The organism is Pseudomonas sp. JH-2 (assembly GCF_036231725.1).
GTDB lineage: Bacteria > Pseudomonadota > Gammaproteobacteria > Pseudomonadales > Pseudomonadaceae > Pseudomonas > Pseudomonas delhiensis.
Genome location: NZ_JAZAQP010000017.1, coordinates 428 through 55,780 on the forward strand (window position 1 = coordinate 428; position 55,353 = coordinate 55,780).

A 55,353-nucleotide genomic window follows, 5' to 3' on the forward strand; every position below is an offset into this window, starting at 1 on the left:
TCATCGTCAAGCACCTATCCCAAAACCCCTGATCAGCCTGGCTGGTCGGGGGTTTTGCTTTGGCGCGGGGAAAACCAATCGCGGACAAGGTCCGCTCCTACGCCATGCCCACCTCTGGCTCCCCCTGTAGGCGCGCGCCCTGCGCGCGAATCGCGGGTAGGGCCCGCTCCTACGCTTCACCCCTCGCGCCAGGCCTCCCCCTCCTGTAGGAGCGGATCTCATCCGCGATCCGGCCGGCAGGCCGGCGATGCCGTTGGGGCCACCGGCGGATAACCGCGAACGGTTATTCGCCCTACGTCTAGCGCCACACCCTGTAGGAGCGAGCTTGCTCGCGAACGGTGCTTGCCGGCGGCAGTCGTGTTTCGGGTTGACGCCGTTCCCTCTCCCCAGCCCTCTCCCGCAAGCGGGAGAGGGGGCCGTTCGGCGTGGCCGGGGAGTTCTGTGTCAGCCTGGAACATCGGTTCGAATACGCAATCGTAGGGCGTATAACGCCCCAAGCGTTATCCGCCGTCGGCCCCCACACCAGGCCCACCGGCGGATAACCGCGAACGGTTATCCGCCCTACGTGTCGCCTCCTCCAGGAGGTCCCAAAACACAGGCAACAAAAAAGGCGCCCCCGGGGGCGCCTTTCTTGTATCGAGCTGACGATCAGCCGTTGAAGCGGCGCAGCACCAGGGTGGCGTTGGTGCCGCCGAAACCGAAGCTGTTGCTCATCACGGTGTCGAGCTTGGCGTTCTCGCGGGTCTCGCGCAGGATCGGCATGTCGGCGACTTCCGGGTCCAGCTCGTCGATGTTGGCGGAGCCGGCGATGAAGTTGCCTTGCATCATCAGCAGGCAGTAGATCGCCTCGTGCACGCCGGCGGCGCCCAGGGAGTGGCCGGACAGGCTCTTGGTGGAGCTGATGGCCGGGGCCTTGTCGCCGAAGACTTCGCGGACGCCGCGGATTTCCGCCACGTCGCCCACCGGGGTGGAGGTGCCGTGGGTGTTCAGGTAGTCGATCGGGGTGTCGACGGTGGCCAGCGCCTGCTGCATGCAGCGGATGGCGCCTTCGCCGCTCGGGGCGACCATGTCGTAGCCGTCGGAGGTGGCGCCGTAGCCGATGATCTCGGCGTAGATCTTGGCGCCGCGCTTCAGGGCGTGCTCCAGTTCCTCGACCACCACCATGCCGCCACCACCGGCGATGACGAAGCCGTCACGCTTGGCGTCGTAGGCGCGGGAGGCCTTTTCCGGGGTGTCGTTGTACTGGGTGGAGAGGGCGCCCATGGCGTCGAACAGGCAGCTCTGGCTCCAGTGCTCTTCTTCACCGCCACCGGCGAAGACCACGTCCTGCTTGCCCATCTGGATCTGCTCCATGGCAGTGCCGATGCAATGCGCGCTGGTGGCGCAGGCCGAGGAGATGGAGTAGTTCACGCCCTTGATCTGGAAGGGGGTGGCCAGGCAGGCGGAAACGGTGCTGCCCATGGTGCGGGTGACGCGGTATGGGCCGATGCGCTTGACGCCCTTCTCGCGCAGGGTGTCGATGGCTTCCATCTGGTTCAGGGTGGAGGCGCCGCCGGAGCCGGCGATCAGGCCGGTGCGCGGGTTGGAGATCTGCTCTTCGGTCAGGCCGGAGTCCTTGATCGCCTGTTCCATCGCCAGGTAGGCATAGGCCGCGGCGTCGCCCATGAAGCGGAACACCTTGCGGTCGATCAGCTCTTCGAGGTTGAGGTTCACCGAGCCGGAGACGTGGCTGCGCAGCCCCATGTCGACGTACGACTGGTTGTGGCGGATACCGGCACGGCCGGCGCGCAGGTTGGCGGAGACGGTGTCTTTGTCATTGCCCAGGCAGGATACGATGCCCAGGCCGGTGATCACGACGCGACGCATGCGGATAACCCTTAGAAGCTGTCAGTGGAGGTGAACAGGCCGACGCGGAGGCCTTCGGCGCTGTAGATTTCGCGGCCATCGACGCTGACGCTGCCATCGGCGATGGCCAGGACCAGCGAACGGTTGATGGTGCGCTTGATATGGATGTTATAGGTGACCTTCTTGGCGGTCGGCAGGACCTGGCCGAAGAATTTCACCTCGCCCGAACCCAGGGCGCGGCCGCGGCCGGGGTTGCCCTGCCAGCCGAGGTAGAAGCCGACCAGCTGCCACATGGCGTCCAGGCCCAGGCAGCCTGGCATCACCGGGTCGCCTTCGAAGTGGCAGGCGAAGAACCAGAGGTCGGGGTTGATGTCCAGCTCGGCGACCAGTTCGCCCTTGCCATACTTGCCGCCAACGTCGCTGATGTGGGTGATGCGGTCGATCATCAGCATGTTCGGGGCGGGCAGTTGCGCATTACCCGGGCCGAAGAGCTCGCCGCGGCTGCAGCGCAGCAGGTCTTCTCGGGTGAAGGCGTGTTGTTTGGTCATGCGAGCTCCTCAAAAATCCTGAACGGCAGGGCGAAATCGATCGTCCTGCGGCTCCGCGCGCCTCATTCTTGTAGCGGCGTCCTGCGGCAGCCTAGTCATAGACTATTGCCTGTCGGTTAAAGTCACAGCACCGGGCGAACGGTTGTTCACTTTATTCCGGTGCCTCTGTTGCTCCAGCTGGGCGTTCATCTTGCCGATCAGCCTCGCAGGCCCACGAGTTTGGGCGAACAGGCCCCGCGGATCAACGCCCGGAGGTCAACCAGCGCTGCAGAATTTTCTGCAGATCGGCGCGCTTGAACGGCTTGGCCAGGTAATCGTCCATGCCCGACTCCAGGCACAGCTCGCGATCACCCTGCAGGGCATTGGCGGTCAGGGCGATGATCGGCACCTGCCGGCACCCGGCGAGTGCGCGAATCTGTCGCGTGGCCTCGTAGCCGTTGAGCAGCGGCAGGCGGCAATCCATGAGGATGGCATCGAATTCGTTGCGTTCCGCCGTGCGCACCGCCTGTGCGCCATCGCCGACCAGAGTGACGCGATAGCCGAGGCTGCGCAACATGGCTTCTATGACCGTTTGATTCACCGGGTTGTCCTCCACCAGCAGCACCGACTGGCCCGTGGCCGGCTCCGAGGCCCGCAGGGCGCGTGCGCCGGCGCCCGGGCCGCGGGCGTGGAAGGGCAGGGGGATCTCCAGGGTGAAGGTCGAGCCCAGGCCTTCCTCGCTGGACGCCTGCAGGGTGCCGCCCATGCGCTCGGCCAGGGTGCGGGCGATGGCCAGGCCCAGGCCGGTGCCGCCGTAGCGCCGCGAGGTGGACGAGTCGGCCTGCTTGAAGGCCTCGAACATGTGCTCCAGGCGCTCCGGGGAGATGCCGATGCCGCTGTCGTTGACCGCGCAGGTCAGCCACAGCACCTCGTCGTCCAGGGCCTGCCAGCGCACTTCCAGACGGATGGCGCCTTCCTCGGTGAATTTCAGCGCGTTGCCCAGCAGGTTGACCAGGATCTGCCGCAGGCGCGTCGGGTCGCCCCGCACCTCCAGGTACTCCAGCCCCGGCTGGACGTCCATGCGCAGCGTCAGGCCACGCTGCTGGGCGCTGTGCTGGAAGGCCAGCAGCGAGCCCTGGATCAGCTCCAGCACGTTGAAGGGGATGCGCTCCAGCTCCAGGGCGCCGCGCTCGATGCGCGAGAAGTCGAGGATGTCGTTGATGACTTTGAGCAGGTGCTCGGTGGATTCGGTGGCCAGCGCCGTGTACTCGGCCTGCTCGTGGTTGAGCTCGGTGGTCTCCAGCAGTTGCAGCATGCCCAGCACGCCGTTCATCGGCGTGCGCAGTTCATGGCTCATCATGGCCAGAAAATCCGACTTGCTGCGGTTGGCCTGCTCGGCCTCCTCGCGGGCCGCCACCAGTTGGGTGATGGTGCGCTCCTGCTCCTTGCTGGCCTGCTGCAGGCCGCGCGCCAGGTTGTTGATGTGCCGTGCGAGGTCGCCGACCTCGCCGTTGTCCAGCACCGGCAGGCTGGTCTGGTAGTCGCCGGTCTGGATCGCCTGGACCGCATTGGCCATGGTGCTGATCGGCGCCGCCAGGCGCTGCGCCAGGCGGCGGGCCAGCAGCAGCGTCAGCAGCAGAGCGAAGAAGGCCAGCAGGCTGGCCTTGAAGAGGATTTCCTGCTGACGTTCGCTGAAGGCGTCGTTGGCCATGCCCACCACCACGCGGCCCAGGTAGTCTGCATCGCTGGCCGGCTGGCCCTGGCGGCCCGGGGTGTGGCGCAGCGCGGCGGCGTCGCCGGGGACCTCGGGGGCGACGTGCTCGCGCTGGATGGCGGCGTGGAACACCTCGATCTTGGGCGCTACCTGGCCGTTGTCGGCGGGCGGCTGCTCGGCGTAGACGAGAATCTCGTCATTGCGGTTGCGCACCTCGATGAAGCGCACGTGCGGCGTGCCCAGGGTGGTGCGCAGCAGGCTCTGCAGGACCGGCAGGTTGCCCGAAAGCACGCCATACTCCGCTGCCGGGGCGAGCTGGTTGGCGATGAGCTGGCCGGTGTGGTTGAGCTCCTGGCGCAGGTCCTGCAGGCGCGAATGGGTGAAGTAGCCGGTCAGCAGCAGTGTCAGCAGCAGCGCGGGGCCGAGGCTGATGGCGAGCATGCGGTTCTGGATGTTCCAGCCCTTGCGCGGCGTCATGCTGCGTCTCCGGCGGCTGGTCGGTTCTGGCGGTGCTGCGTGGCGTGCACGGAACGGCCCTGTTCTCGGTTCTCTACGGGGACGGATGTTAAACGAGGCGGGGCGCTTTGCCAGCGTGCGATGTGCACTGGCCGCCTGGCGGTGGCGCCTTATAATGCCCCAATCGCCGCCTGCGTGCGGCCCGTGATGGAAGTGACATGACTGAGCAGCAACCGATCGCCGTGCTGGGCGGCGGCAGTTTCGGCACCGCCTTCGCCAACCTGCTGGCGGAGAACGGCCAGCGCGTGCGCCAATGGATGCGCGACGAGGAGCAGGCCGCGAGCATCCGCGCCCTGCGCGAGAACCCGCGCTACCTCAAGGGCGTGCGCATCCACGAGAACGTCGAGCCGGTCACTGACCTTGCGGCGACCCTGAACGATTGCGAGCTCATTTTCGTCGCCGTGCCGTCCAGCGCGCTGCGCAAGGTGCTGGAACCCTTCGCCGGGCAACTGGCGGGCAAGTCGCTGGTCAGCCTGACCAAGGGCATCGAGGCGCAGAGCTTCAAGCTGATGAGCCAGATTCTCGAGGAGATCGCCCCGGCCGCGCGCATCGCGGTGATTTCCGGGCCGAACCTGGCCCGCGAGATCGCCGAGCACGAGCTGACCGCCACCGTGGTCGCCAGCGAGGACGAGGCGCTCTGCACCCGCGTGCAGGAAGCGCTGCACGGCCGCACCTTCCGCGTCTACGCCAGCGGCGACCGCTTCGGCGTCGAGCTGGGCGGGGCGCTGAAGAACGTCTACGCCATCATCGCCGGCATGGCCGCGGCCCTGGGCATGGGCGAGAACACCAAGGGCATGCTGATTACCCGCGCCCTGGCGGAGATGACGCGCTTCGCCGTCAAGCTCGGCGCCAACCCCATGACCTTCCTCGGCCTGGCCGGGGTGGGCGACCTGATCGTCACCTGCTCGTCACCGAAAAGCCGCAACTATCAGGTTGGCTTCGCCCTGGGCGAGGGCCTGAGCCTCGACGACGCCGTCGCCCGCATGGGCGAGACCGCCGAAGGGGTGAACACCCTCAAGGTGCTCAAGGCCAAGGCCGACGAGCTGGGCGTCTACATGCCGCTGGTCGCCGGGCTCTACGCCATCCTCTTCGGCGGGCGCACCCTGGCCCAGGTGATCCAGGCGCTGATGAGCGGCGAGCCGAAGACCGACACTGACTTCATTCCCACCAGTGGCTTCTGAGGAGATACCCATGTCCGCTGATCGCTTGGCCGACCGTATGAACAAGGAATCCCTGGCCCTGCGCATCCTCTGGATGCTGCTGTTCGCCCTGGTCTGGTACGTCGCGCAGATGCTGCTCGGCGCCGTGGTGGTGGTGCAACTGGTCTACCGCATCATCTACGGCGCGCCCAGCGCCAGCCTGCTGGCCTTCGGCGACAGCCTCAGCCAGTACCTGGCGCAGATCGGCCGTTTCGGCACCTTCAACAGCGACGAGAAGCCCTGGCCCTTCGCCGACTGGCCGGCCGCCCGCGCGCCCGAAGGCGAGGCCGCACACGCGGTGCCGCCGGCGCCGCACCCGGTGCGCGACGAGGAACCGAAGCTGTGAGGATCTGGCTGCTGCGCCACGGCCAGGCCGAGCCCCAGGCCCGCCGCGACGCCGAGCGGCAGCTGACCGCCCACGGCCGCAAGGAGGTGCTGCAGAGCGCCGGGCACCTGGCCGGCCACCCGCTGGACGGCATCCTGGCCAGCCCCTACGTGCGGGCCCAGCAGACCGCCGAGCTGGTGCGCGAGGCGCTGGGCTTCGACGGCGCGGTGGGCACCGCGCCCTGGCTGACGCCGGACGACGACCCCCGCGACGTGCTGCGCTTCCTCGACAATCGCAGCGAGCGCAACCTGCTGCTGGTCAGCCACCAGCCGCTGATCGGCGCCCTGGGCGGGCTGCTGGTGCACGGCAGCCGCGACGAGGCCTTGCCCATGGCCACCGCCTCCCTGGCAGAGCTGGAAGGCGAGGGGGCGCTGGCGGGGCTGATGACACTGGTTTCCCTCTACCACCCCGGGCGCGGCTGACGGTTTCGCAGGGGCCCCGCTCGGGCCTCGGCGTTCCGCGCTTCAACTCGGCTTGTCGTCGTCCGTCAGGCTGACATCGTCGGTCGGCTCGCGGCCGGCCAGGCGCTGCTCCAGGCGGTTGCCCAGCACCAGGATCAGCAAGGTCAGCACCAGGCCGACGGCGGCGGTCAACACGTGCCCGGTGCCGCAGGCCAGGCCGAGCATCGACGAGACCCAGATGGTGGCGGCGGTGGTCAACCCTTCCACGCGGTAGCGGCGCTCGTGGTGGACGATGACCCCGGCGCCGATGAAGCCGATGCCGGTGAGCACGCCCTGGGCCACGCGGCTGGCGGCATCCGCGGTGGCCGGCTGCAGTTGCTGGATCACCGTGATCGCCAGCGCCGCGGCCAGGGCGGTGAGGGCGTGGGTGCGCAGCCCGGCGGGGCGGTGATGTAACTGGCGGTTGAGGCCGATCAGGCCGCCGAACAGGGTGGCGCAGAGCAGGTTGAACAGCAGCGGCAACTCGGCCAGCGCGCTGTCGGTGATGAACGGCATGGGCAGCTTTCCACGGGGGCCTGCCGCTGCTTTTAGCAGTTCGCCGGCGGGCGCGCCATGCACTCCTGAAGCATCTCCCTACAAAAGTTCACATATCCCTTCTTGCCAGGCTGTAGGACGCATGGAATATTCGACCAAGCAAGTGCTTGGTTGATCTATCGCTACACCTCTAGAACAACAAGAAAGGAGGGGCATGTGGTCACTGCAATTCGTTCTCCGCTCGAGCAATTCCTGCAACGCGAGGCGCGTCACCCGGACAAGCGCTACCTGGTCCAGCCGCTGCCGGGCGGCCAGGTACAGAGCCTCACCTGGGGCGAGGCCGGTGACCAGGCGCGACGTGCCGCCGCCTGGCTGCGCAGCCTGCAGCTGCCACCGGGCAGCCGCGTGGCGATCATCTCGAAGAACTGCGCGCACTGGATCATCGCCGACGTCGCCATCTGGATGGCCGGGCACGTCTCGGTGCCGCTGTACCCGAACCTCACCGCCGAATCGGTGCACCAGGTGATGAGCCATTCCGAGGCCGCGGTGGCCTTCGTCGGCAAGCTCGACGACTGGCCGGCAATGGCCCCGGGGCTGCCGGCCGAGGTGCTCAGCGTGTCCCTGCCGCTGCACCCGGAAGGCCGCTTCGACCACAGCTGGGACGACCTGCAGGCCTGCGAGCCGCTGCAGGAAGTGCCGCTGCCCGACCCGGCCAGCCTCGCCACCATCATCTACACCTCCGGCACCACCGGCACGCCCAAGGGCGTGATGCACTCCTACGCCAACTTCGACTTCGCCGCCAGCCACGCCATGAAGCTGTTCGGTGTCGGCGAGGGGGACCGCCTGCTGTCCTACCTGCCGCTGTGCCACGTGGCCGAGCGGATGTTCGTGGAGATGGCCTCGATCTACGCCGGGCAGACGATCTTCTTCGCCGAGAGCCTGGACACCTTCCTCGCCGACATGCGCCGGGCGCGGCCCACGGTGTTCTTCGGCGTGCCGCGGATCTGGACCAAGTTCCAGATGGGCGTCTACGCGCAGATGCCGGCGCAGAAGCTCGACCGCCTGCTGCGCCTGCCGCTCATCGGCCGCCTGGTCGGGCGCAAGGTGCTCGCCAAGCTCGGCCTGGACGCGGTGCGCTACGCCCTGTGCGGCGCGGCGCCGGTGCCGCCGGCGCTGCTCGACTGGTACCGGCGCCTGGGGCTGAACGTGCTGGAGGTCTACGGCATGACCGAGAACTGCGGCTACTCCCACGTCTGCCGGCCCGGCAAGCAGCGCGAGGGCTGGATCGGCCAGTCCAGCCCCGGGGTGGAAGTGCGCATCAGCGACGAGGGCGAGGTGCAGGTGCGCAGCGGCGCGACCATGCTCGGCTACTACAAGGACCCCGAGCGCACCGCCGAGACCCTCACCGAGGACGGCTACCTGCGCACCGGCGACAAGGGCGAGCAGGACGCCGAGAGCAACCTGCGCCTGACCGGCCGGCTCAAGGAAATCTTCAAGACCGGCAAGGGCAAGTACGTCGCCCCGGCGCCCATCGAGAACCGCCTGGCGGTGCATTCGCGGATCGAGCAGATCTGCGTGGTCGGCGACGGCCTGGTGGCGCCGCTGGGGCTGTGCGTGCTGTCCGAGGTCGGCCGCCAGGAGGCCGCCAACGGCTCGCGCTCGCAGCTGGAGGAGAGCCTGCGGCAGCTGGTGGAGGAGGTCAACGGCGAGCTGGACAAGCACGAGCGCCTGGCCGGGCTGGTGCTGGTGAGGGACGTGTGGAGCGTGGACAACGGTTTCCTCACGCCTACCCTGAAGATCAAGCGCAACGTGGTGGAGTCCACCTACGGCGCGCGCTTCAACGAATGGGCTGAGCGCCGCGAAGCGGTGCAGTGGCATGACTGACTGCCGGGAGTGAATGCATGAGCCAATGGCGCACTACGCCTGACCTGGAGGCGCTCAACGCCAACCTGAGGAACACCATCGGCGAGGTCCTGGACATCCGCTTCGAGGCAGTGGACGACGACTCGCTGACCGCCAGCATGGTGGTGGACGCCCGCACCCACCAGCCCTACGGCCTTCTGCACGGCGGCGCCTCGGTGGTGCTGGCGGAAACCGTCGGCTCCACCGCCAGCTACCTGTGCATCGACACCAGCAAGTACTACTGCGTGGGCCTGGAGGTGAACGCCAACCACCTGCGCGGCCTGCGCAGCGGGCGGGTGACGGCGGTGGCGAAGGCGGTGCACCTCGGCCGCTCCACCCACGTCTGGGAAATCCGCCTGCACGGCGACGACGGCAAGCCCAGCTGCATCTCGCGGCTGACCATGGCCATAGTGCCGCTGGAGCGCTAGGCGATACGGAAGACCTGTAGGAGCGGGCCCTGCCCGCGATTTCGCGCGCAGGGCGCGCTCCTACATGAAAACGCCATGGCTGGGGTGGCGTAGTCTTGCAGCCCGCGCCGGGATGCTCTTCGTAGGATCGAGGGGGGCGCCTAGTTCTTGCTCGCGAACCTTGGTCCTGTGCTCCTATCTCCGCATCGTCATTCCTGCGAACGCGGGAAGCCAATTGGCTTGGGGGCTTGGTGTAGCGCGCCGCTCCGAGTCTGCGGAGATTTTTTGTTTCGCCCCCTCGGGCGAGTCACTTTTGTCAAACGCCACAAAAGTAACCAAAAAGGCTTGCCCCGACATACGGGCCCGATGGAGCCGGGCTACCCTCGCGAACTCCCCCGCCACGGAGGCCCGCCCCGACAGCACGTCCCTGTGCTGATCGGGGCTCTAGCGACATCCATGTCGCATGACCTCCTGAGCGCCGGTTTCGCTCGGCCTTCTGAAGGGGCGTTCCGGTGCGCGCGGATGTTTCTCTGGAAGTCCCAAATGCAAATGCGAGAGCAAAAGCGCTTTTGCTTTTCGTAGGAGCGAGCTTGCTCGCGAACCCTGGCTCCCCACGTTCGCGATAGTTCGTAGGGCGCATAACGCCTACGGCGTTATCCGCCGTTTTCAACGACGGATGATCGCGGACGGAGTCCGCCCCTACGCCCGTGCTTCCTGGAACCGTAGGAGCGGACTCCGTCCGCGATTCGTCCCCATGGGATTCCCCAGCCCGCAATTTTATCCAAGACCTACCCGCGCCGCGGCGCTAGAGTAGGCTCATGGAACGCATCGAACACCACCGCAGCGGGCTGCCCGGCGTGCGTTACATCGACGCCGAGTACCACCGTTTCGCCTTCCCCCGGCACTTCCACCTGGACTACCACATCGGGCTGATGCTCGACGGTCGCCAGCGCTACGTGCACGCCGGCGAACGTTGCCTGGCCGGTGGTGGCGACATCCTGCTGATGAGCCCGGAAAGCATCCACGACGGCGCCAGCGAGGGGGAGGACGGCTATCGCATCCGCGTGCTGTCCATCGAGCCGCAGTGGCTGGAGCAGGCCGCGCGCAGCCTCAGCGACGGCCGCCAGGGCACGCCGCGGTTGCTGGCCAGCCAGGTGCGCGACGAACAGCTGCGGCAGCAACTGCACGGCCTGCACCAGGTGCTGGCCGAGGGCGAGCGGCTGGAACAGGAGGGCCGGCTCTGGCAGGGCCTGGCCACGCTGCTCGGGCACGCTTCCAGCCTGCGCATCCGCGAGCCGCGCCAGGGCTTCGACGCCCAGGCCTGGCGGCGCCTGCGCGAGTGGCTGGAGTCGCGCCTGGAAAACCCGCCGACGCTGGACGAACTGGCGGCCTTCTGCGACCTCAGCCCCTGGCAGGTGCTGCGGCGCTTCCGCAACCACTGCGGGCTGCCGCCGCACCAGTGGCTGACCCAGCTGCGCCTGGAGCGCGCCCTGCCGCGGGTGCTCGCCGGCCAGCCGCTGAGCGAGGTGGCGCTGAGCCTGGGCTTCTACGACCAGGCGCACTTCAGCCGCCTGTTCCGCCGCACCTACGGATTGCCGCCGGCGCGCCTGCGCCAACGCTGAGGCCTGGATTTTGGCCGGACTGCCCTGGCCGGCGGTGGGCCCGGCCATTGTCGCCCGCTGCCGCCTGGGGGAAAATCCTGCCGTCTCCAGCACGCGGTCACCGGCATGTCCCAAGCGCTTTTCTTCGCCCACGCCAACGGCTTCCCCTCGGCCACCTACGGCAAGCTGTTCCAGGCCCTGGCGCCGGAATTCGAGGTGCGCCACCTGGACATGCACGGCCACGACTCGCGCTTTCCGGTGAACGCCAACTGGGCGAACCTGGTGGACGAGCTGCTGTTCCACCTGGAAGCGCAGGGCGCGCCGGTGTGGGGCGTCGGCCATTCCCTCGGCGGCCTGCTGCATTACCATGCGGCGCTGCGCCGCCCGGAGCTGTACCGCGGCGTGCTGATGCTCGACTCGCCGACGCTGACCTTCGCCGACCAGTGGGTGATCCGCGCCGCCAAGCGCTTCGGCTTCATCGACCGCATCACCCCGGCCGGGCGCACCCTGGGGCGGCGCGAGGACTTCGCCGACTTCGACGAGGCGCTGCGCTACTTCGGCGGCAAGTCGCTGTTCCGCCGCTTCGATCCGGACTGCCTGGCGGACTATGTGCGCCACGGCCTGGCCGCCAGCAGCCAGGGCCTGCGCCTGAAGTTCGACCCGGCCACCGAGATCAGCATCTACCGCAACGTGCCCCACGCCGCACCGGGCAGCCCGCGGCGCCTGGCGGTGCCGCTGGCGCTGGTGCGCGGCCGCCACAGCCGGGTGGTGCTGCCGCACCATGCCCGCGCGGTGCGCCGCGCGCCCTGGGGCGAATCCCTGTCGCTGCCCGGCGGGCACATGTTCCCGCTGGAGCGCCCGCGCGACACCGCCGAACTGATCAAGCAGGTCGTCGAGCGCTGGCAGCGCCGCGCCGAACAGGAGAATGCCCGCCCATGAGCGCCCAGGTCGAAGAGATCCGCCTGAACCTTCCGCACATCGAACTGGCCGCGCACCTGTTCGGCCCCGAGGACGGCAAGCCGGTGCTGGCCCTGCACGGCTGGCTGGACAACGCCATGAGCTTCGCGCGCCTGGCGCCGAAGCTGGACGGGCTGCGCATCGTCGCCCTGGACTTCGCCGGCCATGGCCACTCGGCGCACCGCGCCGCCGGGGCCAGCTACCTGCTGTGGGACTATGCCTACGACGTGCTGGCGGTGGCCGAGCAACTGGGCTGGGAGCGCTTCTCGCTGCTCGGGCACTCCATGGGCGCCATCGTCTCGGTGCTGCTGGCCGGCGCCGTGCCCGAGCGCATCGAGCGCCTGGCGCTGATCGACGGCCTGGTGCCCTACACCGGCGAGGCCGACACTGCGCCGGCCAAGCTGGGCGAGGCGCTGAAGGCGCAACTGGCGCTGCCGAACAAGCGCAAGCCGGTGTACGAAGCCATCGACCGCGCGGTGGAGGCACGCATGAAGGGCGTCGGCGCGGTCAGCCGCGAGGCCGCCGAACTGCTGGCCCGGCGCGGATTGATGCCGGTGCCCGGCGGCTTCACCTGGCGCAGCGATGCGCGCCTGACGCTGCCCTCGCCGCTGCGTTTCACCCGCGCCCACTCCGCGAGCTTCGTCCAGGCGGTGCAGTGCCCGGTCAGCCTGGTACTGGCCCAGGGTGGCATGCTCGCCGCCGAGCCGAGCATCCGCCAGTTGCTCGACGGGCGCCCCTTCGCAATCCACGAGCTGCCCGGCGGCCATCACCTGCACCTGGACGACGAAGGGGGCGCGCAGGCGGTGGCGGCGATCTTCCAGCCGTTCCTGGGGGACTGGTCGCGGGGAAACACCCCGTTGCCGCACCCCGCTTGACTAAAGCAGGGCTTGCCACGACGCTGCATGGATCGCAGTCGGGAGATTCTGCATGATCGAGCTCTTCGCCACCGCCACGCCGGGCGGCCCCAAGGATTCCAGCGGCCCGGGCGCGCACGCCCCGCAGCGTGCGCAACGGAGGTGCGACGCCTGACATGCCTCGTCTCTCCCTGCTGCCCCTGGTGGGCACGCTGTTCGCGGCCAGCGTTTTCGCCGCCGACGTTCCCGACAGCCACGACCTGAGCCTGCTGCCCCGTTTCCCGAGGGCGGAAATCGTCGACTTCAGCAGCGCCCCCGGCACCGAGCGGGTCTACCCGCTGGGGCCGATCAGCCGCATCAGCGGGCGCCTGCGCATGGAAGGCGAGGTGCGCGCCCTCGGCCAGCTCACCGCGCTGACCTACCGCCTGCCCGACGAGGACTCCAGCGCCAACGCCTTCGCCGCCGCGCGCAAGGACCTGCTCCAGGCCGATGCCACCCCGCTGTTCTGGTGCGAGGGCCGTGATTGTGGCTCCAGCAGCCTGCTGGCCAACGCCGTGTTCGGCAAATCCAGCCTCTACGGCCCGGACGACCAGCAGGCCTACCTGCTGGTGCGCCTGGCCGCGCCGCAGCAGGACAGCCTGCTGGCGGTCTACTCCATCACCCGCGGCAACCGCCGCGCCTACCTGCATGCCGAGCAGCTGGACGCCGGCAGCGCACTGGGCGAACTGCTGCCCAGCGCCGCGACCCTGATGCGCCTGCTCAAGGCCAACGGCGAGCTGACCCTCAGCCACGTGCCCGCCGAGCCCGGCGGCGCCTGGCTCGACCTGCTGGTGCGCACCCTGCGCCAGGACACCGGCGTGCGCGTCGAGCTGGCCGGGGCCCATGCCGCCGACTGGCGCGGCGCGCTCACCGCCCAGGGCGTGCGCGATGCCCGCCTGGAGCTGGGCGGCAGCGAAGGGGACGGGCTGCACCTGACCTGGCTGCGCTGATTCGCCTACGCTGAAGCTGGGCGCAGCGAGCGCCCGGCTGCCGTCGCCGTACCGAGAAGGAGTCCGGCCCCGATGTTCGATAACCTGCTGTTGCGCATCCTCCTGGTGACCCTCCTGGTCGCCAGCCTGTGGGTGCTGGCGCCGTTCTGGACGGCATTGTTCTGGGCCGCCGTGCTGGCCTTCGCCAGCTGGCCGCTGATGCGCCTGCTGACGCGCCTGACCGGCGGCCGCGAGGCGCTGGCGGCGGGCGTGCTGACCGCCTTCTGGATCGTCCTGGTGGCCCTGCCGCTGTTGTGGCTGGGCTTCGGCATGGCGGACAAGCTGCGCGCCGGCGTTGAGCTGGTGAAGAACCTGCAGGTCTCCGGGCTGCCGCCGCCGCCGACCTGGCTGGCGCGCACACCGCTGATCGGCGACCGGCTGATCGGCTGGTGGTACTCCATCGACCAGCAGGGGGTGGCCATCTTCTCCGCGCTCAAGCCCTACATGGGCGAGGTGGGCAACTGGCTGCTGGCGCGCTCGGCCAAGCTGGCCGGGGGCATCTTCGAGCTGGTCCTGAGCCTGGTGCTGATCTTCTTCTTCTACCGCGACGGCAAGCGCCTGGAGGCCTTCGCCTACCAGATGCTGGAACGCCTGATCGGCCCGCGCGCCGAACACTACATGGAGCTGATCGCCGGCACCGTGCAGCGGGTGGTCAACGGCGTGATCGGCACCGCGGCGGCCCAAGCGGTGCTGGCCTTCGTCGGCTTCCTCATCGCCGGGGTGCCGGGGGCGCTGCTGCTGGGCCTGCTGACCTTCGTCTGCAGCCTGCTGATGGTCCCGCCGCTGGTCTGGGGCCCGGCCACCGTCTGGCTGTTCTTCGAGGGCAGCTACGGCTATGGCGTGTTCCTGGGCATCTGGGGCTTCTTCGTCATCAGCGGCGTGGACAACATCCTCAAGCCCTACCTGATCAGCCGCGGCGGCAACCTGCCGCTGGTGGTGGTGCTGCTCGGGGTGCTGGGCGGGCTGCTCAGCTTCGGCTTCATCGGCCTGTTCCTCGGCCCGGTGCTGCTGGCGGTGGTCTACAACCTGGTCAACGACTGGATCGAGAGCCCCAAGCGCGGCGCCCTGCCGCCGGGCGGGCCGGGGGACAAGGCGCCCTAGGCCGGTTTCGTGCGCAGGGCGCGCTCCTACAGAACCGTAGGGCGAATAACCGTTCGCGGTTATCCGCCGCTGGCCCATGCGCGGAACCCGGCGACGACGGCGGATAACGCCTTAGGCGTTATGCGCCCTACGGGGACGCACCGCTTACTGGAGCGCCTCGCTGCGTACGCCCACCATTCGGTCGCGGCCGGCGCCGAGGCCGGCGATCAGCGCGCCCAGGCTGATGGCCACGAAGATGGCCCCGACCGCGTCCCAGCCGTCGCTCAGGTCGTGCACCAGGCCGACCAGGAAGGGCCCCAGGGCAGCCAGGGTGTAGCCCACGCCCTGGGCCATGCCGGACAGGTGCGAAGCGACGTGGGCGTCGGGCGAGCGCAGCACGATCAGCGCCAGGCCGATGCTGAAGGTGCCGCCCTGTCCCAGGCCGAGCACTACCGCCCACAGCCACAGGCTGCCGGAGGGGGCGTAGAGCAGGCCGAGCAGGCCGGCGAGGGTCAGCGCCAGGACCAGGAACACCACCAGGCGCTGGTCGCGGCCGCGGGTGCCGAACCAGGGCGCGCCCAGGGCGCTGAGCAGCTGCACCATCACCGAGCCGGACATCATCAGCCCGGCGGCCGTCGGGCTCAGGCCGCGGTCGATGAGGATCGACGGCAGCCAGCCGAACACGATGTACGCCAGCGACGACTGCAGGCCCATGTACAGGGTCACCTGCCAGGCCAGCGGGTCGCGCCACAGGCCCTTGACCTGGAACGCCTGGCGGTGGGCGTGGTGGACCTGGCGCGTCTGCGGCAGCCAGACCAGCGCGGCCAGCACCGCCGGCAGGGCCCAGGCGGCCAGGGCCGGCTGCCAGCTGCCGCCGAACAGCCCGGCCAGGGGCACGCTGGCCCCGGCGGCCAACGCCGCGCCCAGGCACAGGGCCATGGTGTAGACGCCGGTCATGGTCCCGGCGATGTGCGGGAAGTCGCGCTTGACGATGCCCGGCAGCAGCACGCCGATGACGCCGATGCTGGCGCCGGCCACCAGGCTGCCGAGGAACAGCCCGGCGATCGGGAACAGGCTGCGCAGGACGATGCCGGCGGCCAGCAGCAGGAGGATCGCCAGCACCGCCCGTTCGGCACCCAGGCGCCGCGCCAGGCGTGGCGCCAGCGGGGCGAACAGGCCCAGGCAGAGCACCGGCAGGGTGGTCAGCAGGCCCGCGGCGGCGGCCGACAGGCCGGTGTGCTCGCGCACCATGTTCAGCAGCGGCGCCAGGCTCGACAGCGCCGGGCGCAGGTTCAGCGCCACCAGCACCAGGCCGAGCAACAGCAGCCAGGGCCGTACCGGGGCGGGCGCGGGGGCGGGGACTTCGTCGATCTCGGCGTCGATCAGCAGTTCGTCGGCGTGGTGTCGTTGGGACATGGCAGCTATCGCAAGGCAGTGGGAAGGGAAGTCAGATCAGCAGCGCGCGGTTGGCGGCGACGGCCGCCTCGGCGTCCTGGCGCTCCAGGGCGTCCAGCAGGCGCTGGTGCAGCTCGAAGGGCGGCTGCGGGCGTCCGGGTTCGCTGATGGTGCGCTGCAGGCCGGCGCGGATCACCCGCGAGAAGTAGCGGTACAGCTCGCTCAGCAGCGGGTTGTGGGCGCTGTCCACCACGCGCTGGTGGAAGGCCAGGTCATGCTCGACGTAGGCCTCCAGGTCGCCGCCATGGTGCCGGGCGCTGAGCGCCAGGGCCTGGCGCAGGGCGGCCAGGTCGGCGTCGCTGCGGCGCAGGGCGGCCAGGCGCGCGGCCTCGACCTCGATCACCCCGCGCGCCTCCAGGGCCTGCTCGATGGAGCCGCGGGCCAGGGCCAGCATGGTGTCCAGCGGGTCGGCGCAGGCGCGCACGTAGGTGCCATCGCCCTGGCGCACTTCCAGCACGCCGGAGAAGGTCAGCACGCGTACCGCCTCGCGCACGGTGTTGCGGCTCATGCCGAGGATTTCCGCCAGCTCCGGCTCCGGCGGCAGGCGCTGGCCGAGGGCCCAGGCGCCGCTGTCGATGCGTTGGCGGATCTGCTCCAGGGCGATGTCGACCAGGGAGCGCTTGAGGGGATTGGCCATATAGACATCCAATCATCGGATGATTAGGCGGGACAGGCTACTGCAGCTGTGGGGATGTGGCAAGGCGGGGAGCCTTGGGCGCGGGGTGGGATTATCGCGGACGGAGTCCTACGCGGCGTCGGCCACGTGCTCCTTTGTAGGAGCGCGCCCTGCGCGCGAATCGCGGGCAGGGCCCGCTCCTACAGTCATGCCGTAGGCCACGCTCTTGGGGATGGCAGGGACCATAGGGGCACGCTGTAGGAGCGGATCTCATCCGCGAATCGCGCCGGAACTTCCGGCTATCGCGGACAAGGTCCGCTCCTACGCGGGCCGAGCCATGCCATTCCCCTGTAGGAGCGCGCCCTGCGCGCGATTCGCGGGCAGGGCCCGCTCCTACAATGGGGCGACATGGGAGACGCGAATTTTGATCCAGTCACCCCCGCGAACGAGTGAGCCCAGAAGGCAGTTGCTCCTACGGTGCAGGACAAACGCTGACGTAGGATGGGTGGAGAGAAGCGATACCCATCGCCCTGGCCGCATGGGTTTCGCCGAGGCTCGAGCCATCCTGCGAAGAGCCGTCCGGCGTGTCAGGCGGCGATGTCGACCAGGCTACCGCTGGTGTTCTGGTAGCTGGCGGCTCTGCTGTCCTGGTAGTGCCTGGCCAGCATGGCGAGCATCTGCTGCACGGCCTCGGCGCCGGCCGAGCTGCTGGTGTTGGAGCCGTCGCTGCTGGAACTGCTGGAACTGCTGGCACTGCTGGCCAGGCTGCTGTCGGCTTGGCCGGAAGTGGGTGGCGGGGGCGGCGGCATGTCGCCCTGGGCCTGCTGCAGGGCGCTGCTCAGTTCGTCCTGGCTGATGCTGCCGCTGCCGTCGCTGTCCAGGGCGCTGAACAGCTCGCTGCTGTCGCTGCTGCTGGTGGCGGCGCTGAGTTCGTCGCTGCTGATGCTGCCGTCGCCATCGCTGTCCAGGGAGGCCAGCAGGTCGCCGGCGGCCTGGTCGGCGGAGGGCGGGGGCGGTGGCATGTCGCCCTGGGCCTGCTGCAGGGCGCTGCTCAGCTCGTCCTGGCTGATGCCGCCGCTACCGTCGCTGTCCAGCTGGGCCAGCAGCGAATCGATGTCGATGTCGCCGCTGTCGCTGCCGGAGGCGGACAGGGCGCTGTCCAGCTCGCTGGAGCTGACGCTGCCGTCGCCGTCGCTGTCGAGGGACTTGAACAGGTCGGCGGCGAATTTCTGCGCCTTGTCGCCGGTACTGCCGGTGCTGCTGGTGGAACTGCTGCTGGCGCTGCGCTGGGTGCTGGCGAGCGCGGCGCCGCTGTAATAGCTGCTGTAGCTGCTGACTCCGCTGATCATCGGACTGCCTCCATGAGGTTATGCGGCCGGAACTGGATTCCCGGTCCTGGCAGGTTCGATGTGCGCCTTGTCGAGGGTATGTGCGCTTTGTATGCGGGGGCCGACAAAGCTTCAGACGCGCGGCAGGGTCAGCACGGCGGTGGCGCCGCCGCCGGGGGTTTCCTCGAAGTACAGGTCGCCGCCGTGGCGCCGCGCCGCCTCTCGGGCGATGGCCAGGCCCAGGCCGACGCCGCCGGAGTTGCGGTTGCGCGAGCCTTCCAGGCGGAAGTAGGGCTCGAACACCTGCTCGCGCATCTGCGCGGGGATGCCCGGGCCATGGTCGCGGACCAGGATTTCCACCTGCTGGCCGGTGTCGCGCAGCACCAGTTGCACCTCGCCGGCGTAGCGCAGGGCATTGTCCAGCAGGTTGGACAGGCACGAGCGCAGGGCCAGCGGCTGCACCTTCAGCGGTGCGCACTGGCCCTCGACGCTGACCCGCGCGCCGTGCTCGCAGGCGTCCTCGGCCAGCGACTCGGCCAGGGCGTTGACGTCGAACCACTGCAGCGCCTCGCTGGTGCGCTCCTGGTGCAGGTAGTGCAGGGTGGAGTCGAGCATGCCGATCATCTCGCCCAGGTCCTGGGCGAAACGCGCGCGCAGCTGCGGGTTGTCGATCTCCTCCACGCGCAGCTTCAGGCGCGACAGCGGTGTGCGCAGGTCGTGGGACACCGCCACCAGCATGCGGCCGCGCTGCTGCACCTGCTCGCGGATGCGCTCGCGCATGCGGTTGAAGGCCTGGGCCGCCTGCCGCGCCTCGCGCGGGCCGGTTTCCGGCAGCGCCGGGCTGTCCAGGTCCTCGCTCAGCTGCAGCGCGGCGTCGCCCAGGCGCTGCACCGGGCGTGCCAGCAGGCGCGCGCCGAACCAGGCGGCGGCGACCAGGCTCAGCAGCTGGAAGGCGAAGGGCACGCTCCAGAACGGCAGGCGCGGCGGTGGTGGGGGCGGCGGGCCGGGTTCGGCGAATGCGTGGGGCGGCGGGGGAGGCGGGGGCGGGGCCGGATGATGGAAGTGGCTGAACCAGACGAAGGCCAGCAGGTGGGCGACCACGATGGCCAGCAGGAACACGCCGAACAGGCGGGCGAACAGGCTGTCGGCGAGCTGCAGCGAGCGTTTCTTCAAGCGGGCCTCCCGGGCCGGGTCAGGTGATGTCGCGCACGTCGAACAGGTAGCCTTCGCCGCGCACGGTCTTGATCAGCCGCGGCGAGCGCGGGTCGTCGCCGAGCTTCTGGCGCAGGCGCGAGACCAGCAGGTCGATGCTGCGGTCGAAGGCCTCGATGGCGCGGCCGCGGGCGGCGTCCAGCAGCAGCTCGCGGTTGAGTACCCGGCGCGGGCGCTCGAGGAACACCCAGAGCAGGCGGAACTCGGCGTTGGACAGCGGCACCACCAGGCCGTCCGGGGAGTGCAGCTGGCGCAGCACGCTGTCCAGCCGCCACTGGTCGAAGCGCACCTGGGCGCGCGGCTCGTTGCGGGCCTCGTCGCCGCGCACGCGGCGCAGGATGGTCTGGATGCGCGCCACCAGCTCGCGCGGCTCGAAGGGCTTGGCCATGTAGTCGTCGGCGCCCAGCTCCAGGCCGATGATGCGGTCGGCCGGCTCGCAGCGCGCGGTGAGCATGAGGATCGGGATGTCCGACTCGCTGCGCAGGTAGCGGCACAGCGACAGGCCGTCCTCGCCGGGCAGCATCAGGTCCAGCACCACCACGTCGAAGTTCTCCTCGGCCAGGGCCTGGCGCATCCCGGCGCCGTCGGCCACGCCGCGGGCCTCGATGTTGAAGCGCGCCAGGTAGCCGCAGAGCAGTTCGCGGATCGGCTCGTCGTCGTCCACCAGCAGGGCGCGGATGGTCCAGCGGCGCTGGCTGTCTTGGCTGGAGGCGGGATTGGGGAACATGGGGTACCTGTCGCTGGGGGCGCCCGGGGCGCGGAGTCAATGCTAACCCGCCCTCGCACGGGGGGCCACGGTAGGCAAGGCTGACGGCGGCGGATATCGACAGAGTGTCGTCAATGTATCGGCGCGCATACAAAGCTGCGCCATAGCGCTTCTTTACGCTTTCTTTATGCCCACCGGAAGGCCCGCCAATCGCTTCTTTACGCCCGCTTTGCGGACACTTTTCCCATCGCGAGGATTCCCCTGCGTAAGGAGAAACAGACATGAGCGTGCTTGACGGGGTGGCCCTGGTCCTGGCCACGGGGCTTTTCATCTACCTGCTGGTGGCGCTGCTGCGCGCCGACCGCGCCTAGGAGGCCGCATGAACAGCCATGACGTGATGCTGATCGCCGCCTTCTTCGCCCTGGTGCTGCTGCCCGCGCCATTGCTCGGGCGCTTCTACTACAAGGTGATGGAGGGCGAGCGGACTTTCCTCAGCCCCGTGTTCCTGCCGGTGGAGCGCCTGGTCTACCGCGTCTGCGGCATCGACCCGCAGGGTGAGCAGGACTGGAAGCGCTACACCCTGGCCATGCTGGCCTTCAACCTGGCCGGCCTGGCCCTGCTGTTCGCCATCCTGGCGGGGCAGGGCGCGCTGCCGCTCAACCCGCAGCACCTGCCGGGCCTGGAATGGACCCTGGCGCTGAACACCGCGGTGAGCTTCGTCACCAACACCAACTGGCAGGCCTACAGCGGCGAGGCTTCGCTGAGCTACCTGAGCCAGATGCTCGGCCTGACCGTGCAGAACTTCGTCAGCCCGGCCGTCGGCCTGGCCGTGTTGGTGGTGCTGGCCCGCGGCATCGCCCGCAAGTCCACCAGCAACCTCGGCAACTTCTGGGTCGACCTGACCCGCGCGACCCTCTACGGCCTGTTGCCGCTGTGCCTGATCCTGGCGCTGTTGCTGGTCTGGCAGGGCGTGCCGCAGACCTTCCTCGACTACGTCCACGCCACCACCCTGCAGGGCACCGACCAGACCATTCCGCTGGGCCCGGCGGCCAGCCAGATCGCCATCAAGCAGCTGGGCACCAACGGCGGCGGCTTCTTCGGCGTGAACTCGGCGCACCCGTTCGAGAACCCCACGGCCTGGGCCAACCTGTTCGAACTGGCGTCGATCATCCTGATCCCGGCGGCGCTGGTGTTCACCTTCGGCCACTACGTCAAGGACCTGCGCCAGAGCCGCGCCATCCTCGGCTGCATGCTGCTGCTGTTCGTGGTCGGCCTGGGCGTGGCGCTGTGGGCCGAGTACCAGCCCAACCCGGCCCTGGCGCAGTTGCCGATCACCCAGGGCGCGCCCCTGGAGGGCAAGGAGAGCCGCTTCGGCACCACCGCCAGCGTACTCTGGGCGGTGACCACCACGGCCGCGTCGAACGGCTCGGTGAACGCCATGCACGACAGCCTCAACCCGCTCAGCGGCCTGGTGGCGATGTTCAACATGATGCTCGGCGAGGTGGTCTTCGGCGGCGTCGGCGCCGGCCTCTACGGCATGCTGCTGTTCGTGCTGATCGCGGTGTTCCTCGCCGGCCTGATGATCGGCCGCACCCCGGAATACCTGGGCAAGAAGCTGGAGGCCCGCGAGGTCCGCCTGCTGGTCGCCACCCTGCTGGTGATGCCGGTCGGCGTGCTGGTGCTCGGCGCCATCGCCGCCAGCCTGCCGGGTCCGGCCGCGTCGGTGAGCAACCCCGGCGCCCACGGCTTCAGCCAACTGCTCTACGCCTACACCTCGGGCACCGCGAACAACGGTTCGGCGTTCGGCGGCTTCGGCGCCAACACCCCGTTCCACAACCTGATGATCGCCCTGGCCATGCTCATCGGCCGCTTCGGCTACATCGTCCCGGTGCTGGCCATCGCCGGCAGCCTGGCGGCGAAGAAGCGCGTGCCGGTGGGGCCGAACAGCTTCCCCACCCATGGCCTGCTGTTCGTCGGCCTGCTGGCGGCGACCATCCTCCTGGTCGGCGGCCTGAACTTCCTGCCGACCCTGGTCCTCGGCCCGGTGGCCGACCACCTGACCCTCGGCTTCTGAGGAGCCAACAGATGAATGCCAAGACCCAGGACATGTCGCTCAAGCCCGCCATGCCCGCCCCCGAGAAACGCCACAGCCTGAGCTTCGCCGCGCTATGGAAGCCGGCGCTGCTGCAGGCCTTCGTCAAGCTCGACCCGCGCCAGCTGCAGCGCTCGCCGGTGATGCTGGTGGTGGAGCTGACCGCCGTCCTCACCACCGTGCTGTGCTTCACCGGCGGCGACGCGGTGCCCCTGGCGGTGGCCGCACAGATCGCCGCCTGGCTGTGGTTCACCGTGCTCTTCGCCAACTTCGCCGAGGCCCTCGCCGAGGGCCGCGGCAAGGCCCGCGCCGACAGCCTCAAGGCCGGCAGCCAGGGCCTGATGGCGCAGCGCCTGAGTGTCGATGGCAGCTACGAGAGCGTGCCTGCCGGCAGCCTGCGCAAGGGCGACGTGGTGCGCGTGGTGGCCGGCGAGCTGATCCCCGGCGACGGCGAGGTGATCGAGGGCGTGGCGGCGGTCAACGAGGCCGCCATCACCGGCGAATCGGCACCGGTGATCCGCGAGTCCGGTGGCGATCGCTCGGCGGTCACCGGCAACACCCGGCTGGTCTCCGACTGGCTGCAGATCCGCATCAGCGTCAACCCCGGCGAGTCGACCCTCGACCGCATGATTGCCCTGGTGGAGGGCGCCAAGCGGCAGAAGACGCCCAACGAGGTGGCGCTGGACATCCTGCTGATCGGCCTGACGCTGATCTTCCTGCTGGTGGTGGTGACGCTCAAGCCCTTCGCCCTGTTCGCCGGCGGCAACCTGCCGCTGGTGTTCCTGGTGGCGCTGCTGGTGACGCTGATCCCGACCACCATCGGCGGCCTGCTCTCGGCCATCGGCATCGCCGGCATGGACCGCCTGGTGCGGCTGAACGTGATCGCCAAGTCCGGCCGTGCGGTGGAGGCCGCCGGCGATGTGCACGTGCTGATGCTCGACAAGACCGGCACCATCACCTTCGGCAACCGCCGCTGCGCCGCGCTGCACGCCGCGCCCGGGGTGAATGCCGTGGAGCTGGCCGAAGGCGCCTTCCTCGCCTCGCTGGCCGACGACACGCCCGAAGGCAAGTCCATCGTCGAGTTCCTGCGCGCCCAGGTGCTGCTGCCGGAGCCGTCGCGCGAGAAGCTGACGCCCATCGCCTTCAGCGCCGAGACGCGGCTGTCCGGCGTCGACCTGGACGGCCACATGTACCGCAAGGGCGCGGTGGATGCCGCCCTGGCCTTCATCGGCCGAGCCCGCGACGACATGCCGGAAAGCCTGGCGAAAGAGGTCGAACGCATCGCCCAGAGCGGCGGCACCCCGCTGCTGGTGGTGGCCGACGGCAGGCTGCTGGGCGCCATCCACCTCAAGGACGTGGTCAAGCCGGGCATCCGCGAGCGCTTCGCCGAACTGCGGCGCATGGGCATCCGCACCGTGATGGTGACCGGCGACAACCCGCTGACCGCCGCGGCCATCGCCGCCGAGGCCGGGGTGGACGACGTGATCGCCGAAGCCACCCCGGAGAAGAAGCTGGCGCGCATCCGCCAGGAACAGGCCGAGGGGCGCATGGTCGCCATGTGCGGCGACGGCGCCAACGATGCCCCGGCGCTGGCCCAGGCGGACGTCGGCATGGCCATGAACGACGGCACCCAGGCGGCCCGCGAGGCGGCCAACCTGGTGGACCTGGACAGCGACCCGACCAAGCTGCTCGACGTGGTCCAGGTGGGCAAGGAACTGCTGGTGACCCGCGGCGCGCTGACCACCTTCTCGGTGGCCAACGACGTGGCCAAGTACTTCGCCATCCTGCCCGCGCTGTTCGCCGGCATCTACCCGCAGCTGCAGGTGCTCAACGTCATGCGCCTGGCCAGCCCGCAGAGCGCCATCCTCTCGGCCATCGTGTTCAACGCGCTGATCATCATCGCGCTGATCCCCCTGGCCCTGCGCGGCGTGCGCGTGCAGGCCAGCGACGCCATGCACCTGCTGCGGCGCAACCTGCTGGTCTACGGGGTGGGCGGCATCATCGCGCCCTTCATTGGCATCAAGGCCATCGACCTGTTGCTGGTGGCCGTGGGCCTGGCCTGAACAGGGTTGCAGAGACGCCCTTCGTAGGATGGGTTGAGCGAAGCGATACCCATCGCCATTGCCGGCAGCCTGGGTTTCGCAGGCTCAACCCATCCTACGGGGTTACCCGGACTGTAGGAGCGAGCTTGCTCGCGAACCGCCCTGGTTCGAAGAGCTTCGCGAGCAAGCTCGCTCCTACGAAGAGCCCGCATCATCGAGGAAACCGAAAAATGCTCACCCACATCCGTCCCGCCATCGCCTCCCTGGCCCTGCTGTCGCTGGTCACCGGCGTGGCCTATCCGCTGCTGGTCACCGGCATCGCCCAGCTGGCCTTCCCCGAGCAGGCCAACGGCAGCCTGGTGCGCGACGCCAGGGGCGAAGTCCGCGGCTCGGCGCTGCTGGCGCAGAAGTTCGCGGGACCGCAGTGGTTCCACGAGCGGCCCTCGGCCGGCGACTTCGCCACCGTTTCCAGCAGCGCCTCCAACCTGGCCCCGGGCAACCCGGCGCTGGCCCAGCGCATCGCCAAGGATGCCGCCGCCGAAGCGGTAGATGGGCGCCCGGTGCCGCAGGCGCTGGTCACCACCTCCGGCAGCGGGCTGGACCCGCAGTTGCCGCCGGAGGCCGCGCTCTACCAGGTGCCGCGCATCGCCCAGGCCCGCAGCCTGCCGGAGCAGGCCGTGCACAACCTGGTCGAGGCGAACACCCGGCGGCCGCTGGTGGGCCCGGCGGTGGTCAACGTGCTGGCCCTGAACATGGCCCTCGAGCAACTGCCTCGCTAGACTTGCGCACAATTCCCAGGAGGCCGAGATGACCGATCCCAGGCGTGCCGACGCCCTGCTCGCGGAAGTGGAGCGCAACGGCCGCGGGCGCCTCAAGGTGTTTCTTGGCGCCGCACCCGGCGTGGGCAAGACCTACGCCATGCTGCTGGCGGCCCAGGGCCAGTTGCGCCAGGGCGTGAAGCTGCGCGTGGGCATCGTCGAGACCCACGGCCGCGCCGAGACCGAGGCGCTGCTGGCCGGCCTGCCGCAGCAGCCGCTGCTGCGCTCGGAGTACCGCGGCATCCACCTGGCCGAGATGGACCTCGACGGCCTGCTGCGCGAGCCGCCGCAGCTGGCACTGGTCGACGAGCTGGCCCACAGCAACGCCCCCGGCAGCCGCCACGCCAAGCGCTGGCAGGACATCCAGGAGCTGCTCGCCGCCGGCATCGACGTCTACACCACGGTCAACGTCCAGCACCTGGAGAGCCTCAACGACCAGGTGCGCGACATCACCGGCGTGCAGGTGCGCGAGACGGTGCCCGACTGGGTGTTGCAGGAGGCCGACGAACTGCTGCTGGTGGACCTGCCGCCGCGCGAGCTGCTGGAGCGCCTGCGCGAGGGCAAGGTCTACGTGCCGGAGCAGGCGCGCGCGGCCATCGACGCCTTCTTCAGCCAGACCAACCTCACCGCGCTGCGCGAGCTGGCCATGCAGACCGCCGCCGCGCGGGTGGATGCCGACCTGGCGCACCGTTACCGCCAGCAAGGCGGCGAGGCCCCGGCGCTGCGCGGCCGCCTGCTGGTGGGCGTGGACGGCGAGCGCAACGCCGAACGCCTGGTGCGCCACGCCTCGCGGGTGGCCGAGCGCCGCCACCTGCCCTGGAGCCTGGTCCACGTCGACACCGGCGACGCCCGCGACGAGCAATCCCGCCTGTACCTGCAGAACGCCCAGCAGCTGGCCGAGCGCCTGGGCGGCGAGGTGGTGCAGCTGCGCGGCGGGGAGGTGGCGCGCACCCTGGTCGAGCACGCCCGCGAGCGCCGCGCCAGCCTGATCCTGGTCGGCCGTTCGCGGCAGCGCTGGCACCGCCGGCTGTTCGGCGGCGGCCTGGCGGCGCGCCTGCTGCGCCTGGGCGAGGGCCTGGAGATCAGCGCGCTGGACAGCGAGGCCGACCTGGCCCCGGCCACCCCGCGCCGGCGCGAGCGCGGCCACTGGCGCGACTACCTGCTGGCGGCGCTGGCCGCCGCCGTGGCCAGCGCCCTGGCCTGGGGCGTGGCGCACCTGCTGGAGCTGCCGAACATCTCCCTGGTGTTCCTCGCCGCGGTGCTGCTGGTGGCGGTGCGCAGCAGTCTGTGGCCGGCGCTGCTGTGCGCGGTGCTGTCGTTCCTGGCCTACGACTTCCTGTTCATCCCGCCGTATTTCTCCTTCTCCATCCAGCGCGAACAGGACGTGCTGACCCTGCTGTTCTTCCTGCTCATGGCCGCGCTCACCGGCAACCTGGCCGCGCGCCAGCGCCGCCAGCTGCAGGTGCTGCGCGACACCCAGGAAGAAACCGGCGCGCTGCTGGAACTGTCGCGCAAGCTCACCGCCGCCACCGACCGCCAGGCGGTGCTGGCCGCCGCCGGCCAGCAGTTCGCCCTGTGGAGCGACCTGGACATCTGCGTGCTGGCCCGCCAGCACGATGACTGGAAGGTGGAAAGCGGCCACGCCCGCGGCTTCGACGAGCAGGAGCGCGCCGCCGCCGACTGGGCCTGGCAGCACGACCAGCCGGCCGGCCTGGGCACCGGCACCCTGCCGTCGGGGCGCTGGTGGTGGTGGCCGCTGTCGGCGGAGGAGGGGCCGCTGGCGCTGCTCGGCGTGCGCCCCAGGGACGGCGAGCCGCTGCCCGGCCAGCGCCGCCGCCTGCTCGCCGCCCTCGGCCAGCCGCTGGCCCAGGCCCTGGCCCGCGCGCGCCTGGCCGACGACCTGGAGGCGGCGCGCCTGCACGGTGAGACCGAACAATTGCGCAGCGCGCTGCTGGCCTCGGTCAGCCACGACCTGCGCACCCCGCTGACCACCATGCGCGGCGCCATCGACAGCCTGCTGGCCCTGGGCGACGCCATTCCCCCGGCCGACCGCAAGGAACTGCTGGAAAGCACCCGCGACGAGGCCGAGCGCCTGGACCGCTACATCCAGAACCTGCTGGACATGACCCGCCTGGGCCACGGCGGGCTGAAGCTGGCGCGCGACTGGGTGGCCCCGGAGGACATCGTCGGCAGCGCCGTGCACCGCCTGCGCGCGCTGCTCGCGCCCTACCGCGTGGAAACCCGCGTGCCAGCCGAGCTGCCGCTGCTGTACGTGCACGCGGCGCTGATCGAGCAGGCGCTGGTCAACGTGCTGGAGAACGCCGCGCGCTTCTCGCCCAGCGGCGGGCGCCTGCGGGTGGCGGCGGCGCAGGTGGGCGACGAACTGCAGTTCAGCGTCAGCGACGAGGGTCCGGGGATTCCCGAGGGCGAGCGGGAGAAGATCTTCGACATGTTCTACAGCGCCGCCCGCGGCGACCGCGGCGGGCCGAGCACCGGCCTGGGCCTGGCGATCTGCCAGGGCATGGTCGGTGCCCACGGCGGGCGCATCAGCGTCGGCGACGGCCTGGACGGCCGCGGCACCACCCTGACGCTGCACCTGCCGCTGCAGCGCCAACCGGACCTGGAGCAGCTTGATGCCGGTAGTTGAAAGGCCCAAGCTAGGCGCCACCGCCCCCAGCCAGCCGAGCCCGATGAGCAACGCCAACGCCGCCTGCATCCTGGTCATCGACGACGAGCCGCAGATCCGCAAGTTCCTGCGCATCAGCCTCAACGCCGGCGGCTACCGGGTGGTGGAGGCCGGCAGCGGCGAGGAGGGCCTGGCCCAGGCGGCGCTGAACCGCCCGGACCTGGTGGTGCTGGACCTCGGCCTGCCGGACAAGGACGGCCAGCAGGTGCTGCGCGAGTTGCGCGAGTGGTCGCAGGTGCCGGTGCTGGTGCTCTCGGTGCGCGCCGCCGAGAGCGAGAAGGTGCTGGCCCTGGACGGCGGCGCCAACGACTACGTGACCAAGCCCTTCGGCATCCAGGAGTTCCTCGCGCGCATCCGCGCGCTGCTGCGCCAGGGCCACCAGGGCGAGAGCCAGGCGGCCAGCGTCACGGTCGGGCCGCTGCACCTGGACTTCGCCTACCGCCGGGTAGCGCTCGATGGCGCTGAAGTGGCACTGACGCGCAAGGAATACGCGGTGCTGGCCACCCTGGCCCGCCACCTCGGCCGGGTGGTCACCCAGCAGCAGCTGCTCAAGGACATCTGGGGCCCGACCCACGTCGAGGACACCCACTACCTGCGGGTGGTGGTCGGCCACCTGCGGCAGAAGCTGGCGGACGACCCGGCCAACCCGCGCTTCATCGTCACCGAGGCCGGCGTGGGCTATCGCCTGCGCGATGCGTAGGGCGTACAACCGTTCATCACGCCAAGGTCGGATCTGCAGCCGCCTGGGGCCAGGGCCAACCGGCGGATAACGCCTGTGGCGTTATTCGCCCTACGCCAAGCCCACCCGTAGCGTAGGGCGAATAACCGTTCGCGGTTATCCGCCGATACACCTCCGTTGCCGCCAGCGCCTTGGCCGAGCCCGGGAGCATATCCAACCAGCGCCAGGCCCAACAGCGAGCGGGCCGGTAGCCAAGGCCAATCGGCGGATAACGCCTGTGGCGTTATTCGCCCTACACCAAGCCCACCCGTAACGTAGGGCGAATAACCGTTCGCGGTTATCCGCCGATACACCTCCGTTGCCGCCGGCGCCTTGGCCGAGCCCGGGAACATATCCAACCCGCGCCAAGCCCAACGGCGAGCGGGCCGGTAGCCAAGGCCAATCGGCGGATAACGCCGTAGGCGTTATGCGCCCTACGGATTCTCCGCCTCGTACCTGTCCAGCGTATCGCTGGCGATCTGCCTGCCCAGCGCCACCAGTTCCGGCGCCTTGTAGAACTCGAAGAAGCGGCACACGCGCTTGGGCACGTTGATCAGCACGTCCGGCGGGTAGCCGGCGATCTTGTACTGCGCCAGGGAGGTCTGCATCACCTCGAAGCTCTGGTTGACCAGCTCCAGCAGCGAGGCCGGGCTGCTGCTCTCGATCACCCGGCTGCCGCTGGCGGACTTCGGCGAGCCCTTGGCCTGGGGCGCAGCAGCCGGTTGCTGCATCTCCGGTTCGGCCGGCTCCTCGCTGTCCGGCACCGGCTCCAGCAGGGCCTCGGCGCGCAGCTCCGGCGGCACCAGCTCCGGGCTGTGGCGGCGGAACAGGCTGAGCTTGTCGCTGAGGCTGCCGATCAGGCTGTCGAAGCGGCCCTTGATCGCCGCCGGCCGTTCGATCACCGGCAACTGGTACTGGCGCTGGTTGGTGGCATTGAGGTTGACCGCGATGATCAGGTCGGTGTGGCTGGACACCACCGGGACGATCGGCAGCGGGTTGAGCAGGCCGCCGTCGACCAGCATGCGCGGGCCCTGCATCACCGGGGTGAACAGGCTGGGAATGGCCGCCGAGGCGCGCATGGCCTGGTGCAGGTCGCCTTCCTGGAACCAGATCTCCTGCTGGTTGGTGAGGTCGGTGGCCACCGCCGTGTAGGGGATCGGCAGGTCCTCGATGTTGATGTCGCCGATGATCTCGTGGATCTTGCCGAACACCCGTTCGCCGCGGATGGCGCCGAGGCGGAAGCTGACGTCCAGCAGGCGCAGCACGTCCAGGTAGTCCAGGCTCTCCACCCAGTCGCGGTACTCCCCCAGCTTGCCGGCGGCGTAGATGCCGCCGATGACCGAGCCCATGGAGCAGCCGGCGATGCAGACGATCTCGTAGCCGCGCCGCTCCAGTTCCTCGATCACGCCGATATGCGCATACCCCCGCGCTCCGCCGGAGCCGAGCACCAGCGCCACTTGTTTCGACATGGACGGTCATTCCTCAGGCAAGGCATTGCAAGGCGCGGCGCGCAGCCTATGGCCGGCGCCGGATAGTACTGACGATACGCCCGGGTAGGGCGGGGCGCCAAGGGTGTTTGCTAGAATCGGCCGATCGATTTCCCGCCCCCGGAGCCAACATGAGCGAACCCATCCGCCTGACCCAGTACAGCCACGGTGCCGGCTGCGGCTGCAAGATTTCCCCCAAGGTGCTGGAAGTGATCCTGGCCGGCAGCGGGGCGCAGAACCTGGACCCGAACCTGTGGGTCGGCAACGCCTCGCGCGACGACGCCGCGGTCTATGCTATCGACGGCGAGCGCGGCGTGGTGTCCACCACCGACTTCTTCATGCCGATCGTCGACGACCCCTTCGACTTCGGCCGCATCGCCGCCACCAATGCCATCAGCGACATCTACGCCATGGGCGGCGACCCGCTGATGGCCATCGCCATCCTCGGCTGGCCGGTCAACGTGCTGGCGCCGGAAATCGCCCGCGAGGTCATCGCCGGCGGCCGCAAGGTCTGCGACGAGGCGGGTATCCCGCTGGCCGGCGGGCATTCCATCGACGCCCCCGAGCCGATCTTCGGCCTGGCCGTCACCGGCCTGGTGGAAAAGCGCTTCATGAAGCGCAACGACACTGCCAGCGCCGGCTGCCGCCTGTACCTGACCAAACCGCTGGGCATCGGCATCCTCACCACCGCCGAGAAGAAGTCCAAATTGCGCGCCGAGGACGTGGGCCTGGCCCGCGACTGGATGTGCACCCTGAACAAGCCCGGCAGCCGCTTCGGCAAGCTCGCCGGGGTGACCGCCATGACCGACGTCACCGGCTTCGGCCTGCTCGGCCACCTGGTGGAGATGGCCGACGGCGCCGGCCTGACCGCGCGCGTGCGCTTCGACGCGGTGCCGCGCCTGGAGCACGTCCAGTACTACCTGGAGCAGGGCTGCGTGCCCGGCGGCACCCTGCGCAACTTCGACAGCTACGGCGAGCGCATCGCGCCGCTGCCGGAGCTGCACAAGCTGCTGCTGTGCGACCCGCAGACCAGCGGCGGCCTGCTGGTGGCGGTGACCCCGGAAGGCGAGGGGGAATTCCTCGCCGCCGCCGCCGAACTGGGCCTGCAGCTGGCGCCGATCGGCGAGCTGGTCGAGCGACAGCGTCACGCGGTAGAGGTGGCTTGATGCGCGACAACACCCGGCACTACCGCGAACTCTTCCTCGACGACGTCCCGCTGATGGACGTGCGCGCCCCGGTGGAATACACCAAGGGCGCCTTCCCGCACACCCAGAACCTGCCGCTGATGAACGACATCGAGCGGCAGAAGGTGGGTACCTGCTACAAGCAGCATGGCCAGCAGGCGGCCATCGCCCTGGGCCACGAACTGGTCTGCGGCCCGCTCAAGGCCGAGCGCATCGAAGCCTGGCTGGACTTCGCCCGGCGCCACCCCGACGGCTACCTGTACTGCTTCCGCGGCGGCCTGCGCTCGCAGATCGTCCAGCAGTGGATGAAGGACGCCGGCATCGAGTACCCGCGCGTGGTCGGCGGCTACAAGGCGCTGCGCGGCTTCCTCTTCGACACCACCCGCGCCGCCACCGAGGAGTGTTCCTTCGTGCTGATCGGCGGCCTCACCGGCACCGGCAAGACCGAGGTGGTGGCGCAGCTGGACAACGCCCTGGACCTGGAAGGCCACGCCAACCACCGTGGCTCCAGCTTCGGCCGCCGGGCCACGCCGCAGCCGGCGCAGATCGACTTCGAGAACCGCCTGGCCATCGACATCCTGAAGAAGCGCCACGCCGGCATGAACCAGTTCGTGCTGGAGGACGAGGGGCGCATCGTCGGCAGCTGCTCGCTGCCCCTGGAGCTGTACCAGGGCATGCAGGGCTACCCGCTGGTGTGGCTGGAGGACAGCTTCGAGGGCCGGGTGGAACGCATCCTCAAGGACTACGTGATCGACCTGTGCGCCGAGTTCGTGGCGGTGAAGGGCGCGCCGGAAGAAGGTTTCGAGGCCTTCGCCGCCTACCTGCGCAAGAGCCTGTCGGGCATCGTCAAGCGCCTGGGCGGCGAGCGCTACCAGCGCCTGGCGGCGATCATGGACGCGGCCCTGGACGAGCAGCACCGCAGCGGCGCGGTGGACCTGCACCGGGGCTGGATCGAGGGGCTGCTGGGCGAATACTACGACCCGATGTACGCCTACCAGCTGGAAAGCAAGGCCTCACGAATCGAGTTCCGCGGCAACCATGACGAGGTGGTGGAGTATCTGCGCGCACGGGCGTAGGGCGAATAACCGTTCGCGGTTATCCGCCGATACACCGGGGCCACAGCCAATGCCCAGGTCAACCTCGGAGCCGCTGTGAACCAAGGTCAGGCGGCGGATAACGCCGTAGGCGTTATGCGCCCTACGCCAAACCCACCTGTAACCTTGGGCGGCGGCGGTCTAAGCTGGAAGTCGCCCGAACCACCAAGGAGGTCGTCATGAAGGCACTTCTCGCAGTACTCGCCGCCAGCCTGGTGCTGGCCGGCTGCTCCGGCAAGACGGTCAACCGCGACAGCTGCGCCAGCGAACTGAACGCCGCCTGGCACGAGCTGGACCTGGCCAAGGCCGAAGGCTTCGCCGGCACCGTCAGCTACTCCAAGGCGCTGGCGCTGATCAGCGCGGCCAAGACCGAGCAGCAGGTCGAGTCCTACGGCGGCTGCCTGGACAAGGCCAGCAAGGCGCGCTTCTACATCAAGGAATCGCGTGCGGGCCGCTGACCGGGCGCGGGCAAGGCGGGCATAATCACCGGGCGGACGGGCGCTCCGGCCCGTCCGGCAGTCAGGAACCCCACTCATGCAGCTCGACTTCAGCACCCTCGCGCCCGCCGACGCCTACCGCTGGCTGGCCTCCACCGTCACCCCGCGGCCCATCGCCTGGGTTTCCACCCTGTCCGCGGAGGGCCACGGCAACCTGGCGCCCTTCAGCTTCTTCCAGGTCATCAGCGACGAGCCGCCGACGCTGATGGTCAACACCAGCATCCGCGACGACGGCAGCGTCAAGGACACCCTGCGCAACGTCCGCGAGACCGGCCAGCTGGTGATCCACCTGGTCAGCGCCGCCCATGCCGAGGCCATGAACGCCACCGCGGCCACGCTTCCCCACGGCGTCAGCGAGATCGAGCAGGCCGGCATCGCCACCCTGCCCAGCGTGCGCGTGGCGCCGCCGCGGGTGGCCGGCGCGGTGGTGGCCTTCGAGTGCGAGCTGGCGCAGATCCAGCCCTACCCGGCGGACAAGCCCAGTTGCTACCTGATTTTCGCCCGCGTGCTGCTGGCGCACATCGACGACGCCGTGCTGCGCGACGAGCGCCACGTCGACCCGGCCAGGCTCGACCTGGTCGGCCGCCTGGGCGGCACCCAATACGCCTTCACCCGCGACACCTTCAGCATGATCCGCCCCAAATAGGCGCACGGGCTGTCGCGCGCCGGGACCTTGGCGCGCGACTGTCCTGGATGCGACCTGTGCATGCCCGTGCGCAACATCGGATTGCCATCATCGACGGACCCCCTTGTTCCGCCGGTCGGCCGGCTCCTAATGTTCCGTCCGAAAGCAACGACAAAGAACGGGAGAGCTTCGGTCGAAGACTCTCCCGCAGGGCATTCAGAAGGGGAGCTGGCATGGTCGCGTTCGTGCAACGGCGGTTGGCCAATCTGGGGACGGCGAAGAAACTGGCGCTGGGCTTCGGCCTGGTACTGCTGCTGACAGCTTTGGTAGCCGGGATCGGCGTCGGGGCGCTGCGCTCCATCGAGCAGCGCTTCGGCCTGCTGGACGCCATGAGCGCGGTCAACCGCGAAGTGCTGGAGATGCGCCAGAGCGAGAAGGACTTCGTCCGTGACGCCAACCCCAAGGCCGCCGAGCAGTTGCGCCAGCGCGCCAAGGTCCTCGCCGGGCACGTCGAGCAGCTCAAGGCGCACCCCGGCCAGGCCGAGGCCATGGAGCGCGTCGCCCAGGCCATGGCCGGCTACCTGGCGTCCTTCGACCGCTTCGAACAGGCCAGCAAGAGCCGCCACCTGGCCCTGGAGGCCGCCAACTGGTCGGTGTCCAGCGCCTCCAACAGCCTGGACATCCTGCAGTCCAGCCTGGCCGACGACGGCGCCTACGAACTCAAGCAGAGCCAGGGCCAGAACGGCGAGGAACTGCTCAAGCAGGCGGCCCAGGTCGGCCAGCTCTACCGCCTGGTGCTGCAGGGCCTGAACGAAGCCCGCGCGCGCCTGGACCAGAAGGACGGCGAGGCCGGCGGCGACGCGCGCATCAAGTCCGCCGACGAGGCCCTGGAGCTGTCGAAGCAACTGCAGGCGGCGATCACCGACCCGGCCTACGTCTCGGTGATCAAGGACGTGGCCACCAACATCGACGGCTTCGGCAACAACCTCGGCGACTACTCCGCCGGCCTGGCCAAGGAACAGCAGGCGCACCGCGAGATGTCGCAGCGCGCCGAAGAGATGATGCAGCAGGTGGACGCCTCCTACGCCACGCAGCAGGCGGCCATGGTCAGCGTGCTGCACAGCAGCGTGGGCGCCATGCTCGGCTCGGCGGCGCTGGCGCTGCTGGTCGGCACCCTGGCCGCGCTGCTGATCAGCCTGCTGATCGTGCGCCCGCTGCGCCAGGTGATCGGCATGGCCAGCCGCATCGCCGAGGGCGACCTGAGCCAGACCATCCGCGTCGAGCGCAAGGACGAGGTGGGCCAGCTGATGGCCGCGGTGGACGCCATGGCCCAGAGCCTGCGCGGCATCGTCGGCCGCCTGCACGACGGCGTCGGCCGCATCACCTCCTCGGCGCAGGCGTTGTCCGGCGTCACCGAGCGCACCCAGAGCGGCGTCAACAGCCAGAAGGCCGAGACCGACCAGGTGGCCACGGCGATGAACCAGATGGCCGCCACCGTCCACGAGGTGGCGCGCAACGCCGAGGCCGCGGCGCACTCCGCCGAGCAGGCGGACGGCACCGTGGCCAGCGGCCAGCAGGTGGTGCGGCGCACCCTCGGGCGCATCTCCGAGCTGGCCGAGGCGGTGCGCGAGGCCTCCGCCAGCATCCACGACCTGGGCCGCGAGAGCCAGAACATCGGCAGCGTGCTCGACGTGATCAAGGCGGTGGCCGAGCAGACCAACCTGCTGGCGCTCAATGCCGCCATCGAGGCGGCCCGGGCCGGCGAGCAGGGCCGCGGCTTCGCCGTGGTGGCCGACGAGGTGCGCGCCCTGGCGCGGCGCACCCAGCAGTCCACGGCGGAGATCGAGAAGCTCATCGGCGCGCTGCAGAGCGGCGCCCAGGCCTCGGTGCAGCACATGCAGCACAGCCACCAGCTGGTGGAGAAGAGCGTCGGCGACGCCGAGCAGACCGAGACCGCGCTGGGCGAGATCGCCGTGGCGGTGGCGGTGATCCACCAGATGAACCAGCAGATCGCCGCGGCCTCCGAGCAGCAGAGCGCGGTGGCCGAGGAGATCAACCGCAGCGTCACCAGCATCCGCGGCATCGCCGACGAGTCGGCCCAGGCCATGGAGTCCACGGCGTCCTCCAGCGTCGAGCTGGCGCAGCTCAGCCGCGACCTGCAGGGGGTGGTGGGGCAGTTCCGGTTGTAGGCAGCGCCGAGCCCCTGTAGGAGCGGACTCTGTCCGCGATTCGCGCGCAGGGCGCGCTCCTACAGGGGAATGGTGTGGGTGGAGCGGCGTAGGAGCGGATCTCATCCGCGAATCGCGCCGATACGTCCGGCTATCGCGGACAAGGTCCGCTCCTACGGTTCCAGGACGCACGGACGTAGGAGCGGACTCCGTCCGCGATTGGATTCACCGGCCACGCCGGACACCCTGGAGGCACGGACGGCGGCGGATAACCGCGAACGGTTATTCGCCCTACGTCGCCGGGGACTGCGTGCTTTCCTGCTGGCGCTTGTACCAGCGCCGGTAGGCGTTCACCCCGGCGCGCACCGAGCTGAACACCAGCGGCGGCTTCAGCTCGCCCAGCTGGCCGGAGCGCTCCATCATCGCCAGGGTTTCCCGCGGCACCCGCGCCAGGGACAGGTGCACGTCCTGCGCCGCCAGGGTCTGCTGCACCTCGCGCAGCACCGTCAGGCCGCTGACGTCCAGGTTCAGTACGCCCTCGGCATTGAGCAGCACGGCGCGCGGCGCCTTGGTCTGCGCCACCACCTGCAGCAGGCGCTGCTTGAAGTAGTCGGCGTTGAAGAACAGCAGCGGCGCGTCGAAGCGGTAGATCACCAGGCCCGGCAGGGTGTGCGCCTGCGGGTAGTGGCTCAGTTCCACCTGGCCGTCGATGCCGTGGACCCAGCCGAGCACCGCGTCGCTCGGCCGGTAGGTCAGGTACAGCAGGCGCAGCAGGGCGATGACGATGGCCACGAAGATGCCCGGCAGCACGCCGACGCTGAGCACCCCGACGGTGGTCAGCAGGCACAGGCCGAACTCGAAGCGCGACAGGCGCCAGAAGCCCTTGAGCGCGCTGAAGTCGATCAGCCCCCAGCCGGCCATCAGCAGCACCGCGCCCAGGGCGGGCATGGGGATCCAGCCCAGCGGGGCGCTGAACAGCACCAGGGCCAGGCCGATGACCAGCGCCGCGACCACGCCGACCAGCTGCGTCTGGCCGCCGACCATGTCGTTGACCGCGGTGCGCGAGTCGGCGCCGCTGATGACGAAGCCCTGGGACACCCCGGCGCCGATGTTGGCCACGCCCAGGGCGATCATCTCGCGGCTGGCGTCGATGCTGTAGCCGTGGCGCGCGGCGAAGCTGCGGGCGGTGAGCATGGCGCTGCAGAAGCTGACGATGGTGATGCCCAGGGCGTCGCGGAACAGGTTGCCCATCTCCTGCACGCTGGTGCGCGGCCAGCTCAGCTCCGGCAGGCCCTGGGGCACCGCGCCGAGCAGGGCGACGCCGTAGCGGTCCAGGCCCAGCGCCACGCTGGCCAGGGTGGCGAAGAACACGCCCACCAGGGCGCCGGGGATCTTCGGGTAGCGCCGTGGCAGCAGGATCATCAGCAGCAGGGTGGCCACGCCCAGGGCCAGCGTCGGCAGGTGCGTACTGCCGAGGTTGCGCAGCAGCGCCAGCAGGCCGGCGAGGAAGCCGCTGGTCTCGGTGTGGTAGCCCAGCAGCTTGCCCAGCTGGCCGGCGATCAGGCTCAGGCCGATGCCGTTGAGGTAGCCCACCAGGGTCGGCCGTGACAGGAAGCTGGCGACGAAGCCCGCGCGCACCAGGCCGCCGACGATGGACAGCAGCCCGACCATCACCGCGACGATCATCGACAGCTGCAGCAGGCGCTGCGGATCGCCCGCCGCCAGTGGCGTGATGGCCGCCGCGACCATGGCCGCGGTGGCGGCGTCGGGGCCCACCATCAACTGCCTGGAGCTGCCCACCAGGGCGTAGATCAGCATCGGCAGGATGCAGGCGTAGAGCCCGACCTGGGCCGGGAAGCCGATGATCTGGGCATAGGCGATGGCGGTGGGAATCTGGATGGCCGCCACCGACAGGCCGGCGAGCATGTCCGGGCGCAGCCAGACGGCGCGGTAGTGCAGCAGGTTGTCCAGGCCGGGCAGCCAGCGGGTGAGGGGCATGGGCGTCTTCCGTGAAACGTCGGGGCTGAAGCTTAGCCGCAGTGTAGGGCCGCGGCTTGCCCGGCGTCAGTGCCCGGCGTAGGAAGACGAAGGATTTCGAGAGGTGGGCGGTTCTTGTAGGAGCGGATTCCATCCGCGATTGCGGTGCTCGGGATCAGCCCATCGCGGACGGAGTCCGCTCCTGCGAAAAGCGCCTCGACGCGGTACCGTAGGGCGTATAAAGCGGAACGCTTTATCCGCCGATGGCCCCGGCGCGGGCGGCCCCGGCGGATAACGCCCGGGGCGTTATGCGCCCTACGAAAAGCCTTCAGAGCTTGAGGATGAGCTTGCCGAAGTTCTCGCCCTTGAACAGCTTGAGCAGCGTCTGCGGGAAGGTCTGCAGGCCCTCGACTATGTCTTCCTTCGACTTCAGCTTGCCCTCGGCCAGCCAGCCGGCCATCTCGCGCATGGCCTCGGGGTAGCGGCTGACGTAGTCCATCACCACCATGCCCTCCATGCGGGCGCGGTTGACCAGCAGCGACAGGTAGTTGGCCGGGCCCTTCACCGCCTGCTTGTTGTTGTACTGGCTGATGGCGCCGCAGATCACCACCCGCGCCCTGGGCGCCAGGCGCGCCAGGCAGGCGTCGAGGATGTCGCCGCCGACGTTGTCGAAGAACACGTCGATGCCGTTGGGGCAGCTGCGCTTGAGGCCCATGGCGATGTCCTCGTTCTTGTAGTCGACGGCGCCGTCGAAGCCCAGTTCCTGCACCAGGTAGCGGCACTTGTCCTCGCCGCCGGCGATGCCGATCACGGTGCAGCCCTTGATCCTGGCGATCTGCCCGACCACGCTGCCCACCGCGCCGGCCGCGGCCGAGACCACCACGGTGTCGCCGGCCTTGGGCAGGCCGACGTCGAGCAGGCCGAAGTAGGCGGTCATGCCGGTCATGCCCAGGGCCGAGAGGTACAGCGGCAGCGGCGCGCGGTTGGCGTCGACCTTGTAGAAGCCCCTGGGCTCGCCGAGGAAGTAGTCCTGCACGCCGAGGGCGCCGTTGACGTGGTCGCCGACGACGAAGGCCGGGTTGTTCGAGGCCACCACCTGGCCCACGCCCAGGGCGCGCATCACCTCGCCGACGCCCACCGGGGGGATGTAGGACTTGGCGTCGTTGAGCCAGCCGCGCATGGCCGGGTCCAGCGACAGGTACAGGTTGCGCACCAGCACCTGGCCGGGGCCGGGCTCGCCGAGCGGGGTTTCCTGGTAGCGGAAGGTGTCCTGGTCGATGGCGCCCTGGGGGCGCTGGGCGAGCACGAACTGGCGGTTGAGCGGGGCGGTCATGGCGATGCTCTCACGGAGGGGGAAGCCCTAGGGATAGTCCGCGCCGCAGGCCTAGGCAAGCTGCAACCGACCGCGAGAATGCCTGGCTATCCATGGCGATGATTCTTTCCTGGCTGCTTCATCACCATTACGGATAGTGCCAGCTACAGCGGCCTGATAGTGCTTTGCCCGCGCGCGGGGCTGGCTAGACTCGGACGATTCTCCATCCGTTCGAGGACTGTCCATGAGTCAGCTGCTTTCCGGCCAGGTCGCCCTGGTCACCGGCGCCGCCGCCGGCATCGGCCGCGCTACCGCCCAGGCTTTCGCCCGCGAGGGCATCAAGGTGGTGGTCGCCGACCTCGACGCCGCCGGCGGCGAAGCCACCGCCGAGCTGATCCGCGCCGCGGGTGGGCAGGCGCGCTTCATCCGCTGCGACGTGACCCGCGACGCCGAGGTCGAGGCGCTGGTGGCTGCTACCGTGGAGGCCTACGGCCGCCTGGACTATGCCTTCAACAACGCCGGCATCGAGATCGAGCAGGGCAAGCTGGCCGACGGCAAGGAAAGCGAGTTCGATGCCATCATGGGCGTCAACGTCAAGGGCGTCTGGCTGTGCATGAAGCACCAGATCCCGGTGATGCTCGCCCAGGGCGGCGGCGCCATCGTCAACACCGCCTCGGTGGCCGGCCTGGGCGCGGCGCCGAAGATGAGCATCTACGCCGCCTCCAAGCACGCGGTGATCGGCCTGACCAAGTCGGCGGCCGTCGAATACGCGAAGAAGAAGGTGCGCATCAACGCCGTATGCCCGGCGGTGATCGACACCGACATGTTCCGCCGCGCCTACGAGGCCGACCCGAAGAAGGCCGAGTTCGCCGCCGCCATGCACCCGGTGGGTCGCGTCGGCAAGGTCGAGGAGATCGCCGCGGCGGTGCTCTACCTGTGCAGCGACAACGCCGGCTTCACCACCGGCATCGCGCTGCCGGTGGACGGCGGCCACACCGCGCTCTGAGCCGGGCAGCGGCGGATGACCGTTCACGGTTATCCGCCGTCCCCGGCGAACCCACCTTTCAGCGTTCCGCCAATCGCGCCGCCAGTCCGCTGCGGCGGATCACCCATTTCTCCAGCTCGGCGCCGATGAACACCAGCAGCCCCGCGCCCAGCACCCGCAGCCACTCGGCCGGGCTGAGGTCGGTGGAGCCGAAGAGCTCCTGCATCCAGGGCGCGTAGGTGAAGGCCAGCTGCAGCGGGATGCACGCGGCGATGGCCAGCAGCACCCAGTGGTTGCCGAACAGGCCCTCGCGGCTGAGCACCGAGCCGAAGATCGAACGGCTGTTGATCAGGTAGAACATCTCTCCCACCACCACCGCGTTGACCGCCATGGTCCGCGCCGAGTCGATGCCGGTGCCGCGCTGCAGCTCCCAGAGGAACAGGCCGAAGGCGCCGAGCATCATCAGCAGCGCCACCAGCAGCACGCGCCAGACGAAGAACCCGGAGAGCAGGGCGTTGCCCGGCGGCCGCGGGCGGCGGCGCATGATGTCGCGCTCGGCCGGCTCGAAGGCCAGGGCCAGGCCCAGGGTGCTGGAGGTGACCATGTTGATCCACAGCACCTGCGCCGGCGTCAGCGGCAGGCCCAGGCCGAGGAAGAGCGCGGCGATCACCACCAGCGCCTCGCCGCCGTTGGTCGGCAGCATGAACAGGATGAACTTCTTCAGGTTGTCGTAGACCGCGCGGCCCTCGCGCACGGCGCTGGCGATGCTGGCGAAGTTGTCGTCGGCCAGCACCACGTCGGCGGCCTCGCGCGCCGCCTCGGTGCCCTTGCGGCCCATGGCCACGCCGACCTCGGCGCGCTTGAGCGCCGGGGCGTCGTTGACGCCGTCGCCGGTCATCGCCACCACTTGGCCGTCCTCCTGCAGGGCCTGCACCAGGCGCAACTTGTGCTCGGGGCTGGCGCGGGCGAAGACGTCCACGTCCATGGCCACGCGGCGCAGCTCGGCGTCGTCCATCAGCGCCACCTCGGCGCCGGTCACCGCCGGCAGGCCGACGCCGATGCCCAGGCGGGCGCCGATGGCGCGGGCGGTCTCGGCGTGGTCGCCGGTGATCATCTTGACGCGGATGCCGGCCTGCTGGCAGTGCGCCACGGCGGCGATGGCCTCGGCCCGCGGCGGGTCGATCAGGCCCACCAGGGCCAGCAGGGTGAAGCCCTCGGCGACGTCCTCGAAGCCCAGCTGCGCGCCCCGCGGCGCCGCCGGCCGCGCGGCCAGGGCCAGCAGGCGCAGGCCGCGGGCGGCGGTGTCGGTGGCCATGCGCCGCCAGTAGTCCGGGTCCAGCGGCGCCTCGCCGGCGTCGGTGAGCTGCGTCGAGCACATCTCCAGGATGCGCTCCGGCGCGCCCTTGACCAGTATCCACGGGCGGCCCCCGGCGTCCTGGTGGCTGCTGGCCATGAAGCGGTGCTGCGACTCGAAGGGGATGCTGTCCAGCCGCGGCCAGTCCTGCGCGCAGGCCTCCTGGGGCAGCCCGGCCTTGGCGCCGAGCACCAGCAGCGCGCCTTCGGTGGGGTCGCCCTCGACGAGCCACTGGCCGCCGTCCTCGCGCAACTGCGCGTCGTTGCACAGCACCCCGGCGCGGATCGCCCGCAGCAGCGCCGGCTGCGCGTCGGGCTGCACTGCGCGGCCGTCGACGCTGAAGCCGCCCACGGGGACGTAGCCGACGCCTTCCACCTCGTACACCCGCTCGGCGCAGACCAGGCGCTGCACGGTCATCTCGTTGCAGGTCAGGGTGCCGGTCTTGTCCGAGCAGATCACCGTCACCGAGCCCAGCGTCTCCACCGCCGGCAGGCGCCGTACGATGGCGCGCTGGCGGGCCATGCGCTGCACGCCCAGGGCCAGGGTCACGGTCATGATCGCCGGCAGCCCCTCGGGGATGGCCGAGGCCACCAGGGCCACCACCATCATGAACATCTGTTCCGGCGTCTCGCCCAGCCACAGGGTGCCGAGCAGGAACACCAGGGCGCCGATGCCGAGGATGACCATGGCCAGGATGCGGCCGAAGCGGTCGATCTGCCGCAACAGCGGGGTGGTCAGGTTCTCCACGCTGCTGAGCATCTGGTTGATGCGCCCGAGCTCGGTGTCCGCCCCGGTGCCCACCACCAGCCCGCGGGCCTGGCCGTAGACCACCAGGGTGCCGGAGTAGGCCATGCCGTAACGGTCGCCCAGGGGCGCGTCGGCGGCCACCGCCTGGGCGTTCTTTTCCACCGGCAGGGATTCGCCGGTCAGCGCCGCCTCGTCGACGCGCAGCTCCTTGCCGCCGAGCAGGCGCAGGTCGGCCGGCACGCGGTCGCCGGAGGCCAGCAGCACCAGGTCGCCGGGGACCAGGGCGGCGGTGTCGATCTGCTGGCGCTTGCCCTGGCGCACCACGGTGGCGGTGGAGGAGAGCATGCCGCGGATGGCGTCCAGCGCCGATTCGGCCTTGCCTTCCTGGATGAAGCCGATCACCGCGTTGATCAGCACCGCGCCGAGCAGCACGGCGGTGTCCACCCAGTGGCCGAGCAGCGCGGTGACCAGCGCGGCGGCGAGCATCACGTAGAGCAGGATGTTGTGGAACTGCAGCAGCAGGCGCAGCAGCGGGCCGCGCCGGCGCGGCGGCGCCAGGCGGTTCTCGCCGTACTGCTGGCGGCGGCTTTGCACCTCGGCCTCGTCGAGGCCGGCGGGGCCGCTGCGCAGGCGGGCCTGGACCTCGTCGCCGGCGAGGCTGTGCCAGGGTGTGGCGCTGGCGTCGGAGTGGGGAACGCGGCGTCGGCTCATGCAGGGCTCCTGTCGAGGGGAGGGCAGGGATGGGCTACAGCATGGACAGGCGCGCGCCGTACGGGCTTGACCTGGAACAGCGCAGGCGACCGGCGTGCGCCCAGTGTTTTGCATTCTGTTACAGCAGGAAGTTCTTTTGGCCGGCAGGGACAGTTACAAAGGCCACACTGGTAGGAAGAATCGGCCTACGGCGGCATCAGACCGCCCCTTCGCGTGCTGCAGGAGAACCACAACAATGACCGCCAGCCCCTTGCTCACCCTGTTCCTGCCCGTGGCCCTGGGCATCATCATGCTCGGCCTCGGGCTGTCCCTGACCTTAGCCGACTTCGCCCGCGTCGTGCGCTACCCCAGGCCGGTGCTCATCGGCCTGGTGTGCCAGATCGTCCTGCTGCCGCTGGCCTGCTTCTTCATCACCCTCGGCTTCGCCCTGGAGGCGGCGCTGGCGGTGGGCATGATGCTGCTGGCCGCGTCCCCCGGCGGCACCACGGCCAACCTCTACAGCCACCTGGCCCACGGCGACGTGGCGCTGAACATCACCCTGACGGCGGTGAACTCGGTGATCGCCATCTTCACCATGCCGCTGATCGTCAACCTGTCGCTGGTCTACTTCATGGACGAGGGCCAGGCCATCCCGCTGCAGTTCGGCAAGGTGCTGCAGGTGTTCGTCATCGTCCTCGGCCCGGTGGCCATCGGCATGCTGGTGCGGCGCCTGGCACCGGCGCTGGCGGCGGCCCTGGAGAAGCCGGTGAAGATCCTCTCGGCGCTGCTGCTGGCGGTGATCATCGTCATCGCCGTGAGCAGGGACTGGCAGACCTTCGTCACCTACGCCCCGGTGGTGGGCGCGGCGGCGCTGTGCTTCAACCTGGCCAGCCTCGCCGTGGGCTACTGGGTGCCGCGCCTGCTGAGGCTGTCGCGCCCGCAGTCGATCGCCATCGGCATGGAGATCGGCATCCACAACGGCACCCTGGCCATCGCCCTGGCCCTGAGCCCGATGCTGCTGAACAACCACACCATGGCGATCCCGGCGGCGATCTACGGGGTGCTGATGTTCTTCACGGCGGGGGCGTTCGGCTGGTGGGTCAGCCGGGGGGTGAAGAAGGAGGTGGCGGCGGGGGCAGTGGTTTGAGGGGGAGCCGTTCGCTGGAGGTTTTGGCGTTCGGGGTTGAGTCCGCTCCCTCTCCCTAACCCTCGCCTACGCGGCCCGCCCTGAAGGGAGAGGGAGCCGTTCGGTGTGGTGCGGAACCACGAAGCTCCCGGGCTCCCCGTAGGGCGCATAACGCCTATGGCGTTATCCGCCATGATCGCGGACAGAGTCCGCTCCTACGGTTCCTGGAGGCACGGTCGTAGGAGCGGACTCCGTCCGCGATTGGATTTACCGCCCACGCCGGACGCCCCGGTAGCACGGCCAACGGCGGATAACCGCGAACGGTTATCCGCCCTACGAACTTGCCGGCTGACTCTGCTTTATCCGACAGCTCGGGACAGCCCCCTCTCCCTTCAGGGTGAGGGCTGGGGAGAGGGAACGTGGCCAAGCCGTAAACCGCCGTTACCGGGAGCTTCCCCGTACCCTCAATCCGGCCAATGCCAAGCCGGCTCGTCGAACATCCCCTGGCCACGAATCCGCGTCTGCCCCAGCTCCTTCTCCAGGTGGATGGCGTTGCACTGCGGGTGTTCCTCCAGGGTGGCGATCAGCCGCGCCGCGTGGGACACCACCCACACCTGGGTGTGTTCCGAGGCGCGGACGATCAGGCGTCCCAGGGCCGGCAGCAGGTCCGGGTGCAGGCTGGTCTCCGGCTCGTTCAGCACCATCAGCGACGGCGGCCGCGGGGTGAGCAGGGCGGCCACCAGCAGCAGGTAGCGCAGGGTGCCGTCGGACAGCTCGGTGCCGCTCAGCGGGCGCAGCAGGCCGTGCTGCAACAGCTGCACGGCGAAGCGCCCGCCGCTCTGGAAGTCGATGTCCAGGCGTGCGCCGGGGAAGGCGTCGGCGATGGCCGCGTCCAGCGCCTCGGCGTCGCCGATCTCGCGGATGGTCTGCAGCGCCGCGGCCAGGTCGCGGCCGTCGTGGTGCAGCACCGGCGTGCGGGTGCCCAGCTGGGGCAGGCGCGCCGGGGCCTCGGCGTCGCTGCGGAAGTGGTCGTAGAAGCGCCAGCCGCGGATGCGCTCGCGCAGGCGGAAGACTTCCGGGCACTGCGGGTCGTTGCCGATCTGGGCGAACAGGCTGTCGAAGGTCGGCAGGTGCTGCGCCTTCACTTCCCAGCTGCGGCCCTCGCGCAGGCGCACCATGGGGCCGTTGCGGTCCACCAGCAGCGAGGCCGGGCGGTACGCCGGGCCGGCCCAGATGCATTCGCGCTTGATCTCCGGGTCCAGGCCGAAGGCGCTCACCAGCGGGGGCGGCGGCAGGCCCAGGGCGATGGCGTAGCCGAAGTCCTCGCCGGCGAAGCCCAGGCGCAGGCGCACCACGTCCTTGCGCGGGCCGCCCTGGACTTCCACCTCGCCCTTGCGCATGCGCCGCGAGAGGGTTTCCGGGCCGGCCCAGAAGGTCGATTCCAGCCCGCCCTCGCGGGCCAGGGCGTTGACCACGCCGCCCTGGGCGGTCTCGGCCAGCAGGCGCAGGGCGCGGTAGAGGTTGGACTTGCCGCTGCCGTTGGCGCCGGTGATCAGGTTCAGCCGGCCCAGGGGCAGCACCAGGCTGTTGATCGAGCGGTAGTTGGCGACGGCCAGGGTGTGCAGCATCAGGGCGTTCCCGCTGTGTGGCGAACGCCCGATGCTAGCAGAGCTCAGGGCGCGCGACGCCAGTTCAGCAGCAGTTGCGTGGCCAGGCCCGCCACCAGGCCCCAGAAGGCCGAGCCCACGGAGAACAGGGTGAAACCCGAGGCGGTGACCAGGAAGGTGACCATGGCCGCCTCGCGCTGGCGGGCCTCGGCCATGGCGTTGCTCAGGCCGTTGGTGATGGAGCCGAGCAGCGCCAGGGCGGCGATGGACAGCACCAGGGCCTTGGGCAAGGCGGCGAACAGCGCTGCCAGGGTGGCGCCGAAGATGCCCGCCACGCCATAGAAGACGCCGCACCAGAGCGCCGCGGTGTAGCGCTTGTGCGGGTTCTCGTGGGCCTCGGGGCCGGTGCAGATGGCCGCGCTGATGGCCGCCAGGTTGATGCCGTGGGAGCCGAAGGGCGCCAGCAGCAGCGAGGCGATGCCGGTGCTGGAGATCAGCGGCGAGGCCGGCACCTGGTAGCCGTCGGCGCGCAGCACGGCCAGGCCGGGCATGTTCTGCGAGGCCATGGCGACGATGAACAGCGGGATGCCGATGCTGATGGTGGCGGCCAGGGAGAAGCTCGGCGTGGTCCACACCGGCCTGGCCAGCTCCAGCTGGAAGTGGCTGAAGTTCAGCAGGCCCAGCGCGCCGGCCAGGGCCACGCCCACCAGCAGCGCGACGAACACCGCGTAGCGCGGCGACAGGCGCTTGGCCAGCAGGTAGCTGAGGAACATCGCCACCACCAGCAGCGTCTGCTGCTCGGCGGCGCGGCAGATCTCGATGCAGATGCGGAACAGCACCCCGGCCAGCAGCGCCGCGGCCAGCGAGCCGGGCACCTGGCGCATCAGGCGGTCGAAGCTGCCGGTGACGCCGCACAGGGTGATCAGCCCGGCGCAGACGATGAAGGCGCCTATGGCCTCGGAATAGGGCACGCCCGGCAGGCTGCTGATCAGCAGCGCGGCGCCGGGGGTGGACCAGGCGATGACGATGGGCGTGCGGTAGCGCAGGGTCAGGCCGAGGGTGGTCAGGGCCATGCCGATGGACAGCGCCCAGATCCACGAGGATATCTGCGCGTTGCTCAGCCCGGCGGCCTGGCCGGCCTGGAACATCAGCACCAGCGAGCTGGTGTAGCCGGTGAGCATGGCGACGAAGCCGGCCACCACGGCGGCGGGGGAGGAGTCGGCGAAGGGGCGCAGGCGTGCGCTGGTCGAGTCGGTCATGCGGGGGTGATGTCCACGAACAGGGGGTAGAGGGAGGCTACCAGCAGCAGGGCCATGCCGATATTGAACGCGCGGCGCCGCGCCGGCTGCTCCAGCCAGTGCCGCAGGAAGCTGCCGAGCACGGTCCAGACGCCGACGCTGGGCAGGTTGACCACGGCGAACAGCACGGCGATCAGCAGCACGTTGCCGGCGAAGCCCTGCTGCGGGGTATAGGTGGTGATGGCGCCGATGGCCATGATCCAGGCCTTGGGGTTGACCCACTGGAAGGCCGCCGCCTGCAGGAAGCCGAACGGCTTGCCGGTGCTGCGCCCGTTGGCCTGCGGGGCGCCGGCGCGGGCGATGCCCCAGGCCAGGTACAGCAGGTAGGCCGCGCCCAGGTAGCGCAGCACCTGGTAGGTGAGGGGGAAGGCGTGGAACAGCTGGTCCAGCCCCAGGCCCACGGCGACCACCAGCAGCAGGAAGCCGATGCTGATGCCGAGCATGTGCGGCAGGGTGCGGCGCACGCCGAAGTTCACCCCGGAGGCCAGCAGCATCATGTTGTTGGGCCCGGGCGTGATGGAGGTGACGAAGGCGAAGCCGAGGAAGGCGGCCAGGAGTTCGAGGGGCATGGCGGCACGCATCTTGTGGTTTTTCCGCAGCCTAACCCCGGCCCCGCGGGCTGTCGCGTAACAGCCAGGGGCGGATCGGCCCGTACAGTGGCGCGGCCGGCGTGCTGTGGATATGGTGGGCAGGTCGCAGTCGTGGAGTCCCGCCATGGACCACAATCCCTATGCCGCGCCCAAGGTCGAGCTGATCGAGACGCGCACCCCGGCCAGCCTCTCCGGCGGCCGCTGGAGCCCCGGCCACCTGCGCCTGCTGGCCTGGCTGAGCCTGGCGCTGCTGCTGGCGCAGGGCGTGCTGTTCGGCCTGTCGTTCCTCGGCGGCACCGGGCGCGGCGACGCCCTGGACAGCTACAGCCTGTGGCTCGGCGTGCTCTGCACGCTGCTGGGCTGCTACCTCAGCTGGCGCGCCACGCAGTTCCTGGTCGACCGCTTCGGCGCCCGCGGCATGGCCTGGCCGCTGTGGCTGTCCATCGGCCTGGCGCTGGTCATCCAGGCCTACGCGGTGGTCTTCGACGCCCAGCTCGACGGCACGCCCAACGCGGCCCTGGCCGGCTTCATGGCGCTGTTCCTGCCCAGCGGCCTGGTGGGCCTGTGGTATGGCGTGCGGGTGCTGAAGATCGGCCTGCCGTACCCCTCGGTGAAGGTGCTGGGCTGGCTCGACGTGCTCTCGGGCGTGTGCATGGCCAGCATCCTGCTGTTCATCCCCGGCACCCTGCTGGCCGCCGCGGCGCTGCTGCCGCTGGCGCTGATGTTCCTGCGCGGCGCGCGGGAGCTGGAGGGCGGCGCTCAGGCCTCCTGAAGCGACTGTGCCAGGGCCTGGTTGACCGCCAGCCAGCCGTGCACCGCCTCTTCGCCGGCCTCGGCGAAGGCGCGCTGCAGCAGGCGCGCCTGCTCGTTGCGCAGGGCCCGCTCCAGCCTGGCGCCCTCGGCGGTGAGGCTGAGCAGGCGCTTGCGCTTGTCGGTCGGCGAGGCTTCGCTGCGGATCAGCTGCATTTCCTGCAGTTGACGCAGCGGCATGTTCAGCGCCTGCTTGCTCACGCCCAGGGTGGCCAGCAGCTCCTTCACGCTCAACCCGCTCTTGCGCGCGACGAAGAACAGGATGCGGTGGTGCACCCGGCCCAGGCCGCGGCGGCCGAGAATCTCGTCCGGCTTGGCGGTGAACGCCCGGTAGCTGAAGTAAAAGGCTTGCATGGCTTCCGACCAGGTGTCGGAGGGCAGAAGGTCAGGCATATTGACGTATCCGTTCGGCCGTCGTAGCTTCGGTCAACCAGTTTGACTCATTTGCTCCTGCCTCCGCTACCGGTGACCCCATGGCCTTCTCCGAACGCATCGCCCGCCTGAAAAGCTCCCTGATCCGTGAAATCCTCGCTGCGGCGCAACGTCCGGAGGTGATGTCCTTCGCCGGCGGCCTGCCGGCCGAGCCCATGCTGCCCAAGGTGGACTGGGCGGACATGCCGGCCAGCATGGGCCAGTACGGCATGAGCGAGGGCGAGCCGGCCCTGCGCGAGGCCATCGCCGCCGAGGCGCGGGCCCTGGGCGTGCCCTGCGAGGCCAGCCAGGTGCTGATCGTCAGCGGCTCGCAGCAGACCCTGGACCTGGCCAGCAAGCTGTTCATCGACCCGGGCACCGAGGTGCTGCTCGAGGCGCCGACCTACCTGGCTGCGCTGCAGGCCTTCCAGCTGTTCGGCGCCGACTGCGTGACCGTGCCGCTGGGCGCCGAGGGCCCGGACGTGGCCGCCCTGCGCCAGCGCCTGGAGCGGCACAAGCCGGCCTTCGCCTACCTCATCCCGACCTTCCAGAATCCGTCCGGCGTGCGCTACAGCGAAGCGCGCCGCGACGAAGTGGCGGCGCTGCTCGACGAGTTCGGCGTCACCCTGATCGAAGACGAACCCTACCGCGAGCTGGTGTTCGACGCGGGCAGCGCCACCCCGCTGGTCAGCCGCCTGAAGAAGGCCAGCTGGATCTACACCGGCACCGTCTCCAAGACACTGCTGCCGGGCCTGCGCGTGGGCTTCCTGATCGCCACCCCGGACCTGTTCCCGCACCTGCTGCGCCTGAAGCAGTCGGCCGACCTGCACACCAACCGCATCGGCCAGTGGCAGGCCCTGCAGTGGTTCGGCAGCGAGGCCTACCGCGGCCACCTGGCCGAGCTGCGCGACTTCTACCGTATCCGCCGCGACGCCATGCAGGCCCAGCTGGAAGAACACTTCGCCGACCTGGCCGAGTGGAACGTGCCCCAGGGCGGGCTGTTCTTCTGGCTGACCCTGAAACAGCCGGTGGACACCCGCGGCCTGCTGGACAAGGCCCTGCAGCAGAACGTGGCCTTCATGCCCGGCGAACCCTTCTTCACCGACCCGGATGCCAACCCCGGCCACCTGCGCCTGAACTTCAGCCACGTGGCGCCGGAGCGCCTGGGCGAGGGCCTGCGCCGCCTGGCCGCGGTGATCCGCGAAGCACAAGCGGCGGCCCAGCCCGCCTGAGGAGGCGACATGTACACCGTCTACGGCGACCGGTTGTCCGGCAACTGCTACAAGGTCAAGCTGGTCCTGCACCTGCTGGGCCTGCCGTACCAGTGGCGCGACATCGACATCCTCAAGGGCGAGACGCAGACCCCCGGGTTCCTGGCGAAGAACCCCAACGGCAAGGTGCCGGTGCTGGAACTGGAGGACGGCAGCTGTCTGTGGGAGTCCAACGCCATCCTCAACTTCCTCGCCGACGGCAGCGAGCTGCTGCCGAAGGAACCGCGCCTGCGCACCCAGGTGCTGCAGTGGCAGTTCTTCGAGCAGTACAGCCACGAGCCCTACGTGGCAGTGGCGCGTTTCATCCAGTTCTACCTGAAGATGCCGGACGAGCGCCGCGCCGAGTACGAGAACTGCCTGAAGGGCGGCTACAAGGCCCTGGACGTGATGGAGCAGCAGCTGGCGCGCACGCCCTACCTGGTGGGCGACAGCTATTCCATCGCCGACATCACCCTGTACGCCTACACCCACGTGGCGCACCAGGGCGGCTTCGACCTTTCCGGCTACCCGGCGATCAACGCCTGGATGCAACGCGTCGCCGCGCACCCGCGGCACGTCGGCATGCTCGACTGAAGGAATATGCCTACGAAAAGCCCGCCACCGTGCGGGCTTTTTCGTATTCGTGGGCTCTAGTCCGCAGTTTAGGGTCAATCCTATTGACGGGCATCATGGCGCGCCCCGTCCCGCCTCCCTACCCTGGACCCAGCCAACAATAGAGCAGTAGCCGGGGCGGCAGGAATGCCGGCGGCCGGTGGGGGAGGTAAAAATGGCCTATCTGGTCTGGCAGGATGACCTGAACACCGGCATCCAGGTGATCGACAACCAGCACAAGCGAATCGTCGAGATGATCAACCAGCTGCACGAGGCCCAGGGCACGCTGGACAAGGCACGGGTCGGCGAGGTGATCGAGGAGCTGGTGGACTACACCCAATCGCACTTCGCCTTCGAGGAAACCCTGCTGGAAGACTCCGGCTACCAGTTCACCCGCGCCCACAAGAAGGTCCACGAACTCTTCATCAAGCGCGTCTCCGACTACCGCCTGCGCTTCGCCGCCGGCGAGGACGTCGCCGAGGAACTCAAGGGCCTGCTCGGCCGCTGGCTGTTCACCCACATCCGCAACGACGACGCCAACTACGTGGAGTCGGTCAAGGCCAGCATGCACGAGCTGACCCGCGACCAGGGCCACGGCGGCTGGCTGTCGCGCTCGATGAAACGCTTCTTCGGCTGACGCCGGCGGGCGAAACCGCAGCGGCCATCTATGCTCAGTCCAGAACAAGAAGGGACGACATGGAGGACCCTGCATGAAACGCCTGCTCAGTGCGCTGCTGTTCTGCTTCGCCTGCCTGGCCCCGCTGCACCTGCCGGCCGCCACCAGCACCGCGGCCGACGCCGCCCAGGCCCAGCGGGCCCGGCAGTTGCTGGAGAAGGCCGTGGCCTATTACCGCCAGGAGGGCGACAAGGCCTTCGCCGCGTTCAGCCGCCAGGGCGAGTTCGTCGATAACGAGCTGTACGTCTACGTGGTCGACAGCAAGGGCGTGATGCTGGCCAGCGGCGGCCCCTCGGTAGTGCTGATCGGCCGCGACGTCTCGCAACTGCTCGACCCGAACATGCGCACGCAGTTCGCCAAGGCCCTCAAGGCCCCGGAGAACGGCAAGGTGCAGGAAACCGAGTACCGCTGGAAGAACTGGGCCGACGGCCGCGTCGAGCGCAAGCACACCTACTACCAGCGCATGGGCGACCGCTTCCTGGCTGTGGGCTACTACATCCCGCGCGCCGACGCCCGCCAGGCCGAGGCCATGCTGGAGAAGACGGTGAAGGCGGTGGAAGGCGCGCCGGAGGCCACCTTCAAGCGCATCAACGACCTCGACAAGGCCTTCATCGAGGATGACCTCTACGCCTTCGTGGTCGACATGGACACCAGCAAGTTCGTCGCCCACGGCTACAACACCCGCATGGTCGGCACCGACTTCGCCGGCCTCAAGGACCCGGCCGGCAACGCCATCGGCCAGGCCATGCTGGCCCTGGCCAAGAGCAAGGGCGAAGGGCAGTTCGACTACCAGTGGCGCAACCCGGTGACCGGCAAGGTGGAGAGCAAGCACGCCCTGCTGCGCAAGAGCGGGCACTACCTGGTAGCGGTGGGGTACTACACGGCGGGGGGCTGAAAGCCCCGCCATGGGGCTCTTCGTAGGATCGAGGGGGACGCCTAGTTCTTGCTCGCGAACGGAGCTTCCCGGCGGTGTAGATGCTGGGCTCAAGAGCGCCCTCTCCCCAACCCTCTCCCGCAAGCGGGAGAGGGGGCTGTCCTGAGCTGCCGGAGCGTCCGGAGTCATCCTGATAGCCCTCACCGCCGTCGGCCGTGCCACAGGGATGTCCGGCGCGGCTGGTGAGTCCAATCGCGGACGGAGTCCGCTCCTACGCCCGTGCTACCTGGAACCGTAGGAGCGGACCTTGTCCGCGATTCGGCGGATAACGCCGTAGGCGTTATGCGCCCTACGAACTATCGCGAACGACCCAGGGTTCGCGAGCAAGCTCGCTCCTACGAAAAGCAAAAGCGCTTTTGCTCTGGCGTTTGGACTTCCAGAGAAACCACCGAGCGCACCGGAACGCCCCTTCAGAAGGCCGAGCGAAACCGGCGCTCAGGAGGTCATGCGACATGGATGTCGCGAGAGCCCCGATCAGCACAGGGACGTGCTGTCGGGGCGGGCCTCCGTGGCGGGGGAATTCGCGAGGGTAGCCCGGCTTCATCGGGCCCGTATGTCGGGGCAAGCCTTTTTGGTTACTTTTGTGGCGACTGACAAAAGGGACTCGCCCGAGGGAGCGAAACAAGAGATATCCGAACACTCGGAGCGGCGCGCTACACCCAAACTCGACATCACTGGGTTTCCGCGTTCGCGGGAATGACGAGGGTGTGAGGATGGTGCCGGACTGGCAAGCCACTCCGAACAGCCCCCTCTCCCTTCAGGGAGAGGGCTGGGGAGAGGGTGCTCTTACACCCAACGCCGATGCCACCGACAAACCCCGTTCGCGAGCAAGCTCGCTCCTACAATCCACCATGAGGCACGGTATTCCCCCGTAGGAGCGGACTCCGTCTTACAGACAAGAAAAACCGGCCCCACAGGCCGGTTTTTCATCCCACAAGCGACCTCAGCGAATCAGGCTGAGAAACTCGCTGCGGGTGGCGGCGTTCTCGCGGAACTCGCCGAGCATCACCGAGGTGACCATGGAGGAGTTCTGCTTCTCCACGCCGCGCATCATCATGCACATGTGCTTGGCCTCGATGACCACCGCCACGCCCAGGGCGCCGGTGACCTGCTGCACGGCCTCGGCGATCTGCCGGGACATGTTCTCCTGGATCTGCAGGCGGCGGGCGTACATGTCGACGATGCGCGCCACCTTGGACAGGCCCAGCACCTTGCCGTTGGGGATGTAGGCCACGTGGGCCTTGCCGATGAAGGGCAGCAGGTGGTGCTCGCACAGCGAGTACAGCTCGATGTCCTTGACCAGCACCATCTCGCTGTTGTCGGAGCTGAACAGCGCGCCGTTGACGATCTCTTCCAGCGTCTGCTGGTAGCCGCGGCAGAGGTACTGCATGGCCTTGGCGGCGCGCTTGGGCGTGTCGAGCAGGCCTTCGCGGGTGACGTCCTCGCCGAGCTGGCTGAGGATCTCCGAATAGTTTTGTTCCAGGGACATGATCTACCTGTTGGGACTCGTTGAAGCGCAGGAGACGCAGGGTAGGGCGCGCGTCGCGCGCTGGCAAGGGCGCGGTGCGCCAGCGGGAGCGACGGATTATTCGTCGCGCCCCTCCAGCATGGTGCGGCGCAGCATCACGTAGAGCGAGCCGGTGCCGCCGTGGCGCGGCAGGGCCGAGGTGAAGCCCAGGACCTGCGGGTGCTGGCGCAACCAGGTGTTGACGTGGCTCTTGAGCAGCGGCCGGCGGCCGTCGGTGCGTGCCGCCTTGCCGTGGGTGACGCGCACGCAGCGGACTTCCAGGCGGGTGGCCTCGGCGAGGAAGTCCCAGAGCAGCTCGCGGGCCTTCTCGATGTTCATGCCGTGCAGGTCGAGGCTGCCCTCGAAGCCGATCTGGCCGGCCTTGAGCTTGCGCATCTGGCCTTCCTGGACGCCGTCGCGGGCCCAGTACAGCTCGTCCTCGGCGCCGACGTCGATGACGAACAGGTCGGACAATCCGTCGACGCGCAGGTTTTCCACCTTCGTCGTGGCGTTCTGCTGGCGCAGCCGGACCTGCTGGCGGTCGGCCCTGGGCTTGCCGGTGTCGGCCTGGTCCACCTCGATGCGCTTGACGCCGCGCATCTCGTTGGCGAACAGGGAAAAATCGTCGTCTTGCATGGAGCCTCCGCGAAGAGGCGGCATTCTAACGGATCACGGGCGCCTTGCGGCAAGCCCGCTCAGCCGCGCTTCTTCATCAGCCGCGGCGACAGGCTGAGGCCGTCGCCCCGCCGTGCGCGGCGCCGCGCCAGGCGCCAGAACAGCACGCCCAGCCACAGGGCGAGCAGGCCGATCACCAGCAAGACCGCGCCGGCCGCCGGTTCGATGTGCATCACCCCCGCCGCCGGTTGCCGGCGCAGCAACGCCGCGCCGCCGGCCAGGGCGCCGAGGACGCCGAACGCGGCGATCAGGGCGGCCACGGCGGCCACGAAACGCCAGCGCCAGCGGCCCGGTCGCTTCGGGCGCAGCGTGCGTGGATCGAAACTGTCGGACATCTTCATCCCGGCTTCCTCATCTGCTGAACGAGGCTATGACCGGTGTCGGCGGGAGGGGGTTCCGCCCCTGCGGGGAATGCCTGGCCCGCCCGTCCGGCGCGTGCCCGCTGGATGCGTTGCCTTACAGCCTAATAGCTGCGGCGGCAAGGCGCCGCCGCAGCGGGACGGACGGTGCTCAGATGAGCGCCTGGGCCTCGCCGACCACGGCGGCGAAGTTGTCGCCCAGGGCGGCCATTTCCGCGTGGTGCAGGTCGCGCGCCGAGAGCACGCCGCCATCCGGGGTGGGGATGTCGCGGGTGGCGCAGGCGGCGGTGACCAGGGTGCAGCGGTAGCCGTAGTCCTTGGCCGCGCGCACGGTGGTGCTGATGCTCGAATGGGTCATGAAGCCGCAGACGATGAGGTCCAGCCGGCCGTTGTGCTGCAGGCGGTCATGCAGCTCGGTGCCGGAGAAGGCGTTGGGCAGGCGCTTCTCCACCACCACCTCGCCGGGCAGCGGCGCCAGTTCGGGCAGGAACTGCCCGCGCGGGCCCTGCGGGTCGAGCAGGCCGCCGTGGATACCCAGGTGGCGCACGTGGACGATCGGGGTGCCCTGGCTGCGCGCGGCATCCAGCAGCAGGCGGATTTGTGCGACCGCCGGTTCCAGGCCGGGCAGGGCGAGGACGCCGCTGCGGTACTCTTCCTGGGCGTCGATGATCAGCAGCGTGCTCTGGCGGAGGGTGGCGGGCGGATAGCCGCGTCCGCTGATCTTCAGCATGCTGAGCGGTTGGGACATGACGTAC

At 69.6% G+C, this 55,353-nt stretch carries 49 protein-coding genes and 1 pseudogene; 29 read left to right on the top strand and 21 right to left on the bottom strand.

The genetic code is table 11. From position 1 onward, the window contains the following. Positions 1-648: 648 nt before the first annotated feature. The 3 genes from fabB to VV867_RS13900 form a co-directional block, all read right to left on the bottom strand. A complete protein-coding gene (fabB, locus tag VV867_RS13890; protein WP_089394911.1) occupies positions 649-1,866 on the bottom strand; it encodes a beta-ketoacyl-ACP synthase I in 1,218 nt (405 codons plus the stop codon). Between the two features lie 11 nt (positions 1,867-1,877). Next, positions 1,878-2,393 carry a 3-hydroxyacyl-[acyl-carrier-protein] dehydratase FabA gene (gene fabA / locus VV867_RS13895; RefSeq protein ID WP_009618534.1) on the bottom strand — a complete coding sequence of 172 codons (516 nt, stop codon included), beginning with the start codon at positions 2,391-2,393 and terminating at the stop codon, positions 1,878-1,880. 241 nt (positions 2,394-2,634) lie between these two features. Beyond that, positions 2,635-4,563: an ATP-binding protein gene (locus VV867_RS13900; RefSeq protein WP_328566702.1), complete on the bottom strand. Its 1,929-nt coding sequence runs from the start codon at positions 4,561-4,563 to the stop codon at positions 2,635-2,637. Positions 4,564-4,760: 197 nt separating this feature from the next. Here VV867_RS13900 and VV867_RS13905 point away from each other — a divergent pair, with 197 nt between their 5' ends. The 3 genes from VV867_RS13905 to sixA are packed head-to-tail and all read left to right on the top strand — an operon-like array spanning position 4,761 to position 6,608. Beyond that, entirely contained in the window at positions 4,761-5,783 is a 1,023-nt protein-coding gene (locus tag VV867_RS13905; RefSeq protein WP_328566703.1) for an NAD(P)H-dependent glycerol-3-phosphate dehydrogenase, read from the top strand. Positions 5,784-5,820: 37 nt separating this feature from the next. After that, a complete protein-coding gene (locus VV867_RS13910) occupies positions 5,821-6,147 on the top strand; it encodes a DUF4389 domain-containing protein (protein ID WP_371921149.1) in 327 nt (108 codons plus the stop codon). After that, on the top strand, positions 6,144-6,608 hold the full coding sequence (gene sixA / locus VV867_RS13915; protein ID WP_109934328.1) for a phosphohistidine phosphatase SixA: 465 nt from the start codon (positions 6,144-6,146) through the stop codon (positions 6,606-6,608). Before VV867_RS13910 ends, sixA begins: the two co-directional genes overlap by 4 nt. A 42-nt stretch (positions 6,609-6,650) precedes the next feature. Here sixA and VV867_RS13920 read toward each other — a convergent pair whose 3' ends face one another. Further along, positions 6,651-7,142, bottom strand: coding sequence for an MgtC/SapB family protein (locus tag VV867_RS13920; protein ID WP_109934327.1), 492 nt, complete (start codon positions 7,140-7,142; stop codon positions 6,651-6,653). A gap of 195 nt (positions 7,143-7,337) precedes the next feature. On the opposite strand from VV867_RS13920, the gene VV867_RS13925 reads away from it, so the two are divergent. From VV867_RS13925 to VV867_RS13955, 7 genes are all read left to right on the top strand, one after another. Beyond that, positions 7,338-9,005, top strand: a complete 1,668-nt coding sequence (locus VV867_RS13925) for an AMP-binding protein (protein ID WP_109934326.1) — start codon at positions 7,338-7,340, stop codon at positions 9,003-9,005. 17 nt (positions 9,006-9,022) lie between these two features. Then, positions 9,023-9,451: a hotdog fold thioesterase gene (locus VV867_RS13930; RefSeq protein ID WP_275629666.1), complete on the top strand. Its 429-nt coding sequence runs from the start codon at positions 9,023-9,025 to the stop codon at positions 9,449-9,451. Positions 9,452-10,248: 797 nt separating this feature from the next. After that, positions 10,249-11,052 carry an AraC family transcriptional regulator gene (locus VV867_RS13935; protein ID WP_328566704.1) on the top strand — a complete coding sequence of 268 codons (804 nt, stop codon included), beginning with the start codon at positions 10,249-10,251 and terminating at the stop codon, positions 11,050-11,052. Between the two features lie 105 nt (positions 11,053-11,157). Beyond that, a complete protein-coding gene (locus VV867_RS13940; RefSeq protein WP_328566705.1) occupies positions 11,158-11,970 on the top strand; it encodes an alpha/beta fold hydrolase in 813 nt (270 codons plus the stop codon). Continuing rightward, a complete protein-coding gene (locus VV867_RS13945) occupies positions 11,967-12,863 on the top strand; it encodes an alpha/beta fold hydrolase (RefSeq protein WP_328566706.1) in 897 nt (298 codons plus the stop codon). Before VV867_RS13940 ends, VV867_RS13945 begins: the two co-directional genes overlap by 4 nt. Positions 12,864-13,018: 155 nt before the next feature. Next, positions 13,019-13,831: a DUF4892 domain-containing protein gene (locus VV867_RS13950; RefSeq protein WP_275629669.1), complete on the top strand. Its 813-nt coding sequence runs from the start codon at positions 13,019-13,021 to the stop codon at positions 13,829-13,831. 72 nt (positions 13,832-13,903) lie between these two features. Then, positions 13,904-14,971, top strand: a complete 1,068-nt coding sequence (locus tag VV867_RS13955) for an AI-2E family transporter (protein ID WP_109932452.1) — start codon at positions 13,904-13,906, stop codon at positions 14,969-14,971. Between the two features lie 144 nt (positions 14,972-15,115). Here the strand turns inward: VV867_RS13955 and VV867_RS13960 are convergent, their stop codons facing one another. The 5 genes from VV867_RS13960 to VV867_RS13980 all read right to left on the bottom strand — a co-directional run bounded on the left by VV867_RS13960 (position 15,116) and on the right by VV867_RS13980 (position 20,288). After that, positions 15,116-16,366, bottom strand: a complete 1,251-nt coding sequence (locus tag VV867_RS13960; RefSeq protein ID WP_328566707.1) for a CynX/NimT family MFS transporter — start codon at positions 16,364-16,366, stop codon at positions 15,116-15,118. Between the two features lie 31 nt (positions 16,367-16,397). Continuing rightward, positions 16,398-17,042, bottom strand: a complete 645-nt coding sequence (locus VV867_RS13965) for a FadR/GntR family transcriptional regulator (RefSeq protein ID WP_089394925.1) — start codon at positions 17,040-17,042, stop codon at positions 16,398-16,400. 566 nt (positions 17,043-17,608) lie between these two features. Continuing rightward, positions 17,609-18,370, bottom strand: coding sequence for a XopAW family type III secretion system calcium-binding effector (xopAW, locus tag VV867_RS13970; protein ID WP_328566708.1), 762 nt, complete (start codon positions 18,368-18,370; stop codon positions 17,609-17,611). 111 nt (positions 18,371-18,481) lie between these two features. After that, the gene (locus VV867_RS13975) at positions 18,482-19,522 is read right to left on the bottom strand and encodes a sensor histidine kinase (RefSeq protein ID WP_328566709.1); all 1,041 of its coding nucleotides are present in this window, start codon (positions 19,520-19,522) and stop codon (positions 18,482-18,484) included. Positions 19,523-19,541: 19 nt separating this feature from the next. Further along, positions 19,542-20,288 carry a response regulator gene (locus VV867_RS13980; RefSeq protein WP_109936679.1) on the bottom strand — a complete coding sequence of 249 codons (747 nt, stop codon included), beginning with the start codon at positions 20,286-20,288 and terminating at the stop codon, positions 19,542-19,544. Between the two features lie 260 nt (positions 20,289-20,548). On the opposite strand from VV867_RS13980, the gene kdpF reads away from it, so the two are divergent. The 6 genes from kdpF to VV867_RS14010 all read left to right on the top strand — a co-directional run bounded on the left by kdpF (position 20,549) and on the right by VV867_RS14010 (position 28,605). Further along, on the top strand, positions 20,549-20,638 hold the full coding sequence (gene kdpF, locus VV867_RS13985; protein WP_089394464.1) for a K(+)-transporting ATPase subunit F: 90 nt from the start codon (positions 20,549-20,551) through the stop codon (positions 20,636-20,638). Positions 20,639-20,646: 8 nt separating this feature from the next. Continuing rightward, the gene (gene kdpA, locus VV867_RS13990; protein ID WP_328566710.1) at positions 20,647-22,341 is read left to right on the top strand and encodes a potassium-transporting ATPase subunit KdpA; all 1,695 of its coding nucleotides are present in this window, start codon (positions 20,647-20,649) and stop codon (positions 22,339-22,341) included. A gap of 11 nt (positions 22,342-22,352) precedes the next feature. Further along, entirely contained in the window at positions 22,353-24,422 is a 2,070-nt protein-coding gene (kdpB, locus tag VV867_RS13995; protein ID WP_442965026.1) for a potassium-transporting ATPase subunit KdpB, read from the top strand. Between the two features lie 209 nt (positions 24,423-24,631). Beyond that, positions 24,632-25,180: a potassium-transporting ATPase subunit KdpC gene (gene kdpC / locus VV867_RS14000; RefSeq protein ID WP_328566711.1), complete on the top strand. Its 549-nt coding sequence runs from the start codon at positions 24,632-24,634 to the stop codon at positions 25,178-25,180. A 28-nt stretch (positions 25,181-25,208) separates the two neighbouring features. Further along, entirely contained in the window at positions 25,209-27,866 is a 2,658-nt protein-coding gene (locus tag VV867_RS14005) for a sensor histidine kinase (protein WP_109936675.1), read from the top strand. A 43-nt stretch (positions 27,867-27,909) separates the two neighbouring features. Further along, entirely contained in the window at positions 27,910-28,605 is a 696-nt protein-coding gene (locus tag VV867_RS14010) for a response regulator (protein ID WP_109936674.1), read from the top strand. Between the two features lie 452 nt (positions 28,606-29,057). On the opposite strand, the gene VV867_RS14015 is transcribed toward VV867_RS14010, so the two are convergent. Beyond that, positions 29,058-30,092: a patatin-like phospholipase family protein gene (locus VV867_RS14015; protein ID WP_109936673.1), complete on the bottom strand. Its 1,035-nt coding sequence runs from the start codon at positions 30,090-30,092 to the stop codon at positions 29,058-29,060. A 149-nt stretch (positions 30,093-30,241) separates the two neighbouring features. Between VV867_RS14015 and selD the strand changes: the two genes are divergently transcribed. From selD to VV867_RS31180, 6 genes and pseudogenes are all read left to right on the top strand, one after another. Then, a complete protein-coding gene (selD, locus tag VV867_RS14020) occupies positions 30,242-31,276 on the top strand; it encodes a selenide, water dikinase SelD (RefSeq protein WP_109936672.1) in 1,035 nt (344 codons plus the stop codon). Continuing rightward, positions 31,276-32,370 carry a tRNA 2-selenouridine(34) synthase MnmH gene (gene mnmH / locus VV867_RS14025; protein WP_328566712.1) on the top strand — a complete coding sequence of 365 codons (1,095 nt, stop codon included), beginning with the start codon at positions 31,276-31,278 and terminating at the stop codon, positions 32,368-32,370. The genes selD and mnmH overlap by 1 nt, the downstream gene beginning before the upstream one ends. A gap of 197 nt (positions 32,371-32,567) precedes the next feature. Then, entirely contained in the window at positions 32,568-32,846 is a 279-nt protein-coding gene (locus VV867_RS14030; protein WP_109936670.1) for a hypothetical protein, read from the top strand. 76 nt (positions 32,847-32,922) lie between these two features. Continuing rightward, positions 32,923-33,531: a flavin reductase family protein gene (locus VV867_RS14035; protein WP_089394474.1), complete on the top strand. Its 609-nt coding sequence runs from the start codon at positions 32,923-32,925 to the stop codon at positions 33,529-33,531. 1,115 nt (positions 33,532-34,646) lie between these two features. Next, positions 34,647-34,841: pseudogene (locus tag VV867_RS31175) on the top strand (HAMP domain-containing protein); the annotation flags it as partial. Positions 34,842-34,985: 144 nt separating this feature from the next. Then, the gene (locus VV867_RS31180; protein WP_442965028.1) at positions 34,986-35,699 is read left to right on the top strand and encodes a methyl-accepting chemotaxis protein; all 714 of its coding nucleotides are present in this window, start codon (positions 34,986-34,988) and stop codon (positions 35,697-35,699) included. Positions 35,700-35,969: 270 nt separating this feature from the next. Here the strand turns inward: VV867_RS31180 and VV867_RS14045 are convergent, their stop codons facing one another. Both VV867_RS14045 and VV867_RS14050 read right to left on the bottom strand, forming a co-directional pair. Then, complete coding sequence (locus VV867_RS14045) at positions 35,970-37,676, bottom strand: SulP family inorganic anion transporter (protein ID WP_109936668.1); 1,707 nt, start codon at positions 37,674-37,676, stop codon at positions 35,970-35,972. 307 nt (positions 37,677-37,983) lie between these two features. Next, positions 37,984-38,988 (bottom strand): NADP-dependent oxidoreductase, encoded by a 1,005-nt coding sequence (locus tag VV867_RS14050; RefSeq protein ID WP_328566714.1) that lies wholly within the window; start codon positions 38,986-38,988, stop codon positions 37,984-37,986. A 223-nt stretch (positions 38,989-39,211) separates the two neighbouring features. Between VV867_RS14050 and VV867_RS14055 the strand changes: the two genes are divergently transcribed. Continuing rightward, positions 39,212-39,973, top strand: a complete 762-nt coding sequence (locus VV867_RS14055) for an SDR family oxidoreductase (RefSeq protein ID WP_089394478.1) — start codon at positions 39,212-39,214, stop codon at positions 39,971-39,973. A gap of 58 nt (positions 39,974-40,031) precedes the next feature. On the opposite strand, the gene VV867_RS14060 is transcribed toward VV867_RS14055, so the two are convergent. Next, positions 40,032-42,764 (bottom strand): cation-transporting P-type ATPase, encoded by a 2,733-nt coding sequence (locus VV867_RS14060; RefSeq protein ID WP_328566715.1) that lies wholly within the window; start codon positions 42,762-42,764, stop codon positions 40,032-40,034. Positions 42,765-42,999: 235 nt separating this feature from the next. Between VV867_RS14060 and VV867_RS14065 the strand changes: the two genes are divergently transcribed. Next, on the top strand, positions 43,000-43,890 hold the full coding sequence (locus tag VV867_RS14065) for a bile acid:sodium symporter family protein (RefSeq protein WP_328566716.1): 891 nt from the start codon (positions 43,000-43,002) through the stop codon (positions 43,888-43,890). A gap of 443 nt (positions 43,891-44,333) precedes the next feature. Here the strand turns inward: VV867_RS14065 and VV867_RS14070 are convergent, their stop codons facing one another. Genes VV867_RS14070 through VV867_RS14080 form a run of 3 tightly spaced genes read right to left on the bottom strand, consistent with a single transcriptional unit; the run spans position 44,334 to position 47,343 of the window. Next, entirely contained in the window at positions 44,334-45,497 is a 1,164-nt protein-coding gene (locus VV867_RS14070) for an AAA family ATPase (RefSeq protein ID WP_109933611.1), read from the bottom strand. Between the two features lie 44 nt (positions 45,498-45,541). Beyond that, entirely contained in the window at positions 45,542-46,735 is a 1,194-nt protein-coding gene (locus VV867_RS14075; protein WP_328566717.1) for a benzoate/H(+) symporter BenE family transporter, read from the bottom strand. Then, complete coding sequence (locus VV867_RS14080; RefSeq protein WP_328566718.1) at positions 46,732-47,343, bottom strand: LysE family translocator; 612 nt, start codon at positions 47,341-47,343, stop codon at positions 46,732-46,734. Before VV867_RS14080 ends, VV867_RS14075 begins: the two co-directional genes overlap by 4 nt. 145 nt (positions 47,344-47,488) lie before the next feature. On the opposite strand from VV867_RS14080, the gene VV867_RS14085 reads away from it, so the two are divergent. Beyond that, entirely contained in the window at positions 47,489-48,136 is a 648-nt protein-coding gene (locus VV867_RS14085; RefSeq protein ID WP_109933613.1) for a hypothetical protein, read from the top strand. Here VV867_RS14085 and VV867_RS14090 read toward each other — a convergent pair. After that, on the bottom strand, positions 48,124-48,567 hold the full coding sequence (locus VV867_RS14090; protein ID WP_109933614.1) for a MarR family winged helix-turn-helix transcriptional regulator: 444 nt from the start codon (positions 48,565-48,567) through the stop codon (positions 48,124-48,126). The genes VV867_RS14085 and VV867_RS14090 overlap by 13 nt on opposite strands. Positions 48,568-48,647: 80 nt before the next feature. Here VV867_RS14090 and VV867_RS14095 point away from each other — a divergent pair, with 80 nt between their 5' ends. The 4 genes from VV867_RS14095 to VV867_RS14110 all read left to right on the top strand — a co-directional run bounded on the left by VV867_RS14095 (position 48,648) and on the right by VV867_RS14110 (position 52,018). Then, positions 48,648-49,817: an aminotransferase-like domain-containing protein gene (locus tag VV867_RS14095; RefSeq protein WP_328566719.1), complete on the top strand. Its 1,170-nt coding sequence runs from the start codon at positions 48,648-48,650 to the stop codon at positions 49,815-49,817. 9 nt (positions 49,818-49,826) lie between these two features. Then, on the top strand, positions 49,827-50,429 hold the full coding sequence (locus VV867_RS14100) for a glutathione S-transferase family protein (protein ID WP_109933616.1): 603 nt from the start codon (positions 49,827-49,829) through the stop codon (positions 50,427-50,429). A gap of 193 nt (positions 50,430-50,622) precedes the next feature. Further along, positions 50,623-51,084, top strand: a complete 462-nt coding sequence (locus VV867_RS14105) for a bacteriohemerythrin (protein ID WP_089394487.1) — start codon at positions 50,623-50,625, stop codon at positions 51,082-51,084. Positions 51,085-51,157: 73 nt separating this feature from the next. Then, the gene (locus tag VV867_RS14110; RefSeq protein ID WP_109933617.1) at positions 51,158-52,018 is read left to right on the top strand and encodes a cache domain-containing protein; all 861 of its coding nucleotides are present in this window, start codon (positions 51,158-51,160) and stop codon (positions 52,016-52,018) included. Positions 52,019-53,000: 982 nt separating this feature from the next. On the opposite strand, the gene folE is transcribed toward VV867_RS14110, so the two are convergent. The 4 genes from folE to VV867_RS14130 all read right to left on the bottom strand — a co-directional run bounded on the left by folE (position 53,001) and on the right by VV867_RS14130 (position 55,346). Then, entirely contained in the window at positions 53,001-53,546 is a 546-nt protein-coding gene (folE, locus tag VV867_RS14115) for a GTP cyclohydrolase I FolE (protein WP_089394489.1), read from the bottom strand. A gap of 96 nt (positions 53,547-53,642) precedes the next feature. Further along, the gene (locus VV867_RS14120) at positions 53,643-54,200 is read right to left on the bottom strand and encodes a Smr/MutS family protein (RefSeq protein WP_328566720.1); all 558 of its coding nucleotides are present in this window, start codon (positions 54,198-54,200) and stop codon (positions 53,643-53,645) included. A 59-nt stretch (positions 54,201-54,259) separates the two neighbouring features. Further along, positions 54,260-54,580, bottom strand: coding sequence for a hypothetical protein (locus VV867_RS14125; protein WP_009618630.1), 321 nt, complete (start codon positions 54,578-54,580; stop codon positions 54,260-54,262). A 169-nt stretch (positions 54,581-54,749) separates the two neighbouring features. Then, positions 54,750-55,346 (bottom strand): cysteine hydrolase family protein, encoded by a 597-nt coding sequence (locus VV867_RS14130; RefSeq protein ID WP_109933832.1) that lies wholly within the window; start codon positions 55,344-55,346, stop codon positions 54,750-54,752. Between the last annotated feature and the right edge of the window lie 7 nt (positions 55,347-55,353).

What these genes read in the sequence shown, in the direction of transcription:
- VV867_RS14035 (WP_089394474.1), top strand. Translation starts at nt 32,923, where the DNA reads ATGCAGCTCGACTTCAGCACCCTCGCGCCCGCCGACGCCTACCGCTGG.
- VV867_RS13935 (WP_328566704.1), top strand. Translation starts at nt 10,249, where the DNA reads ATGGAACGCATCGAACACCACCGCAGCGGGCTGCCCGGCGTGCGTTAC.
- VV867_RS14080 (WP_328566718.1), bottom strand. Translation starts at nt 47,343, where the DNA reads ATGCCCCTCGAACTCCTGGCCGCCTTCCTCGGCTTCGCCTTCGTCACC.
- folE (WP_089394489.1), bottom strand. Translation starts at nt 53,546, where the DNA reads ATGTCCCTGGAACAAAACTATTCGGAGATCCTCAGCCAGCTCGGCGAG.
- VV867_RS14010 (WP_109936674.1), top strand. Translation starts at nt 27,910, where the DNA reads ATGAGCAACGCCAACGCCGCCTGCATCCTGGTCATCGACGACGAGCCG.
- kdpC (WP_328566711.1), top strand. Translation starts at nt 24,632, where the DNA reads ATGCTCACCCACATCCGTCCCGCCATCGCCTCCCTGGCCCTGCTGTCG.
- VV867_RS14065 (WP_328566716.1), top strand. Translation starts at nt 43,000, where the DNA reads ATGACCGCCAGCCCCTTGCTCACCCTGTTCCTGCCCGTGGCCCTGGGC.
- mnmH (WP_328566712.1), top strand. Translation starts at nt 31,276, where the DNA reads ATGCGCGACAACACCCGGCACTACCGCGAACTCTTCCTCGACGACGTC.
- selD (WP_109936672.1), top strand. Translation starts at nt 30,242, where the DNA reads ATGAGCGAACCCATCCGCCTGACCCAGTACAGCCACGGTGCCGGCTGC.
- VV867_RS13950 (WP_275629669.1), top strand. Translation starts at nt 13,019, where the DNA reads ATGCCTCGTCTCTCCCTGCTGCCCCTGGTGGGCACGCTGTTCGCGGCC.
- VV867_RS13910 (WP_371921149.1), top strand. Translation starts at nt 5,821, where the DNA reads ATGAACAAGGAATCCCTGGCCCTGCGCATCCTCTGGATGCTGCTGTTC.
- VV867_RS14110 (WP_109933617.1), top strand. Translation starts at nt 51,158, where the DNA reads ATGAAACGCCTGCTCAGTGCGCTGCTGTTCTGCTTCGCCTGCCTGGCC.
- VV867_RS14120 (WP_328566720.1), bottom strand. Translation starts at nt 54,200, where the DNA reads ATGCAAGACGACGATTTTTCCCTGTTCGCCAACGAGATGCGCGGCGTC.
- VV867_RS14085 (WP_109933613.1), top strand. Translation starts at nt 47,489, where the DNA reads ATGGACCACAATCCCTATGCCGCGCCCAAGGTCGAGCTGATCGAGACG.
- kdpB (WP_442965026.1), top strand. Translation starts at nt 22,353, where the DNA reads ATGAATGCCAAGACCCAGGACATGTCGCTCAAGCCCGCCATGCCCGCC.
- VV867_RS14060 (WP_328566715.1), bottom strand. Translation starts at nt 42,764, where the DNA reads ATGAGCCGACGCCGCGTTCCCCACTCCGACGCCAGCGCCACACCCTGG.
- VV867_RS14045 (WP_109936668.1), bottom strand. Translation starts at nt 37,676, where the DNA reads ATGCCCCTCACCCGCTGGCTGCCCGGCCTGGACAACCTGCTGCACTAC.
- VV867_RS14100 (WP_109933616.1), top strand. Translation starts at nt 49,827, where the DNA reads ATGTACACCGTCTACGGCGACCGGTTGTCCGGCAACTGCTACAAGGTC.
- VV867_RS14005 (WP_109936675.1), top strand. Translation starts at nt 25,209, where the DNA reads ATGACCGATCCCAGGCGTGCCGACGCCCTGCTCGCGGAAGTGGAGCGC.
- VV867_RS13940 (WP_328566705.1), top strand. Translation starts at nt 11,158, where the DNA reads ATGTCCCAAGCGCTTTTCTTCGCCCACGCCAACGGCTTCCCCTCGGCC.
- kdpF (WP_089394464.1), top strand. Translation starts at nt 20,549, where the DNA reads ATGAGCGTGCTTGACGGGGTGGCCCTGGTCCTGGCCACGGGGCTTTTC.
- VV867_RS14130 (WP_109933832.1), bottom strand. Translation starts at nt 55,346, where the DNA reads ATGTCCCAACCGCTCAGCATGCTGAAGATCAGCGGACGCGGCTATCCG.
- VV867_RS13930 (WP_275629666.1), top strand. Translation starts at nt 9,023, where the DNA reads ATGAGCCAATGGCGCACTACGCCTGACCTGGAGGCGCTCAACGCCAAC.
- VV867_RS14030 (WP_109936670.1), top strand. Translation starts at nt 32,568, where the DNA reads ATGAAGGCACTTCTCGCAGTACTCGCCGCCAGCCTGGTGCTGGCCGGC.
- xopAW (WP_328566708.1), bottom strand. Translation starts at nt 18,370, where the DNA reads ATGATCAGCGGAGTCAGCAGCTACAGCAGCTATTACAGCGGCGCCGCG.
- fabA (WP_009618534.1), bottom strand. Translation starts at nt 2,393, where the DNA reads ATGACCAAACAACACGCCTTCACCCGAGAAGACCTGCTGCGCTGCAGC.
- VV867_RS13955 (WP_109932452.1), top strand. Translation starts at nt 13,904, where the DNA reads ATGTTCGATAACCTGCTGTTGCGCATCCTCCTGGTGACCCTCCTGGTC.
- VV867_RS14070 (WP_109933611.1), bottom strand. Translation starts at nt 45,497, where the DNA reads ATGCTGCACACCCTGGCCGTCGCCAACTACCGCTCGATCAACAGCCTG.
- VV867_RS13980 (WP_109936679.1), bottom strand. Translation starts at nt 20,288, where the DNA reads ATGTTCCCCAATCCCGCCTCCAGCCAAGACAGCCAGCGCCGCTGGACC.
- VV867_RS14105 (WP_089394487.1), top strand. Translation starts at nt 50,623, where the DNA reads ATGGCCTATCTGGTCTGGCAGGATGACCTGAACACCGGCATCCAGGTG.
- VV867_RS14015 (WP_109936673.1), bottom strand. Translation starts at nt 30,092, where the DNA reads ATGTCGAAACAAGTGGCGCTGGTGCTCGGCTCCGGCGGAGCGCGGGGG.
- VV867_RS13960 (WP_328566707.1), bottom strand. Translation starts at nt 16,366, where the DNA reads ATGTCCCAACGACACCACGCCGACGAACTGCTGATCGACGCCGAGATC.
- VV867_RS13905 (WP_328566703.1), top strand. Translation starts at nt 4,761, where the DNA reads ATGACTGAGCAGCAACCGATCGCCGTGCTGGGCGGCGGCAGTTTCGGC.
- VV867_RS13965 (WP_089394925.1), bottom strand. Translation starts at nt 17,042, where the DNA reads ATGGCCAATCCCCTCAAGCGCTCCCTGGTCGACATCGCCCTGGAGCAG.
- VV867_RS14055 (WP_089394478.1), top strand. Translation starts at nt 39,212, where the DNA reads ATGAGTCAGCTGCTTTCCGGCCAGGTCGCCCTGGTCACCGGCGCCGCC.
- VV867_RS14050 (WP_328566714.1), bottom strand. Translation starts at nt 38,988, where the DNA reads ATGACCGCCCCGCTCAACCGCCAGTTCGTGCTCGCCCAGCGCCCCCAG.
- VV867_RS13945 (WP_328566706.1), top strand. Translation starts at nt 11,967, where the DNA reads ATGAGCGCCCAGGTCGAAGAGATCCGCCTGAACCTTCCGCACATCGAA.
- VV867_RS13900 (WP_328566702.1), bottom strand. Translation starts at nt 4,563, where the DNA reads ATGACGCCGCGCAAGGGCTGGAACATCCAGAACCGCATGCTCGCCATC.
- VV867_RS14095 (WP_328566719.1), top strand. Translation starts at nt 48,648, where the DNA reads ATGGCCTTCTCCGAACGCATCGCCCGCCTGAAAAGCTCCCTGATCCGT.
- fabB (WP_089394911.1), bottom strand. Translation starts at nt 1,866, where the DNA reads ATGCGTCGCGTCGTGATCACCGGCCTGGGCATCGTATCCTGCCTGGGC.
- VV867_RS14090 (WP_109933614.1), bottom strand. Translation starts at nt 48,567, where the DNA reads ATGCCTGACCTTCTGCCCTCCGACACCTGGTCGGAAGCCATGCAAGCC.
- VV867_RS14125 (WP_009618630.1), bottom strand. Translation starts at nt 54,580, where the DNA reads ATGAAGATGTCCGACAGTTTCGATCCACGCACGCTGCGCCCGAAGCGA.
- kdpA (WP_328566710.1), top strand. Translation starts at nt 20,647, where the DNA reads ATGAACAGCCATGACGTGATGCTGATCGCCGCCTTCTTCGCCCTGGTG.
- VV867_RS14075 (WP_328566717.1), bottom strand. Translation starts at nt 46,735, where the DNA reads ATGACCGACTCGACCAGCGCACGCCTGCGCCCCTTCGCCGACTCCTCC.
- VV867_RS31180 (WP_442965028.1), top strand. Translation starts at nt 34,986, where the DNA reads ATGAACCAGATGGCCGCCACCGTCCACGAGGTGGCGCGCAACGCCGAG.
- VV867_RS13920 (WP_109934327.1), bottom strand. Translation starts at nt 7,142, where the DNA reads ATGCCGTTCATCACCGACAGCGCGCTGGCCGAGTTGCCGCTGCTGTTC.